Origin of the sequence: Paraburkholderia sp. BR10936, from assembly GCF_040965735.1 — a bacterium.
Taxonomy (GTDB): Bacteria; Pseudomonadota; Gammaproteobacteria; order Burkholderiales; family Burkholderiaceae; genus Paraburkholderia; species Paraburkholderia nodosa_A.
The window spans coordinates 1-49120 of sequence record NZ_JBFRCM010000033.1 but is presented as its reverse complement, the minus strand read 5'-3'; the positions used below and the strand labels follow the sequence as shown (position 1 = coordinate 49120).

Here is a 49120-nt window from a genome sequence, read left to right as displayed (position 1 = left end):
AAAGCGGCGCGCGCAACGAGACGAGCTTCGCATGGGCCGCCGACGACGCCGACGCCGACGCCGCAGACGCAGTCGCAGTCGCCGCTGCCTTCGCGGCCGCCTCGGTGGCATGCGTATGACGCCTGGCATCCAGCCTCGCATGCATATCGATGCGACGCTGGCTGTCGAGCGCAACGACCTGCGCCGGCATCTGGCGCGCCGCGACCAGCACGCGATAGCCTGCCCCGGCGGCCGCGATTGCGCAAAACACCAACAGCACACGCATGGGCAGAGCGGGTTTCATGGCTGGGCGCTCCGGTAAATCAGTTCGAAGCGCACCCGCGCATCGAGAATATTGCCGTCCACCGCGGGACGTTCGACATGGATTTCCCGCAGCGCTGCATTCGGCACGTTGTTGAGCACCAACGCGAGAAAATGCCGGATTGCGCTGTACTGATCCTTGACGGGCAGCATCACCTGATAGCGTGTGAAGCGCGCGCCCGCACCCGTGCTCACCTGATACTCGGCAGACCCGAGTGTCAGTTTGCTGCCGCGCGCCTGTTCGAAGATGGACGCGATATCATCCGCACTCTGCGAAAAGCGCGGAAACAGTTCGGGCAACGCCTCGAGCGCGACCGCATCGACCTGCGCATCGTGCTTGCCGATTGCATGACGCGTCTGGGCCGCCTCGACGACATGGGCCGGGGCCTGCATCTCATTCGTATCGGCTTCCACGCTGGCAATCTCGGCGCACATGAGTACCGCCGCGCCAATCATCAGGACGCCGATCAATCCAGGCAGGCCGAACAGACGCCGCAGCTCGAATCGCAGTGTCAGTAGCCGGTCGCGCAACGGAGCCGCATTCATGACTTCCTCCAGACGGCGGTGATCTGGAAACGAACCGGCTTGCCCGGCACGTTGTTCTCCACCAGATGGTCGTTGAGTACCGCTTCGCGCAGCAACACGCTCGTCTGCAGATACTTCAGATACGCAATCATCGCATCGACATTCTTCGCTTCGGCGGTGATACGAATCTGGCTCTGCGCCGGGTTCTGGTCGATGCCGATCAGCGCGACGTCATGATCCGGATAATCTTCCACGATCGAAAAGAGGTCCTGCCACGGTACGGTCAGTTCTCGCAGTATCGACAGGCTCTGCTTTTCCGCGAGCCTCGCAGCCAGCGTAGGCGGCGGCTTCACCGCGTGCCTTTGCGCGAACGTTCGATGGCGCACGGCGTCGAGCTGCGCCTGCACGCGATCGCTCTCGGCATAGGCACGCCAAAGCCGCGCGCCGCATCCGAGCAGCAGCAGAACGGCGACACATAGCAGGATCAGGCCGCTCGTCCCGGTGCGCGCACGCCGTCTGCCGAAGTCGATATCGAGGACCTGGATCATTGCGCATACTCCATGAGCCGGCGCGCGGGCGAGTTGTCCGTCGCCGGCTGTGCCGGCCGAACCGCGGCCGCAAAACGCGCTTCGAACGGCGCCGGGTCGGTGTCGTTGCCGAACAGATAGATCGTGCAGTCCTCTCGCTTGAGGCCCGCTCGCGTCGCCGAGCGTTCGAACAGTTGCTCGGCCAGTTCGGCAAGTCGTGACGCATTGTCCGCATCGCCGGGAAACAGGCGCTGCGCATCGTAGGCGGCCCAGCCGCGCCGCTCGATCATCACGGCCTGCATCAGTTCGTCTGCAACGAACATCAGCAGTGCGTCGCCGCCCGCTGCAACGTCGATGCAATTGAGCATTTCAGGCAGGCACAGTTTCAGGCGCGCAATTCGCAGATGTCCGGACGCGCCGACCTCATGAATGCCGTCATGAAGCGCGCGCGACATGGCGCTCGCAAACAGCGCACGTCCGCCCTGCTGCACGCAGAAGCGCACCAGCAGCGTGGCGCCGTCGACCCCATAGGTGTCGGTGAAATGGGCCAGCGCGACCTCTTCGAGCTCGCGCGCCCGCAGCGTGCGAAAGTCGCCGCGCAATATCGCGTGGATGCCCCAGAAGTCGTCCAGCACCACGTGTGCATTGCGCGCCGGTGCCTTCGTTGCGCGAGGCGCCTGACCATCCGCATCGGCGGCATCCGCGCCGGGCGTGGCGGCGAGCGCAGCGCGCAGCGCGTCGAGCAAACCCGCCTCTGTGCCGTACTGGTCATCGGGAATCGTGAAGCTGGCCGGTTCCGCAGGCGGCAGGTGCTTGCGCGGCCGCAGAAGTCCGGGCGCGCGTACCCCGACGACGATCTCGCGTGTGCCGACTCCGATCGCAACCGGACTATTCGACCATCGTGACACGATTGATCTCCTCGAGAGTCGTTTCGCCGCGCTTCACCAGATCGATCGCGGCGACGCGCAGTGTCTGCATGCCGTAGCGCATCGCCGCAGCCTTGATTTGACCGAGCGGTGCCCGCTCCGACAGCAGTTGCCGCAACTCGTCGTTCATGCGCAGTGCCTCGGCGATCGCACGCCGTCCCCGATAGCCGCTGCCTCGGCATGTGCCACAGCCGGCGCCGCGGCGAAAGAGGTAGCTGCCCGCAGCGTCCGGGTCGATGCCCGAGCGGATGAGCGTTTCAGTGTCCACCCTGTCTTCGGTCACGCAGTCCGGGCAGCATTGCCGCAACAGGCGCTGCGCCACCACGCCATTGAGCGCGGAGACGAAGCTGTAGGGATCGACCTCCATGTTGGTGAAACGGCCGATCACGTCGAACACGTTGTTCGCGTGGACGGTCGTGAATACCTGGTGCCCGGTCAGTGCCGCCTGCACGGCGATCTGCGCTGTTTCCGGATCGCGGATTTCCCCGACCATGATCTTGTCCGGGTCATGGCGAAGAATCGAGCGCAGCCCGCGGGCGAACGTGAGCCCTTTCGCCTCGTTGACCGGAATTTGCAGGATTTCGCCCAGCTGGTATTCGACCGGATCCTCGATCGTCACGATCTTCTCGAGGCCGTTGTTGATTTCCGTGAGGATCGCGTAGAGCGTCGTCGTCTTGCCGCTGCCGGTCGGACCCGTGACGAGCAGCATGCCGTACGGCATCGACGCGAGCTTGCGCATGAAGCGCGTATCGGCCTCCTGAAAACCGAGTGCCTCGAGCGTCAGACCGCCCGCCGATTGCGAAAGCTGATAGCGGTCGAGAATCCGCAGCACCGCATCCTCGCCGAACTGATTCGGCATGATCGAGACGCGGAAGTCGATTTCACGCCCCGCGTACTGCGCCTTGAAACGGCCGTCCTGCGGCACACGGCGCTCGGCGATATCGAGCTCGGAGATCACCTTCACGCGCGAGAGCACCTGGTCCGCGACGTCGCGTCCCTCGGCACGGCCGACCACGGCGAGCACGCCATCCACGCGGCACTTGATCATCAGCCCATTGGCGCGGCATTCGAGGTGAATGTCGCTCGCCATCATCTTGAGCGCGTCGTAGATCGTCGAGTTGAGCAGCCTGACCACAGGACTGTCGTCGCTGCTGATGCCCTGCAGCGTCAACGCCAGTGAGGCCGGATCGACCGTCTTCTGGATCGGATCGTCGAACGCGAGAGAATCCATCGCGCGCACGTCCTTTTCGCGCACGGTCAGATACGCATTGATGTCTCCCGCGCTCGCGAGCGCCCAGCTATACGGGACGCCCGGCTGCGAGCGCATCCGATGCTCGACCCAGCCGCGCGTGCGCGCATCGAGCGGATCGGCAATCGCGAACAGCAGCCCGTGAGTGGTGTCGCGATCGCGGAAGCACACGCAGAGGCGAGTCGTCGCTTCGACGAACGAAATCACTTCGAAATCCGGCTCGAGCTGATTCAGCTCACGCATGCCGATCGACTTCATGCGGAACAGCGCGGCCAGTTGCACGCGCAGTTCGTCCGCGCTGAGCGCGGTTTGCGCCATCAGCTCCTCGAGCGCGCGAATGCCGGAACCATGCCGCTCGCCGAGCGCTCTCAGTGCGCCGCGCAGATCGGCGCGCGCTTCGGCTTGTGGGCCATCCGGCTGGGCGATGACGGTATCCACGTGCTTCCCCAATTCGGTTTACTGAATGCTCGACGCAATTTCGAAGATCGGCATGTACATCAGCACCACGATCCCGCCTATCACCACGCCGATGAAGATCATCATCGCGGGCTCGATCAAGCGCGAAATCAGATCGATCGTGCGCGATACCTGCGCCTCCTGGAACGCCGCGATGCGGTCGAGCACGGGCCCGAGACCGCCGGTCTTCTCGGCGACCGTCAACAGGCGGTACGCGATCGCGTTGGCGAGCCCCGCCTCCTGAAACGCATCCGAAACTTTCGCGCCGTTGCGCACCTGGTGCAGCGCGCCCGCGAGCGCCGTCTGGTCCGCTCGTCCAACCAGGCCCTGTGCGAGGTCGAAGGCCTTCACGGCGGGAATGCCGCCATCCACGAGCATGGCCGTCGTGCGATAGAACTGCGACTGACGAAACACGCGAAAGTGTTGCCCGATACCGGGCAGCGCCAGCATGCGATCGGCGATCCAGTTGCGCACGAACGGGCGGCGCAAGGCGAAGCCGGTCGCCACGGCCAGCACCGCGACGCTCACGGACAGCCCGGACCCGTGCGCGTGCACCAACCCGCCCCAGGCCATCAGCATGCGCGACAGCAGCGGCAGCTCGCGCCCGCTGTGTTCGAGCAGGCTCGCGAAGCGCGGCACCACGAAACCGAGCAGGAAGAGGACGACCGCCGCGCCGACGAACAGCAGGACCGTCGGATAGATCGCCGCGGACACCACACGTGCACGCAACTCGTGGAGCGTCGCGCTGTTGCGCGAGTAACGCGTAAGGCTGTCGGCAAGGCCGCCGGTCTGCTCGCTCGCCTTCACGCACGCAACCAGAACCAGCGGGAAGATATGGCTTGCGTGCTCGAGCGCCGCGGACAGCGAGTGCCCCTCTTCGAGCTGACGCAAGAGGTCGCGATACACTTGCGCCGACGTCTCGCGGCGCTCGTTGCCGCCGAGCGTGCGCAACGCGTCGACGACGCCCACGCCCGCATCGAGCAGCGCGGCTAGCTCGCGCGCAAAGAGTTCGACGTTGAACCGGCCTCCGGGAAGCCCCAGCCGGTTCGCACGTTGCCGCCGGCCGCCCTCGGCGCGCACCGAGACGACGCGCAGACCGCGGGAACGCGCGAGTGCCGTGGCTGCCGCGGGCGTTTCGCTGTCGATGCGAAGCGTCTGGACCGAGCCATTCGTATCGAAGACACGCAGCACGTACTTCACGTCGACTCTCCTTGCAGACAACCCACCGGCGGCGCGACGACCGCGCCGCGCGCCCCTACCACGACGAGATCGTGACGTTCTCGCCCGTGCCGTCACCGCGTCCGTTCTTGCCGAGCGAAAACAGGTCGTAGTCGCCATGGTCGCCAGGCGAACGATACTGATACGGGCGATCCCACGGATCCACGGGCACCGCCTTCTGCAGATACGGCCCGCTCCAGCGCGTGGCATTCTGCGGCTTCTCCACGAGCGCCTCCAGGCCTTCTTCGGTCGTCGGATAAGCGCCGACGTCGAGCCGGTATTGATCCAGCGCCTGGCCGAGCGACACGATCTGCGCACGTGCGATCTTGACGTTCGACTTGCCGACCTGTTCGAAATATCGGGGCGCAACGAGACCGGCGAGCAAGCCGATGATGACCATCACGACGAGCAGTTCGAGCAGCGTGAAGCCGCGGCGCGCATACGTGCGCGCCGGTGCCGCACGACCGGCGCAACGCCGCGGCGCCTCTGACTCGGGCATCGGCACACCGTGTTGGATAGAGGTCGATTCGCTGTGCACGGCTCCCCCCCTGTATCGACTCACCGCTTCAGCGCCGCTGAAGCCGTTCAATGCATTCTTGTTCAGGTCGATACGGGCAAGTAGTAGGGAGTGCCGTCCAAAGACATGGGTAAAGACCCTCCAGTTGCACGATCGCGTCTGGAGGGATTTCACACATGCTCGTCGTCGGGCAACGACAGCACGCCCATGTCGATCGCAATGCGCACGAGACCGTTCAGGTTCCGGATGCCGAGCTTGCGCATCAGGTTCGCGCGATGCTTTTCGATGGTCTTGGGGCTGAGGCTCAGGCACTCGCCCACCTGGCGGTTGGTGTGCCCTTCTACCACGAGCCGCAGCACCGTGCGTTCGCGGCCCGTCAACGCGTTCCAGAGCTGCGCCTTGTGGGCGAAGTCCTCCTGCGATCCGTGCGCCCCTCCGCTGATCCGGTTGGCGCCGGCCACACGCTTGCCCTGCAACACGAAGCGCATTTCCCGCACCAGTTGATCGAACGACGCGTCCTTGACCACGTAGCCGTCGGCGCCCGCGGCGAACGCCTCGCGCACGTGGTCTTCGCTCCAGTGAACGGTGAGGACGATGATCCGGACGCGCGGGAACTCGCGCTTGATCGCGGTGATCGCATCGAAGCCACTGCCGCCGGGCATCGTCAGATCCATCAGGACCAGATCGGGCAGCGTCTCTCTCGCGAGGCGATGGGCTTCGAGCCCGCCGCTCGCCTCGCCGACGATGCAATAGTCGTCCAGTTCGGAAACCATGCGGCAAAGTCCGCTGCGCAATAAATGCTGGTCCTCGGCAATCAGCACACGATGTCTTTTTTCCAATTTCGTCGCTCCTTGCGGGACACTGCAGGCCTAGTTGGAAGCGACGACATCGTGATAGGCGGCGAGCAGTTCAGAAGGCGTGGCAAAGCCGTCGATGCGCAGCCAGGGCTTGCCCGGCGCGGCGCGCAGGAAGGCAACCGGCGTGTGATTCATCTTGTCGCCCCGATAGACGTTGAACGCGCGCTGCGCCGCAATGCTCGCCTCGACCGTGCCGGTATAGTGCTGCCACTCGGGGCCGGCTTCGAACCTGGCCGCATAGGCCTTCAGGCGTGCGGGCGTGTCCTCTTCCGGGTCGATCGAGATCGAGACGATATGGACCTTGTCGCGATCGTCGCCCAGATCGTTCTGAAATTGCTCGAGCGTCTGGCTGGTCATCGGGCAGATCGTCGTGCAGGTGGTATAGATGAACGTGACGATCACCGGACGGCCGTCGTTCAACTCGTCGACGAGCGAAACGGTCTTGCCGTCGTCGCGCACGAGGTCCACCGAAGGCAGCGTGTATTGCCCGGTCGTGCGCGTCGTCATACCCGCCATCATGTGATGGTGCATGTGAGGATCGGCGGCGGCGTCATCGGCCGGTGCGCTCCATGCCGCGGTTGCCGCGAGTGCCATGCCAGCCAGCACCCCAAGCCTTAATTTTGCAGTCCTGTTCATACCGGTCTCCAGAAATGAGGAGAAAGGTCGCTTCTCGCGATGCGCAGGTCGCGGCGCTTTCACTCCCTTGCGAGCCCAGTGTCATGAATTTGCCAACGAGCGTCATGGGTGGAGGGACCCCAAACGACGGTAGGGTATGCCCGCTTGATGGAAAACCCGCACCGTGCAATGGGGGGGGCCCCATACTACGAGCCCGCACATTACCCGTTGCGGCCCGCACCGATCACGGCCTAAAATCCCGATATTCTTACGATCTGCTTATATCGACGCATCGGGGGGAGCTCCAATGGATGCGATTCAGCCTGGAGGACCGCAGGTAAGATTGCTCGATCTGATCGAAGCAATGCGCAAGCTTCGTCGTGCAGCCTGCGCCAGTCAGCCCGAAGCCGGCGTCGTGACCGATGCGCGCGGCGCAGCGCTTGCGATTCTCACGCCCGCTGGAATCTTCGTGTCGGCTAACCGCAGCGCGGCCGCACTGCTCGGCTATTCGAGCGCCGAACTCGTCGGCAAGCGTCTCGTCGACCTTGCGCCCGACGATGCTCATGCGGCGTTGACAGACGACTTGTCCGCCAGCGCGGCTCGCGAGTTTCATTCGTTCAAGGCCCTGCTCACTGGCCGAACCGGTCACCCAACGCGGCTTGCACTGCATCAGCAATGGGTGCCCGCGAAGACGATGAATTCGGGCGTCTTGCTGACGCTTTTCGAAGAACCGCTGATCATCGAGCCCGGGTCTGCCGACTCGGAGTTGCTCGACGCAAGCGAGCGGTTGTGCCAGACGTATCTGATGATAGGTCAGCAGAAAGAACGCCAGCGGCTCGCTTCGGAGTTGCACGACGGCCTCGGCCAGGCGCTCACCCTCGTCAAGCTGATGACAGAGGACGCGCTGATGCGCATACGCCGCGGTCAGGTCGACGATGCGGTGCAGCTACTGGATTCGACCGTATTCAGGATCCGCGAAACGATTGGCGACGTGCGGCAGATATGCGGTGAACTAAGGCCGCTCATGCTCGACAAACTGGGGCTGCCCGCGGCATTGGGTTCGCTGTGCCGGCGCATCGAACGCGGCACGGGGGCGATGTCGGTCGTGTTCGACTGCGATGTCGCGGATAAGGACGTGCCCGAGCATCTGAAAGCCGACATGTTCAGGGTGGCTCAGGAGGCGCTGAATAACGCCGTCAAGCATGCCGCGGCGACCGAAATCTCGCTCAGCCTGCGCAGCGATGCGGCCCGCCTGATGTTGACGATTCGGGACAACGGCATTGGCTACGAGAACCATCCATTCGCCACGGACGAAGCGTATACAACAGGGTTGGGACTCATCGGCATGCAGCACCGTGTAGAGATGCACGGCGGCGCGTTTTCGATCGAGTCGTCCGCCGCAACCGGGACCCTCGTCTGCGCGACCTGGACGCGCTAGCGCCGCCCTCGCCGCATTCAGGTTCCCGTCTCGCCCAGCCTGCATTCGGGCTCTTCGCCGCCTGGCCCCGGGCCCGGCGCCGGATCGGCGCGTTCCGGCAAATGCTCGTCGTCCACATCCGGCTCAGCGCATTTGGCGGCGAGCGACGTCAGCAAACCCATGCTCATCGCAACGAGAACCAGTTCGGTCAGGTTGGCGATATGGAGCTTGTGCATCATGCTCGCGCGATACTTCTCGATGGTCTTGGGACTCAGGTTCAGATATTGTCCCACCTGACGGTTGGTGCGTCCTTCCGCGATCAGCTTCAGCACGCTGCGCTCGCGCGCCGTCAGCACATCCCACGCATGCTTCGGTGCGGGCGCTTCGCGGCCGCTGACGAACGAGTCGACCATAAACCCGTAGACGTCCGCACTCAGATGCTTCTTGCCCTGCATGACAGAGCGCATCGCGACCAGCAGTTCCTCGAACGAGACGTCCTTCAGCACGTAACCGTCGACGCCGGCACGCAACGCTTCCCGCACGTACTCCTCGTTTTGATGCACCGTGAGCGCGATGATCCGGATGCCCGGCGATCGCCGTTTGATTGTCGCGCTGGCGTCGATGCCGTTCATCCCCCGCATCGACAGATCCATCAGGATCAGTTGGGGGGCGAGTGTCATCGCCTGCTGGCAGGCCTCTTTGCCGTCACGCGCTTCGCCGACGACGTCGTAGTCGGCTTGCGCACACAGCATCGAACGTAGACCATTTCGCAGCAGATCGTGATCCTCTGCGATTACAACGCGACATTTCATGTTCACGTCTTGTCTCCCGGTACCCGTGCCCTCGGCCGTCTTCACCGCATTAACGCTTCGACGAAAATCTTCCCTTCCACACAGCTTTCACTCTTTACATTCGAATTCCTAACTGTTAGCTTTGTGTTATTTTCGGGTTACTGTGTGTGTACCTGCCCTTCGCAAGGTTCACGCCACTTCGCGCAGAGCAAGCAACGGCGCGCATCTCCACTTGTTGGGACATTCCGGCCGCGCGTCGAGTGCCGAAAAATGTTTCATTTTCGAATCCTTTTTAAATCCCCAGAAGATTAGCTGCCGCAATGGATGGCAGGAAGCCGGTTCATTTTTATCATTGCGTGAAAATTGATCGATGATATTTGCATCCGGCGAGAAGAATCAAGGCGCCAGGCATGACTGCGGAGCGGCTGCCGTTGATTACCGTCCATTACCATTTATTTCGAATGTTAAGTTTCTGCAATGCGCTTTTTGAGCGCGCTTTCGCGTCACAAAGTGTAGGGAGGTGCCCCATTGCCGAGCCGTTTTTTCTTCCACCACAATTCAGGTGCAGGAGAAAACAACGATGCATTGCCACCCGTCATCCAGCTTCGGAAACGCGATCATTGCCGCATTCGCGATGCTCGGTGCGGTGTTGCCGGGACCGGCGTGCGCACAAATTTTCGGCACCGTCGACAGCAACGGCGCCATCGTTCTGACGAACGTGCGCGGCAAGCCGGGATTGAAGGTGATCGTTGTGGGCGAACCGCCAGGCGAACCCGGCGCCAGGCGCCGGTCGCGCAAGTCATCGGGCGGCGCCGACTCCCCCCTGTACGCGGACGTGATCGACGAAGCGAGCCGCTCCTTTCGCGTTCAACCCGAACTGCTTCGCGCGGTGATCGACATCGAGTCGGGATACAACCCGAAGGCGGTTTCGGACAAAGGCGCGCTGGGACTGATGCAGTTGATGCCCGATACCGCTGCGCGATTCTCGCACGGCGACATGTTCAATCCACGAGACAACGTGCTGGCCGGCGCCCGCTACCTTCGCTTTCTTCTCGACCTGTTCAAGGACGATGTGGAACTCGCGCTGGCCGCCTACAACGCCGGTGAAAACGCGGTGATTCGCGCCGGCTATCGCGTGCCGTCGCTGCCGGAAACGCGTCTGTACGTTCCGCGCGTGCTGGCGCGCTACAAGCAGCTCCTCGCGTCCAGTTGAGCCTGATTGCACGCCCCGGAGCATAGCGAACCGGCCGACTGGGGACCAGTTCAGCCGGCCGGACGCCCTCTGCGACGTAGAACGCGAACACTTGCAGCGGTGCTGCGTCCTACGCTCTCCCTCCGTTGTCTACCGCGTGCGGGCACACGTCACCGAAACAAGGCAATGGTCTTGTCCGAGCCCTCGCCGTGCGCCTGTACATGGTGAAGCTCGATCATGTCCTCGATCTCCTCCACGCGCTCCTTCGGGACGTCGATCATCATCAAAAGCTCGCCGCGGAGGATCGCTTCTTCGAAGCGCTTCAAGCGCGTATTGCGCACCTCGACGCCGACCACGGCCGCTACCCCGGCGCCGAATCCTGCGCCCGAAAGTGCGAGGATCACCACTGTGCCGCCGGCAATCCGTACGTCTTCGGGCGGGCACACAAGCGCAATCAGCGCCACCAGCAGCCCGATCGCACAGCCCACTGCCGCGCCTCGAGCCAGCGAAGCAAGCAGATCGCTGCGTTGCGCGAGCGATGCCTGCGGCAAGCCGTCGAGCGACACATTCTCGTTGGCGATGACATGGATATGCCGCCACTCGACCCGGTGCAAAAGCAGTTCGCCGGCGACCGCGCGCGCGCGCTGTGCGGTAGGCAGCAAAAGATAGACGCGTCGCATTTGAGCTTCCCGCTTTCCGTCGAAAGTGTGCAGATGCACGACACGCCCCGCAAAGCGCCATCGATCTCACGGCACGATCCAGTCCCCATCGGCGACGAGCTTGATGTGGTCCGGCCCGGCAAAGCGAACGATATAGCCGCCCTTGGACGCGAATGTCTGCCCCGGCGCCAGCGTCAGGCGCGGATAGTAGCCCGTCAGGATGCGGCGTTCGAGCATGTCCTGAACCCGCTCCACCAGATAGTCCCTCACGAACGCATCGACCATATGGCTCAGGGTCTCGGCGAGCAGACCGCAGGCAAGGTAGGTGTCCGCCTGCACCTGGGGAGCCACCATCGGTATCTGTCTGATCGAGAACCAGCCGAACGCGTAGTCGACGCGCACGCGCCGCCCTTCCGGCAAATCGAACGGGTACGCAAGACGCGTGACGCCGCGCCAACTCGTCGGCAAGGGGATACTATCCAGCCCACCCATGAGGCCCGACATGAACACCGTATGCGTCGCTGGAGGGATCCGCGCGAGCGCCGCAATATCGGGCGGACGCAGCCACAACACAAGCACATCCGAGCGCGGTATGCCGTGCAGCGCACCTGCAATGCCCTCGCCCGGGGCGAGTGCGTGATTCGATACCGCAATGCCGTGAGCCGCCAGCGCTGTGGCGAGCGACTGCGCTCCGCGTTCGCCGTTGTCGCCGGTACGATAGACCTGCCAGACGTGTGTCGGCGCCTTCGCCTCTTTCGTGCCCTGCGCCTGCGGCGCGTCGGTTTCATCGACGATGCGCGCCGCAATCAGCTCCGACTCGAGCAGCACGCCCTTCGAGAAGTACACGGAATAGAAGTCGCGATCGTTTTCGATCGGCACCTCGACGTTGGGAAAGAGACACGGCACGGCCTCCTGCTCGCAGAAGTCGTGAATCGGCGCCCAGTTTTTGCCGCCGAGACCCGACAACACCGCGAACACCGGCTGCCGGGCCAGAAACTGCGTGAGTTGCCCGCGCCAGGTGTCCGGCGGACCTTTTAGCTCCCACACGTGCAGTTCCCAGCGGCGATTGACCATGAACATCATCTTGCGCGACGAACGCAACGGCGGCACCGCACCGAGAGGGAAGACGTTCTTGTCGGCGAAGTAATGCGTGAGCACATCGAGCATGCCCGCGCGTTTCACCGGGTCGGCATCGGGGGTGATGATGGTCGCGAAGTGCAGCACGGTATCGGTGACACCCGTCGGCCTGCGCCGATCGAGCTGCTTCAGATAGCCGATCAGCGCCTGCATATCGGCGTCGTTCAGCGCGTACTGCGGCATCAGGCTGCTGAGCGGCTTGCCTTCGGAGTCGATGCCTTCGCGAATCGCGCGGGCGACCGTCGCCTCGGTGTACGGTTCACGTTCGGCGCGCATCCCGGGAACGTACGGCAAGTCGCGATCCTCCGGAGTTTGCGTGCGCGGCTCGACGAGGTAGCGCCAGCTGATTGGCGGAATGCTGCTGTTGCCCTCCCGCGAGCCGAGGCCACTGCGTCGATGACAGTTCACACAGGCCGCGGCTGCGCCTTGCAGGTGCACGCCCCCGTCGTGCATCGCTTCGAGCGCTTCGCCCGAACCCAGTACGCCCTGCTGATAGAGCGCCTGCCCGGCGCTCGCCGTCGCGACCGGTGGGGCGGCAGGCGCGCAACGCGCCTCGTGCACAGGCACGATCAGCGCGGCGACCAACGCGCATGGAGCCAACCATCGCGTCGCCCGCGACGGTGCCCGTGTGCGGCCTCTCGGCCCGCTTGCCGTGCGCTTCATGATCAGGGCGACGGATGTCCCGCGCCGGGCAGCGCCGGCGAGGCATCGACGTCGATCGAAACCGATTTGCGGTGCATCTGCGGCGGTGCGGGTCTCGTGAAGATGCCATCGTCCAGCGCCGGATTGAGCGACACCTTGTCGATCGTGAGCTTGTCCTTTTTGTCGGACGCCGGTGCCCCACTCTCGATCTCGAGCGGTATCTGCAGCCCCTCGACGCTCCTGAAGTCGCTGTAGTTCACGTCCACGACGACCGTCTGCCCACGCGGCGTGCGCACCTGGCGGTCGACCTGCACGTCGAGAAACGTTTGAGCGTCGATCCACACATGGCGGATCACACCGGAAGGCAGCTTTGCGGCAAGGCGATACGCATCGCGCCCGCCCACCTGATCCTTGCCCTCGAGCGTAACGGTGACGCCCTTCGCTTCATGGTCGATCAGGAGCCCGTCGATCACCTGCTCGTCGCGCGCGGACGTCGCCTCGTCCATCGAGTACGGCCGCGGCGTCGCGCTGCCCATGCCGTTCGGACCCAGTTTCCAGCCTTGTCTACCGTCGAATACGCGCACGGACTTCTGGTTGTACACAGTGACCTCGAAGCGTGTCTTGTTCGGGCGTTTCATTGCAAGGACAAACGGCAGGTCCGGCGCGGGCGCATTGGCGCTATCCACGTGGCCGGACCAGATCATGGTCTGGACTTTGCGCCATGCGTCGAGGCCGCCTCTCGCGTCGACGTTCTTCTGGACGATCTCATCGGCACTCAGATCGTGCGCGGGGATCTGCTCTCCCGCGAACACGACCACGGCGACACTGCCGGCGAGCACCCATACTGCGACTGGTTTCATGGCCGTCAACCTCATGGGGGCACCCAGCGGCTAATGGCTTGCGCTCTGGCGCGGGCCCGGGTGCGCCCCTGCATTTGCGCCTGGGTTCGCACTCGCCGCCGGACGCGGGCTCGGCGCCGGGTTCGCGCTGACGACCGGTGCGGGGTGCGTGACTTTCGCCACCGTGACCTGCGGCTTGGCAAACGCGGTGTCGTCCACCTGCGGGTTCAGCGCAACCTTATCGATGATCAGCTTGTGCGTGCCTCTTGCGCCGACGACAACCGTTTCGAGCGTATGCGGCATGACGAGGCCGCCCTCCTTGCGATAGTCGCGATAGAAGATCGCAACGTTGTGCATCTTGCCGTCGAGCTTGCGCGCATCGCCGTCGACCTTCAGTTCGAGAAAGCTGGCCGCATCGATCCATACGCGGCGCGACGTGCCGTCTTTCATCGTCAACTTGAGCACATACGCGCGGTGGCCCTCGACCATTTCCATGCCGAGCACGTCGATGCGCGTGCCTTTCGCCGCATAGTCCATGAGCGGCCCATCCAGTTCGGCCCATGACGCGGCCGCCTTGGCCTCCGCGGGCGTGTAGGGCTCCACTTCATTGCGGCCGAGGAACGGCCTGACCTTCCACCCTTGCGCGCCGTCGTAGACCTGGAATGCCGTCTGGTCGTTGAAGCGGACCTCGATACGGCTCTTGCGCGGGCGCTTGAGCGTCATCGTGAAAGGAAGTTTGGTGTTCTTCGTGCCGCCCGCCTCGAGCTGCCCCGACATCGTCATCGTGTTGACCGCGTGCCACGCCTGCAGGCCGCCGCGCGCGGCGACGTTGCGCTCGACGATCTGCGCGGCACTCATGTGCGCCGCGCCCGCAGTCTGGGCGCTCGCCGCAGAAGACCCCGCGAGCGCGAGGGGAGCACTTGCCGCGAGCGTCACCACCGACGCGGTCCGGATCGCCAGCGAAAGAAAGCGGTTCATGAGTCATCTCCTCTTCGTCTGCGCGTGAAAGGCGCTTGTGCATTCATTCGACTATCAGCCCGTCGATGTGGAACGACCCCACGAATACGTCGACGCGCTCCCCGGCCTTGATCAGACCGCCCTTGTTCGAGAACACCATCCAGTACTCCTGACCGGTTTCCAGCGGACCGCTCTGGCGCAGCGCCCCGACCTTGTCCATCACCGGGATTTCGAGCAATGCATGGCTCGTGCGTCCGAACATCACGGCTGTCGCGGTCTTTTCGCCGAGCGGCCGCGCGGCCACCGGGTCCGTCACACGATAGCTGAAGCGGATCAGGTTGCCCGACGCCGTGCGGCGCACGCTCAGGTGGTCGATGCCCTGCATCAGTTCGTAATAGCCCCGCGCGCGCTGCGGCAGGCTCGCCGGCGAGTACGGCGACTGCTTCGCCGCCGCGCTCGCACCGGCCTCGCCGACCGCCGGCTGAAGCGAGGCGGCGACGAGACAGATGCTGCCGGCCAGCAGCACGACCCGCGGCGTCCGGCGCAGACGCTGGCTCATGGCAACGCTCCCAGTGTCTTCAGACCCGCCGGCGTCGTGACTGCGGGCGGCGTGCCTACCGGCAGCGCAGGCTGGCCCTGATTGCCCTGTGCGCCTCCGATGCCGGGCAGCCCTCCGCTGTTCGCGGCGTTTGGCAGGATCCCCTGCAACAATCCGAGCAGCGTCACCGGATCGTTGACGCCAAGCGCGAGCGGATACGGCTGCGAGGCGAACACGCCGGGCCTCACGAACTCGACTGCGCCGATGTCGTAGCCACCCAGCTGCGGCCGCGGCGTGCCGAAGATGTCACGATTCGGCGCACCCGCTGCCGTGGCATGGTTGACCGCCGGCGAGGTCCCGGGGATCGTGTAGTTGCCAAGCAGCGTGTTGCGTTGCGCGCCCGTGCGCGCCTCGTTGAACAGCGACAGCGGACCGTACGACATGTTGATCCAGTTGTTGCCCTCGTCCGGCGTCGCCGAAGGCAGCAGGCTGAACAACGGATTCGGCAGCACCGTGTCCGCAATGCCCGGGGGCACCGTGATGCCGATGCCACCCGCCTCCGGCGGCACGCGCGCACCATTGCAGTACTGATGCACGACGTCCGGATTCGATCCGCTGTTGTTTGCGTTCGGATAGTCGCCGGCGTCGGTCAGGATCGAGTACTGCGGGTTCATCGTCAGACCGGACCCATGGTTGGCGGCGCCGGTGTCGCCGAACGCGCCGATGTCCCAGTAGACCGCCTTCGGATCGCAGTAGCCCGTGGCGTGCCCGGCCTGATTCAGCGACGGATTGAGCGTGACCACGTTCTGCAGCCCCGCAATGCCCGGATCCAGTCCTCCCACCGTGATGTAGAACGTGCGGTTCTGCCAGAACAGGTCGTTCGTGAGCACCGGGTTCGAGAACGTCGTGCAGTCCGGGTGGCCCGCCGGGCACTTCACGTTCGGCCTCGTGAATGCCGCCACCAGGTTCTGCGTGTGGCGCGCGGTCTCGAGGCCGGCCGGCTCGTACTGCGACGTCGTGGTCGGCTGGCACGTCGTTTCCGAACCCGAGGTCGTGCAGTTCGGCGGCCCGACGTTGGCTTGTGACGCAGCGGACGTGTTGAACAGCACGCCGGCCGTCGCCGTCGAGTCGTTGGAGACGACCGTGTTGTTGATGAAGCTCACCGCCACGGCATCCTGCAGCGATACGCCGCCGCCCGCCCAGCCCGCCACGTTGTTCGCGATGATGTTGTTCGTCACCTTCACGCGATACCACCTGGAGCTGTCGTTCGGACTGCGTTGCACGTCGGTGCCGTTGACGTTCTGCAGCCGCAGGCCGCCGCCCTTGCCGCTTTCCGCCGTGTTGCCGACGATCAGGTTGCCGTCGATCGTGATGTCCGGGCCCGCGCCGTCCGAGAGCTGCGGCGCGCAGTCGACGTCGGTGGCCGCGTTCTCGCAGAAGGTGCCGTCGGGCGGCACACCCTGAACGATCAGCCCGCCGCCGTACGTCGGCAGCGTCGGGTTGTTGCTCTGATTGAACAGGATCCAGTTGTGCGACAGGTCGCCGTTGTAGCTGAAGCCGAAGTGCGCGACGCCGCCGCCGTCACCGCTGCTGATGTTGCCGCATACCCAGTTGTAGTTGAACTTGTAGTAGTCGGCGCCCGAACAGAACGTCACTCCTCCTGCCGAAGACGGTGTGGTCGAGTTGATTTCGTCGCCGTACGAAGCGTTCGACGTGACCTGGTTGTTGTGCACGTTCACGTGGACGTTGTACTGGAACGGCAACTGGGTCACGTTATTCGCCGCGATGTTGCCGTCGGGCACCTCGACCTGGCCGACGATGATGCCGCCCGTGAGCGTTCCCGCGTTGGAGAAGACGCGGTTGTTCGATACCTCCGTGTAGTGGTTCCAGCCATGCAGGTAGATACCGCCGCCGCCTTGCGAGCTGTTCGTGAACGACATGCCGTCGATGCGCGACGGGTTGCACAGGAAGTTGCTCTGATAGGTATTGCAGTCCGCGGCGCTGTTGGTGAGCGGCGTGCAGATGCCGTTCGCGACGCAGTTCTGGTCCTGGGTCAGCACCCCGCCGACCAGCACGTCCTTCACGCCCTTGCCGAGCACGGTAATGGCCGCGCCTTCGTACGCGCCCATCAGCGTCGGCTCGATCAGCGTCTCCGCGAGGTTGCCGTTGAGGTTGAAATCCCAGCCGGAAGTCGGCTCGAACGGAATCCCGTCGATCTTGCGCTGCATCGAGGCGAGGCAACTGTACGCGCCGGTCGGATCGTACGGATTGCTCGCGGAGATCAGGCCGCCGTTCAGCGCATCGCCGAACAGGCACCCTATCTGCCTGCGCCACGGGTCGAGCTTGCCCGACGGATGCGGATTGGCGTCGACCGTCACGGACGTCGCCCCCACGCCTTGCAGCCGCACCGGCTTCCACATGAGCAGCATCTCCTTGTAAGTCCCGGGACCGACGACGATCATGTCGCCGGCGGCGGCATGGTCGATTGCGGTCTGGATTGCATTGCCCGCCGTGTTCTCGCCCCCCACGTAGGTGGGCGCCTTGCCGCCGATCGTCACGGTGACCGCATCGATCGAGCGCTTGCCGCTCGCTGCGGTGACGACGAGCTGGCCGCACTGGGTCGGCGTCGTCACACCGCGCTGCTGCATCGTGCAGGCCGCATCGGGACCGAGCAGAGGCGGCACGACCACGGTGATCTTCGCGTCGCTCCACGACGTCACCGGCGCCGGGATGCCCGCGATCGTCACGACGCCCCGTTGCTGGCCGAAACCGTAGTTGCGCGTGATGAACTTCTGGTTGAACGGCGCGGCAGTGGCAGCTGGACCTGTGTACGCATGGTTCGGCACCTGCTGCCTGCCGACCGACGTGATCGTCAGTGTCTTCAAGGGTCCACTGACCCACGGGCCCGCGCCGCCGTTGCTGCCCGCGGACGTATTGCCGGCAATCGCGTCGCCCGTCACGGAGGCAATGCCCGGCGTGCCGTCCGGATAGGCGCAGTCCACCTGGTTATACCCGTCCGCGAAGGCCTGGACGGGCACCACCGGCGTATCCATGTACTGGGTCTGTCCGGGCATGAACGGAATCTCGTAGCAGAACTGGCTATATGCCGGGTTATAGAGCGGGTCCTTGATGGTCTGGCCGGAATGCGCCGGGTCGGGCTTGTACGGATCGTTCATGCAGGCGACCATCATCGTCGGCGCGTAGCCCGTCGGGTTCGGCGGGTTGACTTGCCAGGTCGAGTAGGTCAGCCCGTTGAAGATGCCCCACTGGTCGGAATAGGTGCGCGAGATTTCGTTGCCCGCGAAGTCCTTGAACGACACCGGCACGTTTGGCACTGCGAACTTCTCGCCGAACTGCGGCGAATACGGATCGAACTCCGACGAGAAATCGTCCAGCATGAAGCCGGTGTAGTGTGCGGCGACGTGCGTCGAGCTGAAGATCCAGAACTTCGCCAGCACCGCGCTTTGGTCGGTGAGCTCCACCTCCTTGCGGTCGCACAGATTCCGCGAAGCCCCCGCGAACGGCGAGACTTCCTGCGAACCCGGGAACAGACTGATGTAGTCCGGCACGATCCGCAGTTCGCCGACACACGGCCAGAAGCGTTCGACGGAGCCGGTGTCGCCTTCGGCATGCGGGGTGGAGCCGAGATTCGAGGTCGGATTCTGCGGGTTGTTCCGGTTGTAAGTGGAGTTCATCGCCGCCTGGTCGGGCAGGATGAAGATGTCGCCGATGCCGCCGAACTGCTGCGTAACCGGTGCGATGTAGTTGTCGCCGATCAGGATGTTCTTGTCCTCCTCCTTCACCAGTTCGTAGCCCGGCGGCACGATGATCTCGACCACATACTTGCCGGGCGGCAGCATCTGCGTGCCGTCCTTCGTGGGATTGGCGCTGCAGATCGTGCAGTTGGTGCCGGTGGGCAGGCCGCTATGCGGATCGCGGCCCGTCACGCTCGGGAACTGGTACATGCCGTCGAACGGCGCCGGCTGCACCTGGTTGAACACGTGCATGCCGTCATAGCACTTGAACTGCGAGTTGTTCGGCAGCGCACGCTGCTGCGGGTCGAGCCAGTTCGGCGTGTTCCGCAGCGTGTAGAAGTACGGATCGCTGGTGCTCTGGCCCGGACAGTTCATGTTCGGCACGCCGTCCGAACGGAACCCCTGGGCCCAGTCGTCCCAACTCGCGGTCTTCGTCGTATCGACGAGCTTCAGGCTCGTGGAGCCGTCCGCCGCAACGCCTTCCTGATACAGGTTCACCGTGACGTTCGGCACGTTGGGCGTCCACTTCGTGTGAATCAGCAACGTGGGATCGTCGAACGGGCGCGTGGAGGCATAGACGACTTCGCCGTGGATGCCGCCGTTCTCATTCGCCGCGTAGGGCGTCTTGCCGAACTCGACGAACGAGCTCTGGCCCGAGAAGCCCTGCCAGCCCATCGTGGTCACCCACGGCGGATCGACCCGGCCGGTCGAGGGATTCGAGCCCGAGCGGTCGTTGCAGTCCGCGTCGTTGCAGTACACCGCGCCCGGCACCCGAAGGTTCGTGGGCAGATGGACCGATTCCAGCGTGTTCGCGAAGTTCGCGGCAATGGTCGACTTGCCGCCGCCCGGCGTGCCGTCCGGCGGACCGCCCGCGTCATAGACGACGTGCACGCCGCTCTGCTTGAAGCGCGTCAGGTCGGTATCGACGACGTACCAGTTGAACAACGGGAACTCTTCGTTGAACGACGCATAGCCGCTCCCGTCCGTGACGTTGAAATCCGAATAGCTGCCGTCGCGGAAGCGAATGTTGGTCGACAATAGCGCGAGACCTGGCTTGCTCGGGTCCCCCACGCCGTTGCCGTTCGTGTCGAGGAAGGTCCGCGTATAGAGATTCGTTTGCCATTGAAGCACCGCGATATCTCCCGCGTCCGTCACCGTACCGCCGCCGAGCGTCACGGCCGATGCGAGCCCGTCGACGATCTGGTCGTTCCACTGGTCGAACACCGTGATTCGGGTTATGCCGGCAGGCAGGCCCGTGAAGCTGAACGTGCCGTCCGCGTTGCACTTGGTGAACGCGTAGTCTTCACCGTCCGGATCGCCCACGCTCACGTAGCATTGCGTGAAGCTCAACGGCTTGCGCGACTGGCTGCCATAGAGGTGCTCGTCGGGCGGACGGCTGTAGTGCAGGTTCGTCACCCGGCCCTTGAGCCCGTTGTTGCAGCTCGAGGTGGCGCACAGCAAAGGCAGCCGCGCGTTGATGATCTTCGGATTCGCAAAGCCGATCGACACGTGGAAGCCCGCCGGACCGAATTCCTGGAAGTACGCCGGGCCGCCGATCTTGATGAACGAGTCGTGGGCCTTCTCGCCGTCCAGCGTGTTCGTCTGCAGCCATTCCTCGCCTCGCGCGATGCGGTCAGCAGCGGGCGTCGCGATGATGCCGTACCGGCCCGGCATCAGGTTCGCGATGATGGCCTGACCAACGAGCGGCGACAGCGTCTTGCCATCCGACTCGTATTTCGGGCAGGTCGGGATCATGCCGACGAGGCCATCGGTCGATGTCGAAATCGGGCACGCGTTGAGCCCGCTGACCGGATCGATCGTGCCTTGCAGCGAGTTGGACAGCGGCATGTTGAACATGTCGTAGGTCATCTGGCCGGTCGGCTGGCCGCTGCCGCCCGCGTCGTCCCACAGCTTGATCTCAAAGCCGCCGAGGCCCGGTTCGCGCGCCGAGCCGAAGGTGTCGGTGCCGCCGCTCACGTCCACTTCGCCGTTCAGCGGTGCGTCGTCCTCGAACACGAACACGGAAACCTTCGCAGTCGGGAATGGCGATTCCTCCAGCAACACATTGACCGAAGTCTGCCCGGCCGCGATCGGCGCGCCGCCCATGCCGTTGCCGCATTTGCCCGTGCCCGGCGCGAAGTTCGCGACGCCCGGACAGTCTTTGGAAATGTCGAACTGCCGCTGCGCGCCCGAGGGGTTGGTCGGGTCGACCGGCTGCGGAACGCCGCCGCCGTTCGTGAACGAGTTGTACGCGTTGCCCGGCAGGATCGAAATGTAATAGCGCTTCTTCGGATCGAGCACCACCTGCGACGGATCCACCGGCACCTGCTGCGCCGCCGTGGTCCGGCACACGCCGTTGCCGACGTCGCACACCGCCGGCAGGTGGGTCTGGCTGACCGGGTCGTAGACCGTCTGCCCCGCTTCGCACGCGGCGACGCCGACACAGCCTGCCGCCACCACCGGCATGTAACTCGTATGGAAGTTTGCACCGAGACTCGGCACAGGCAGCGGCGGACACGTCGCCGGACGCGTGGGCGAATTCACCTGGCACGCCGGATCGATCTGGAACGTGCGGTCTTCCTCGATGATCCAGCGGTAGTCGCTGATCTTCACCGGCGTCTTGCCCGGCTGCGTGCTGGGCGCATCGAGTACGTTGACGACGAGTCCGCTGCCGCCCTTGAACGTCACCGTCACGCTCGCCGTGTTGCTCGCCGTATTTTGCGCATTCACCGCCTTGTACTGGAACGTCACGCTCGCGGACGCCGCGCTGCCCATTGGCGCCGTTGCCGGGCTCGCCGTAAAGGAGCCGTCCGGATTCAGCGTGACAGAGCCGCCCGAAGGGGTGCCGACCAGCGTCGCGGTGAGCTGCAGGCCATTCGGATCGCTGGCGTACGTGAGCACACCGGGCTCGGAGATCTGCAGCCGCGAGGCGACGTTGCTCGTATATGCGGCATTACCGGCCGTGGGCGGTCCGGACTGACACCCGTTGCCCGTCGTGCACGCAGTGAGCGTCACCGTCGCCGCCGCGTTCGGGTTGCCGTTCGCCTGGTACACGAAGCTGTCGGCCGTCGTGCCTTGACTCGGCGTGTAGACGAACGTGCCGTCCGGGTTCAGCGTGAGCGAGCCGCCAGTCGGTGGCGTCTTCACTTGCACGCCGTAGACGTTGGCGTCCTTCGCCGCCACGCCTCTAGCCGGGTCGGACACGGTCAGCGTCTTGCCGGGTACGAAGAAGTACGTGGAACCGGTGACCGAAGCGTTCGCCACGGCGGCCGCGGACGCCGCGGTGGAGTTGTTCACGCTGATGTAACCCTGCATGCCGCCGTCACGCGCGTTGTTCGTCGACAGGCTCAGTTCGCGATCGAACACCGGCAGCGCGGAAGCGGCTGCGGCCGGCATGTTGACCAGCGCGTCATAGGTCTTGCCGGCCGCCATGAACACTTCCGACTGGATCCGCGGATTGCCGGGCAGCACGTTGCCGTCCTCGGCGATCAACGCGAAGCCGGAGACCGGGGTCGTGCCGGTTTGCGCGCCGACCACGGCCGGCACGTGCATGCGCAGACCCGCGTTGACGAAGCGAAGCATCACCGGCCCGGTGGTCGCTGCGCTCGTCGCGGCGAACGTCGAAGCGCCCGGATTGGTGCGGTCGAACGAGACGCCGTTGATCAGGTAGTAGCGCGGATCGTAGTTCACCGTGGGCGGATAGCAGGTGCCGAACGAGGTCGACTTCGAATCGCCGCAGCCGCCCGGCTGCCCGGACCAGGACAGGGTTTCGCTGAAGCCCGGGGTCGCGACCGCGGAGGCGACCGCGGTGTTCTGCACCGGATCGATTTCGCTCAGCACGAGCGGCACGTCGGTGTCGTAGCTGATGCCCGGATACGCCTGTGCAGGCGTCGTGCCGTTGGCCGCCGTTCTCACCACCAGCACGCCATAGAGCCCCATCGGCCCCTGGATCGATGGGTGCGTGCCCGACTCGATCAGATAGGTGCCGGGGTTCAGGTTGCTCCACGTGAGTGCAGTGGTGCTGCCGTGCGCGACTTCGGTCGCGAACGACTGCACGCGGGCCGCTTGCGTCGGCGGCGTGAACGTCGCCCCGCCGGGCGCGGCGGCGGCGGTCGGCCACGTGGTCGCGGTCTGGGTGGGGTGCGTCGGGCTCGGCATGCTCGTCGCCGTCGTGCCCAGACCGCCGCCCAGTTGCCCGACGATCACGAGCGAGGTCGGCACGGAGCCGGGCAGGCTGTTGTTGAGATTGATCGTGAGCGGCCCAGGCGGCACCGTGATGACGACGGGCGACCAGTTCGCCCCTGCCCCGGGGTTCGCCGCCGTACACGTGGCAGGCGCAGCGGCCGCCGTGCAGCTGTAACCCCACATCGGCACGGCCTGCCCGTCGGGCATCACGGCCGTAGTGGCCTTCGCAGTGAGATTGACGGATGCCTGGGCGAATGCCATCCCGCTCGCGCCCAGCAAAACGGAAGCGGCAATCGACGCCTTAAGCATACCTAACAGATTTGCCTTGAGTGTGGTGGATCTCATCGCCGTTCTCCCCGCCTCTAGTTCGATTCGTCGATCAGGAATGCTTGCGGATCAACGAGCATCATCATCATCATTCCGCCAGGGAAGATGTTGTTCGTGGTGATCTCACGTTCATTGTGCGAGTGCCACATGAATGCAAAGCCGGCTTCCGTTTGCGGTGGATTCACCGACGTGCCGCTTGGCGGCGTCGTGCCCGTGGGCGAGGTCGCGCGCATGGTCGCATCGGGGCCGAGATAGGGGCTGCCGCCGTACCAGAAGCCGTTGGTCAGCACGTGCGAGTCGGGCAGCGTCACCGGGCCGCCGCTTCCCACCTTGCCGAACGGATGGGTTTCGAGCGCCTTGTTGTGGTCCGCACACCACTCGTAATAGTTCGGTGCCGTCGGATCCTGCGTGTAGTAGCCGTTTGCATCCGGGATACAGACGCTGCCGTCGCCGGGATAGTGCCCATAGACGTCCCAGTTCAGCCCCTTGCCCGTCCAGTAGAAGATCCCGTCCATCGCAAGGCCCGGTGTCGTCGTGGTCGTGAACAGCAGTGGGCCGGCGACCTTGGTCGCGTCGGACCTGGCGAGCAGCATGTTGCCGTCGCGCGCGAGCACGCGCACGTGATTGCCGTGCTCATGGAACGGATGCTGCCAGCGCCCCGTGCCGATGATCCGCAGCAGCACCATTTCGCCGGGGTGCATGTGCGGGTTGCCGTTGTATGGCTGATTCGGATATTGCGCCGCGTAGTTCGGGTCCATGTCGTCGGGCATCGAGCGTCCGTTGACCATGAAGTACGCAGGATGATACGGCTCCGTCTCGACCGTCATGCAGCCGGTCGGACTCGTGCAAGCGTTGCTGGCCTGTTGCTCCGCCTGTGCATGAATGCGCGGATCCATTTCGGAAAACTGAAACAGATACTCGCGGTCGTAGCACGCTGCGCTGTGGTTGTAGGCCGCCGCGGCATTGCGGAAGTCGGGCTGGCCGTCCAGCAGCTTGCGCGTCCCCTGGATCGGGTTGCAGCCGGTCGGCACGGCGAGCGTACCGGGCGACGACGTCGGCAACACGATGACCGCGCCATACATGCCCATTTCGATCTGCAGATCGCCCTGCGTGCCGCTGTAGTACGCGTGCGTGCCCGGCGTAGCGGCGATGAAGCTGTAGGTGACCGTGACGGTGTGGGACGCCTCGCGCGTGAGCAGGCCCTGCACGCCCGTCGGCGTGCCGGAGCAGAGCCTCGTCGTCGGGTCGATCGTCCCCATGCATACGTCAAACCCGGGAAAGAGAATCGACGTGTTGCCCGCCGCCGCCGGCAGATTGTTGGTGAGCGTCACCGTGACGATGTCGCCCTGGTTGACGATCAGCGTCGGACCAGGAATCTGCATGGTCGGGCAATTCGCACCGGCAATGTTGGGCGGCGAAAATCCGGCCGGCGCCGTATTGCAGCCGTAGCCCCATGAATAGACGCTATTGCCGTCCGGCTGGGTGATGCGGCTCGCCTCGGCGCGCAGGTCGAAATGCGTGCCCGTGATGCCAGGCGCGGCCGCATGCACCTGCATGCACAAGAGCGCCGCGAGCGCCGCCACGCCGAACCGTGCAAGCCGTCCGAGGCGCGCGAGGGTCGTGATCGCTATGCGGTAAGTGATGTGTCCCACGGCTCTTCTCCTAAGTGCAGGACTTCCTGGCCGGGTCCATGGCAGGGCAGCCATGAACCGTCTTTATCGCGTGCATGATGCGTCTCATAGCGTGCAGACCTTCGTCTTCGGATCCACCGACCTGCAGATGTGCACCTCGGTCATCAGTCCTCCGAAGTTTTCCTGGTCGTTCGCCAGATGGTCCAGATTCGGCGTGTACAGGTAGAAGACCTGCCCTGACTGATACTTCGTCGTGTCGGTGGCGTCGAGGATCAGGTCGAGCGACTCCCCGCCGCCGAGCGTGATCGAGTTCGTGTAGTAGGTCATGTCGTTGCCGGCCATGTCGCGCAGCAGCCGCGCATTGAGCGCGACCACGTGCATCGGAATGCCGAGCGAGGCGAGCGTCTGATATTCCGTGACGTCGAGGTCCGAGATGCGCAGCAGCACCTTGCCGCCGACGGGGATATTGATCAGCGACGGCAGCGGTTGCGAGAAGCGCGGCACGCCGTCCGACGCGGGCGTCGAAAGCGCATTCGGATTGACGGTGTCCGGATAGCTGCGGCCATTCAGCATGAAGAACTTGTCTTTCATGTCGGTGAAGGGCTCCGGATTGAACGTCATGCCGACGAAGTGGAAGTTCGGATCGAAGCCATGGATCTGCACCGGATACTCGACGTCATAGGCGGTCGAGCCATCGCCGTCGTTGTATGCGTAGAGCGTGGGCGTCCCGCTCAAATTGTTCACGTGCAGCACGCCGTTCTGTGGCGGCAGCGGCGTCGTGCAGAGAATGTCGGTGCCGCACCGTGTGCGCAGATCCTGCTGCTGCAACACCAGCGACTGATACAGCGACTTGCCGGCGGGCACGCGGTTCTGACGCGGACGCACGAAGATCTGGCCGACCATGCCCATCTGCAGGTGCTCCGGGGGCGTGATGTGGCAGTGCCAGAAGTAGGTGCCCGCATCCGGCGCGAGGTAGTAGTACGTGAAGCTCGCGCCGATGTTGATCGCGACCGAGGCGTCCGGCACGCCGTCGTAGAACGAGGAGGCATTCGGATAGCCGTGAAAGTGCACCGTGTGCTTCTCGAACAGGTCGGGGCGCATGATCATGCCGACGTTCGTGAGCGTGAGGAAGAACTCGTCATCCTCGTCGATCGCCATCATCGGCGCGGGCTCGTTGCCGTTCATCACGCCGATGTCCATGATCGGCCGCGGGTCGACATGGCCCGTGAGCTGGCCAGGCGGCGTCGATTCCGGATCGGGCGTGAGACCGACCGCGCCGTTGTAGGTCGGATCCGTTCTCGGATCGCCGACGGTGTTGAACACCGAGGCGAACTGCGTGCCGGGCAATCCGGCCTTGATGTCGGCAAGACCGGACAACGGCCCGAACGCGAACAGATAGGTCTGCACGCCGTTGGCCATCGTCGCATAGCCGTCGCCACCCGAGATCTGCTGGCACTTGATGGCGCCGTTGACGACACCGGTCGATGCCGAGGTCTGGCCCGTGAAGGACGGTCCCGTGTACGGCGGTTCGCCGGCGCCCGCGGGCAGCGCCGACGGATGAGACGGCGTGGTCGGCGGGCATTGAACCATGAACGATTGGGAAAATGAGGGGATCGCAAACATCATGCATAGCAGGGCTGCCACGCTATTGCGACACATGCGGATGCTGAACATATGACCTCCGTCCTTGGGGTCAAGCAGCGCGTCAGGCGCTGAACGTCACGCTCGACTGCAGTTGCGGGCTGATGCATTCGTCACACTGACCCGTATGTGGATTCTGGATATCGGCAGCGGAGCCTGCGATGGGTTACCTCCCTACACTTGCAGTAGGGCAAACCCATCGCGTTGCGCGGCCGTGGTCCTGACGGGCGATGGAGTGTGTCCTGGCCAACACAAGCGGCGCCTCATGCCTCGATTCCGGTCTGCAAGGGGAACGCTCGTGTACCGTCATGGCTTTCATTTTCATTTCGAATCGACGTGATTCTTCGAATCAATCTGAGGATTGAAATGTCGTTCTTATGTGCCCTGTGGCATATAGCGGCGAACTTTCCGATGGGTACAATCCCCCCTATTCACATCACGCGCAAACCGGAATACCGCGGACGATTCTCGATCACGCGGTCAGACGGACGGCACTCACCTCCCGGTCTCATGCCGGCGAGGGACCTGGCGGCGTGGGGGGGAACATGGATTTTCTGGAAAAGAGAGCGGCGGTGAATCTCGTTGAACGCAACGATCACGCTCTTGAACTCGTCGAGCTGGCAAGCGCGAAGCGGACGTACTACCCCACCACGTCGATGTGGTTGAAGCTGGAACAGCTTCAGGTGGCGCAGCAACTCGTCGAGCCGCTGGATCAGGACCGGCAGCCGGTTCTGTCCACGTCGCTCCACGGCGCGGCGCATCTCGACGGCCAGGAGCTTGCGATCATTGGCTTTCCGCAGCTGGCGACGCGCGTGCTTCAGGTAAGCTTCGAAGCCCGCGACGTCAGCACGGCCGACCGGCTTGGCCTGCGCGCACTGGAAGACGAACTGGGCAACTCGATGTCCGATGTGGCGCTCGGCACCGCCCGGCTGGGCTTCAATGCCGCCGATGACGAGACCGGAGAGCCCGATCGGTGGTGGCTCGCGTGCCACATTCCCCCTGCCTGCCTGCAGGTGCTGGCGAAGGCGATCTCGGACGGCCAGCTTGGCGCGGTAGAGCTGGGTCTGGCCATGCGGCACCTCTATACGTCCGAAGATCCCGCGGCCGAGCCGTCACGCCAGCCCCGGCTCTTTCTGCGGCCCGATGAAGGGGACGACACGGTCGAATGGCCGAACATAGCGACTGGCTATGTCACCCATCTGCGCATCGACTTTGCGACGGCTTCATTGCGTGGCTCGGCGGCGAGCAGCGACCCGGCGGGGGCGGCGAAGGTCGTCGCGGAAGCCGTGAGCTCGCTGGGACCGACGCTCCTCAACCTCAGACTGACGGTAAGGTGGATCGGCATCCTCATTGCCGTGCTGCTCTTCCTTGAAGTTCTCGAGCGGCTGCAGATCTGAACCTGGCATCTGCCTCGCGATCGCATAAGCAAGCAAAGCCAGACGCATTTCGGGCGCAACGGCGCGGCTATAACGCGCCGCCCCGCCCCAGCCTTTCCCCGCGGGAAAGCACGCTTCACCCTTCCTCAATTTTCGCGCTCGCGAAAATCTCCCACACTTGCCATCACGCCTTCTCCGTACCGTTCGTACGGATTTGCGCCCCGACCGCGGCTCGTGACGCGGCATCGAAAATACCGGAGACAGCATGAACAGCCATCCCCTCGACCTGGGCGGCAGCGCGCCGGGCGAAGCGCCACACCGCCCGCTCGCCGCGGAAGCCCCATTGCCAGGCCACCAGGGCGTCACGCTCAGCAGCTTCATGGACGACATGCCCGTGGGCGCGCTGCACCGCTTCGTGGTGTGGGTGATCGGCATTGGCCTCTTCTTCGACATGTACGAGATCTTCCTCGTCAGTTCGATCGGCGCCGCGCTGCAGAACGAATACGGACTCGATGCGCACAGCCTCGCGTTCAAGCTCTTGCTGGCCTCGGCCTTCGTCGGCATGTTCTTCGGCTCGCTCTTCCTCGGCAGTCTCGCCGACCGCATCGGCCGCCGGCGCGCCTTCCTGTTCACGCTCGTGTGGTACAGCGCGTTCTCGCTGCTCGCAGCGTTCTCCGTGGACGCCACCATGCTCGTGGTCTGCCGCTTTCTGACCGGCGTGGGCGTCGGCGCGATCTATCCCGTGGCCGATAGCTTCCTTTCGGAGATCCTGCCGAAGGAGAAACGCGGCCGGATGGCCGCGTGGGCCTATACCACCTCGTACGTCGCGGTGCCGCTGGTCGGTTTCCTCGCGGTTTGGCTCAATCCGATCCATCCTGCCGGCATTGCGGGATGGCGCATCATCCTCGCCATCGGCAGCCTTGGCGCCCTGTTCGTGCTGGCCGTGCAGCATCGCCTGCCGGAAAGCCCACGCTGGCTGCTGGCGCAAGGCCGCGCCGACGAGGCCTATGCGATGCTGGGCCGCTTCGCGCAAAGCGCCGGCGCGCCGATGCCGAAGCGCTTTGCCGAGCCGAAAACGCGCCAGCATCCGCTGAGCCTCGCCGAACGCATTGCCCTGCTGCGGCGCGCGCCCTATGACAAGCGCTATGTCATGCTCGTCGTGTTTCACCTGTTCCAGGCCTTCGGCTACTACGGCTTCGGTACGCTTGCAGGCGTCGTCGTGAAGAGCCGCGGCATCGACGTGACGGGCAGCACGCTGTTCGTGGCCCTCTCGTTCCTCGGCTACCCGATCGGCTCGCTGCTCTCCGTGCCGCTGCTCAACTGGATCGAGCGCCGCACGCTCGTGATCGCCTCGCTGATCTCCATCGGTATTTTTGGCCTTGGTTTCGCGTACTCGGGGCAGGCCGCGCTGATCGTTTGCTTCGGCGTACTGACGACATGCGCATCGAATGTGTTCAGCAACGCTTACCACGTGTACCAGGCCGAGATTTTCCCCGCCAGCGTGCGCTCGACAGCGATCGGCAGCACCTATTCGCTCTCGCGCATCATGAGCAGCGCCCTGCCCTTCATCCTGTTGCCGGTGCTCACGCAGCACGGCCCGATTGCGATGTTCGGGGTGATCTCCGCCGCGCTCGCCATCGTTGCCGTGACCTTGCGTGCGTTCGGGCCCCTCACCACGCGGCGCAGCCAGGATGAGATCAATCCCGTCTGAGCGTCCGATACCTCAAGCGTCCCAGCGTCATCGGGGCGGCTGCCGCGTCTTGCGGGGCCGCCCCGCTTTTCATTGCTCTGCGCGCGCCGACATGTAGTCGAACAGGCTCACGATGTCCGAGCTTGGCGCGCTATCCGCCTTCATGCCGATCCAGAGCGTGCGCGTCGCCCACGTGTCCGCCAGCTTCACCTTGACGACGCCGGCTTTGCCGCGCTCGTCGCTCACCGCGTCGCGCGGCAGCACGCCGATGCCCAGTCCTGCTTCGATCATGCGAAACACGCCGTCGAAGTTCGAGGCCTGGATGCGCAGCTTCAGCGATCGCTCGACGGCGAATGCCGCGTCCGTCATGCGCGCGAGCAGCGAGCTGCCATCGCTCAGGCCCACGTAGTCTTCGTCGAGCGTATCGGCGAAGCGAATCACCTCGAGTTGCGCAAAGTGATGACTGCGCGGCACGAGCAACACGAGTTCGTCGCGGCGATAGAGGCGCCGCTCGATGCCGGGTGCGGGCACGTTGTCGGCGAACACGCCGAGGTCGGCCTTGCCTGCGTCGAGCGCTTCGACGATTTCGTGGCTCAGCCGCTCTTCGAGACTGACCTTGATGCCTGGATGCTCATTCAGGAAGCAGGCGAGATCGACGGGCAGAAACTGCACGATCGCCGACGTATTCGCCCACATGCGCACGTGCCCGCGCACGCCGGCGGCGTAATCGCTCATTTCGGTGGCCATGCGATTGACCTGATCGACCACGCGCGTGGCGTGCTCCAGCAGCGCATGCCCCGCGGGCGTCAGATCCACGCCGCGCGCGCGACGGATGAACAAGGCGCAGTCGGTCACGCTTTCGAGTTCGGCAATGCGCTTGCTGACGGCCGAAAGCGTGAGCTGCCCGTGCTCGGCGGCCTTGGTGAGGCTGCCATGTTCCGCGACGAGCAGAAAGACCCGCAGCGACTGCAGATCGAAGTGAAGTGGATTGACCATGATGAATGGGGCAAAGCCGGCGCGAGAGACGATTGTCCTGCATCGCGGGCTCGGGAGGAAGTGCAGATGTGGGAATGGAGAGGTGGACGTGCTGCGATGCACGTCCGCGTGCCGGCCATGCGGGCCGGCGTGCTCGCCGCCCAACCGGCGCCCCCCGGCTCGACGGCAAAAACTGGCGAGAGGGATCAACCGGCCTGGATCGGCTCGGAAATTTCGATGAGGTTCAGATCGGGGTCACGCACATAAACGGAGCGAATCTTCTGCGTCGCACCCGTGCGCTCGACCGGACCTTCGACGATCGGCCAGTTCTTCCCGGCGAGATGCGCGATCACCACATCGAGCGGCACCGCAGCGATGAAGCACAGATCGAGCGCGCCCGGCACCGGCACATGCGCCTTGGGCTCGAACTCCGCGCCACGCACATGCAGATTGATCTTCTGGTTGCCGAAGCGAAACGCGAGCCGCCCCGCACCGAAGGTCTCCAGTTGCATCTGCAACACTTCCGTATAGAAGTGCTTCGTGGCCTCAGGGTCCACGCAGGTCAGCACCAGATGGTCGAGGTGGTCGATCAACGCCATGCTTCGCTCCTTGTCATGAGTACGCGCGTTGTGGGGGCATGCCTTGCGCCTGCTCAGGCACCGGATGCAGGTCGAGGCGGCGGCCGGCCTTCAGAATCTGGCTGGGCACGTCATGACCGATCAGGCCGGGCAACAGCGCGGCGGCGTCGAGCACGGCGGCGAGATCGACGCCGGTGTCGTAGCCGTCGAGTTCGAGCATGTGCACGAGTTCTTCGGTGCACACATTGCCGCTCGCACCCGGCGCGTACGGACAGCCGCCAAGACCGCCAAGCGAAGCGTCGAAGCGCACGATGCCCGCATCGAGCGCCGCAAGCGTGTTGGCGAGCGCCATGCCGCGCGTGTTGTGGAAGTGCAGCGTCAGTTCGAGTGTGCCGAACGCCTGCGCAGCGCTTTCGCACAACGTCCGTATCTGCGCGGGATGCGCCATGCCGGTGGTATCGCAAAGCGTCACGCCCTGCACGCCCAGTTCGGCAAAACGCTGCATCCAGCCGAGCACGTCCTGCACGGGCACGTCGCCTTCCATCGGGCAGCCCATTGCTGTGGAGAGCGAAACATTGATCGCGACGCCTGTGCCGCGCACGGCGTCGATCACGTCGCGCAACTGCGCGAACGACTGCTCGCGCGTCATGCGCAGGTTGGTGCGATTGTGAGTCTCGCTCACCGACATCACGAGATTCACTTCATTGACGTTGCACGACAGCGCGCGCTCCGCGCCGCGCACGTTCGGCACGAGCACCGTATAGACGACGCCCGGCACGCGCTCGATGCCGTGCATCACCGCCTCGGCGTCGCGCAGTGCGGGAATCGCCTTGGGCGACGTGAACGAGGTCACTTCGATCTTCGCGTAGCCGCAGGCGCTCAGGCGGTCGATCAGCGCGATCTTGTCGTCAGTGTCGATGAAGGCGGCTTCGTTCTGGAAACCGTCGCGCGTCGCGACTTCGTTCAGATACAGCACCTTGCCCTTGAAGTTGTCCTTATTTCCGGTCGTCATCTTGCCGCTCTCCGTTCAGATTACACCGCGCGCGCGCCATGTTTCGCGCGTAGCGGCGTCTACGCCTATCGATTCCAGCACCGTTTCGGTATGCTCGCCGAGCATCGGCGCGCTACGCTCGATCGTGCCGGGTGTGCCGCACAGTTTGGGCACCACGCCCGGCACTTGCACCGCCGTGCCGTCGGGCAAGGTATCGTCCACGATCATCTCGCGGGCGTGGTAATGCGGATCGGCCGCGATGTCTGCGATGTCGTAGATGCGGCCCGCTGGAATACGCGCCTCGTTGAGCGCCGCGAGCACCTGGTCGAGCGTGCGCCGCGCGGTCCATTCGCCGATGGCGGCGTCGATGCGCTCGACCTGCGCGACGCGTCCGTCGTTCTGCGCGAGCGCCGGATCGTTGCCCAGGTCCGGGCGGCCGATGAGTTCCATCAGGCGGCGATAGATGCTGTCGCCATTACCTGCGATCAGCGCGTACTTGCCGTCGCTGCAGCGGTAGGCGTTGCTCGGCGCGATGCCGGGCAGGCTGCTGCCTGCCGGCTGGCGCACGGCGCCGAACACCGAATACTCGGGCAGCAGGCTTTCCATCATGTTGAAGACCGACTCGTAGAGCGCGACGTCGACGACCTGGCCCCGTCCGCCCTGCTGCTCGCGATGCCGCAGCGCCAGCAGGACGCCGATGACGCCATGCAGCGCAGAGAGCGAATCGCCGATCGAGATGCCGACGCGCACCGGTGTGCGCTCAGGCTCGCCGCTCAGGTGACGCAGGCCGCCCATCGCTTCGGCGACCACGCCGAAACCGGGCCGGTCGCGATACGGGCCGGTCTGCCCGTAGCCCGACACGCGCAGCATGATGAGGCCGGGATTGATCGCGCTGAGTTCGTCCCAGCCGAGGCCCCAGCCTTCGAGCGTGCCGGGGCGGAAGTTTTCGATCAGGACGTCGGTTTCCGCTACGAGACGGCGAATCACGTCCTGCCCTTCGGGCGTGCGCAGATCGAGCGTGATGGATTCCTTGTTGCGCGACTGGGCGGCCCACCAGACCGACGTGCCGTCGTGCAGCAGGCGCCACTTGCGCAACGGATCGCCCACGCCGGGCGGCTCCACCTTGATGACGCTCGCGCCGAACTCGGCGAGCATGCGGCCAGCAAACGGACCCGCGATGAGCTGTCCGAGCTCCAGAACGCGGATGCCTTCGAGTGGTCGTGGCATGGCTGTGTCTCCTGTCGACCAGAGTTGGGGCAAAGCTGTCGATCAGAGTTAGCGCTTTAGCTGTCGATCAGAGTTAGCGCTTTAACGCTTACTCTGATCCCATGCAAAGCTCCTTACTCTGATCCCATGCAAAGCTCCTGACTCTGGTCCCATGAAAGGGGTTATTTCGGACTGTCTGCGACTGACTATGGGAGACATGATGAACCGGCCCGCACCCTTTGATAATCGATGCTTGCTCAATCTGGCTTGAGCAAATGGAAAGGCAGCGAAGGCCTGTGGCGCGGCGTCGCTGCGCATTTCCTCACCGGAAACCCAGTTGGCGGATCGAGCAAGCCAGCCGCGCACCCGGTGCGCGACAATCGCGGACTGCCCCCTCTTTCGCTCAGGCCAGACATCATGCACGTCGTTTTTCTCGATCGCGCGACGCTCGCGCCCCAGACGCGGCTGCGTCCGCTGCCGTTCGACCACACCCTGGAAACCTTCGAGCGCACCGCGCCCGAAGAGGTCGTCGCCCGCATTCGCCACGCCGATATCGTCATCACGAACAAGGCGCGCATCAGCGCCGAAGCGCTGGCTGGCGCGACCCGCCTGCGCATGGTCGCCGTCGCCGCCACGGGCACGGACAACGTCGATCTGGCCGCCTGCGCGACGCGCGGCATCGTCGTGAGCAACGTGCGCGACTACGCCGGCAACAGCGTGCCGGAACATACGTTCGCATTGATATTTGCGCTGCGCCGCAGCCTGGCCGCGTATCGCGACGCCGTGCGCGCAGGGCGCTGGCTCGAATCGGGACAGTTCTGCTTCTTTGATCATCCAATCCGCAATCTCGCGGGTTCGACGCTCGGCGTGATCGGGGACGGCGCACTGGGACAGGCCGTCGCGCAAATGGGACGCGCGCTCGGCCTGCGCGTGCTGTTCGCCGCGCGCAAGACGCGCAACGACGCGCAAGCGGGCTACGTGCCGCTCGAAGCGCTGCTAGAAGAAAGCGACATCATTACGCTGCATTGTCCGCTCACCGTGGAAACGCGGGATCTGATCGACGCCACGGCATTCGCGCGCATGAAGCGGCGGCCCTTGCTGATCAATACGGCGCGTGGGGGACTCGTGAACGAAGCGGCGTTGGTGGACGCCCTGCAAAGCGCAGCGATTTCAGGCGCGGGATTCGATGTCGTGACGCAGGAACCGTTGCCTGCCGATCACCCGTTTCAGGCCATCGTCTCGCATCCGGCGTTCATCCTCACACCCCACGTTGCGTGGGCGAGCGATGAAGCCATGCAGGCGCTTGCGGATCAACTCGTGGAAAACATCGCGGCGTTTTGCGAAGGCACGCCGCGCAATCGGGTCAGTGCGCGTTGAGCGCGAGGCGCGGCAACCGCAGCGGGGTTGCCTGCGCCTGAAACATCAGGCCATTTCCGGCTGCCTGGCGTGCCACCATTCGTCGACGGCCTGCTTCGCCGTTTGCTCGACCACGCTCAGCGCCATCAGCACATCGATCTTCAGCTTGGGAATGGCAAGCTCCACGGAAGGCAGCTTCGCCGTTTCCACCTGTGCGTCGACACCTTCCATAACCGCGCGGCACAGCCATTGCGTGTCCGTCGCGTCTGCTTTCGCATCGACAGTGACTCGAAAGCCACGATATTCGACTGCCATATACTCTCCCGAAACCTGACAAAACGTAATGCTCGCCCCGCCGGACGGCGGTGAGGGGGCGACTATATCACCACTTTCGTGACGCTTCAGCGAGGCCCACACGAAGTCGCGAAGAAGTCGTGCAAAAACACCGCGCCCGCATTCACGCCCTGTTTAAGGAGCGATTCTGCGGGCGCAAGAACAATCGGGTCAGTTCGGACTTCCGAATTTCAGCTCGCGAGCGTGGTGCGCATCGAAGCCTTCCGCATCGTCCGCCAGCCGACGATCGCGAGCGAAACGCCCGAGATCACGGCGGCAAGCGAGACGTAATACGCGGGAGCGAGCGTATCGCCCGTCACGTGAATCAGCACTTCGGCAATCGTCGGCGCGAAGCCGCCGAAGAGCGTCACGCCAAGGCTATACGCGATGGAAAGCCCCGCAGAGCGCACGCGCACGGGAAAGATCTCCGACATCAGCGCTGGCATCGGGCCCGAATAGGCGGCCTTGAAGATGCCCGCCGCGCCCTGGAGCACGAGCAGCCAGCCGAGCGTGGGGTGTCGCTGCAGCAGCGCGAACATGGGATACGTGAGCGCCGCGAGCAGGATCGACGTGGTCAGCATGATGCGGATGCGGCCGATGCGGTCCGAGAGCGCGCCCATCACCGGCGAAAGCGCGAACTGCAGGCCGCCGTTGAGCACGACCACGCCGAACGAGGTTGCCGCCGCCATGTGGAGCTGCTTCACCGCGTACATCGGCATGTAGAGCTGGAGGATGTACACGCCGACGGTGGACTGCGCAACGATACCCACCGCGAGCACCAGGTTCACCCACTGGCGCCCGAGCCCCGGCTCACTCGTTGCGCGCGCATCCTGTTCGCTGTGCGCTTGCTGGTTCGCGACGAATTCGGGCGTCTCGTCCAGATGCGAGCGAATGTACCAGCCCACGGGCCCGAGCACGAGCCCGAAGAAGAACGGCACGCGCCAGCCCCACGCCTGCAACTGCTCGGGCGGCAGCCACCATGCGAGCACGCCGCCGAACGACGCTGCGAGAATCGCGGCCGCGCCCTGGCTCGCGAACTGCCAGCTCGCGTAGTAGCCGCGCTTCGAGGGGCCGTGTTCGACCATGAACGCCGTCGCGCTGCCGAATTCACCGCCTACGGCAAAGCCCTGCACGAGGCGCGCGAGCAGGATCAGGAGCGGCGCGGCGATGCCGATCGACGCATACGGCGGCATGACGGCCATGGCGAGCGTGCCCGCCATCATGAGCGCAATGGCGAGCGTGAGCGCTGCCTTGCGTCCCTTACGGTCGCCGTAGACGCCCAGCACGATCGCGCCGAGCGGCCGCATGAGGAAAGAGATTCCGAAGGTGCCGACCGCCAGCAGCGTGGACAGCCATTCGTCGTGCACGGGAAAGAACTGCTTCGCGATGATCGGCGCGAAGTAGCCGTACACGAGAAAGTCGAACCACTCCAGCGCATTGCCGATCGACGAGGAGAACACGATGCGGCGCACCATGCCGCGGTTGAGCGGCGCACCCGTTACCGATGAACCGGTCTCCATGTCAGTCTCCTCCGTTTTTATTTGGTCTACTCATTGATCGTCGTGAACCGCGAGCGAGGTATTCCCGTTCGCATCAAATACTGCTTGCCGGTTTGCCGCCTAGAAACCCGCTGCGAGCCCGTCGCGGCGCGTGTCGCTCGCGGCCACATAGCCGCGCTCGGGATCGTTGCGATCGAGCTTCCAGATGAACTGGCCCGAGCCGAAGTCCATGTACGGATCGTCGATGCCCTTGATCTCGTGGCCGAGCCCTTGCAGCGCGCGCGCCGTCTGCGGGTTGAAGGTCGATTCGATGTCGAGCGTGAAGTCGCGGTTGACCTTCCAGCGCGGCGCATCGCACGCGGCCTGCGGCTGCTGGCCGTAGTCGAGCATGCGCACGACCGACTGCAAATGCCCTTGCGGCTGCATGTCGCCGCCCATTACGCCGAAGCTCATCACCGCTTCCTGGCGGCCGTCCACCTGCTGCGTGAGGAACGCCGGAATGATGGTGTGAAACGGGCGCTTGCCGCCTGCCACGACGTTGGGCGATGCCGGGTCCATCGAAAAGCCGCAGCCGCGGTTCTGCAGCGCGATGCCCGTGCCCGGCACGACCACGCCCGAACCGAAGCCCATGTAGTTCGACTGGATGAAGCTGACCATCATGCCGCGCTCGTCCACGGCGGACAGATAGATCGTGCCGCCCGAACGCGGCATGCCGAAATCGAAGTGCGTGGCGCGCTTCGGGTCGATCAGCTTCGCGCGCGCTTTCAGATAGGCGTCGTCGAGCATCTGCTCGGGCGTGACTTCCATCGAACGCGGATCGGCAACGTAGCGATAGACGTCGGCGAACGCGAGCTTCATGGCCTCGATCTGCAGATGCTGCGATTCGAGGCTGTCGAGCGCGAGCGAGCCCATGTCGAACTGCTCGAGAATGCCGAGCGCGATCAGCGCGGCGATGCCCTGTCCGTTCGGCGGAATCTCGTGGACCGTGTAGCCGCGATAGTTCTTGCCGATCGGCTCGACCCATTCCGGGCGATAGTTGCGCAGGTCGTCCAGCGTGAGCGCCGCGCCGCCTTCGCGCGCAAACGCGGCGATGCGCTCGGCGAGCTCGCCCTCGTAGTAGTCGCGCGGACCGCGTTCCGCAAGACGCCGCAGCGTGGCGGCGTGGCCGGGGAAGCACACGCGCTCGCTCACTTCGGGCGCGCGGCCGCGCGGCATGAACGTTTCGGCAAAGCCCGGCTGATTGTGCAGCTCGGGAATCGCCGCCTGCCACTTGCGCGTGACGATAGTCGCTACCGCATGGCCGCGCTCCGCGATCTCGATGGCCGGTTCCATCAGGTCCGCGAATGGCAGCTTGCCGAACTTCGCATGCAGCGCTTCCCAGCCCGCGATCACGCCAGGCACGGTCACCGTGTCCCAGCCGCGTTTGGGCTGCTTCGCGAGACCGTTTTCCTCGCCGTATTTGCGGCGGAAATAGTCGACGCTCCACGCCGCCGGCGCGTTGCCCGACGCGTTCAGGCCGTGCAGCTTCGCGCCATCCCACACGAGCGCAAAGCAATCGCTGCCCAGGCCGTTCGATACCGGCTCGACCACCGTGATGGCGGCCGCGGCGGCGATGGCGGCGTCGACGGCATTTCCGCCTTTCCAGAGCATGCGCAGCCCGGCCTGCGCGGCAAGCGGATGCGATGTCGAAACGATATTGCGGGCGAACACCGGCAGGCGCGGCGTCGGATAGGGGTTTTGCCAGTTGAAGCGCGTCATGGAAGTCCGGATTCCGGTAATGAACGAAAGCAGCGGCACGCGCACGGCCGCACTCAATTGCGGCGCGCACGGCTCACGCCGATCTGTCGATTATCTTGAAGGATCAAGCGAAAAAATATTAATATTTTATTGTCGACACTTAAGTTTTATTTACATGCTAACCCTACGCATGCTCCGCACCTTGCAGGCCGTCGCACGCAGCGGGTCGTTCGCCACGGCGGCGGAAAAATCGGCGCTCACCCAGGCGGCCGTGAGCCTGCAAATGCGCGGGCTCGAAGAGGCGCTCGGCCGGCAGATCTTCGACCGCCGTGCGCGCCAGGTCGCGCTCACGCGCGAAGGCCGCGAGATCTGCGCGAAGGTCGATCACATTCTCGCGCTGATCGACGAGTTGCCCGCCAGCGCGGGCGACACGATGCGCGGCTCGATCATCATCGGCGCGGTGGTGTCGGTGATCGGCGCGCTTTCGCTGGCCGTCGCGCATCTGAAAACGGGCCACCCGGAACTCGAAGTGCGCCTCACCTCGGCGCGCTCGAACGAACTGGCGCGCATGGTGGAAGACGGCGACGTGGACCTCGCCGTCGTGGTTGGCAGTGCAGATGGTTCGCTTCACGAGTCGCTCGCCTGGACGCCGCTCTACGAAGAGCCCCTCATGCTCGTGACGAGCTGCGCGACGCCCGGCGACGATGCGCGACGCATCCTGCGCGAGCGCAGCTTTCTGCGCTTCGACCGGCGCGTGCCGACGGGCGTCGTGATCGACCGCGCCCTGCGCGAGCTAGGCATCGAACCGCTCGAATACCTGGAGCTGAACTCGATCGAAACGATTGTCTCGCTGGTGCGCAACGACGTGGGCGTGAGTGTGTTACCCGTCCTGCAAGGCGGCAAATGGCAGAGCGATCCGAATCTGCGACTCGTGCCGCTGCCTGGGCGGCCACTCATCCGCACGGTGGGGATGATTCACCGGAAAGCACACAAGCAGACGTTGCTCACACAAACGATTGCAGACATGCTGCGTCGGTGACAGAACGCGCAACTGCGACCATCTGTCATGCGAATTCCTCAATGGCCTATGAATAGGCGCATCGCGGCCGCACGGCCATGTCGCTAGAGCCTCTCTCGGGTTGACCTGCCTCAACTGGAAAGTAAAATGAAAGCTCAGAAGACAAGAGCGGACGAGGCCACCCGCCTCTGATCGCTCGACAGGCCCCGCTCTCGGCTTTACCCGAGCACGAGAATTAATTAGCAACCCAAACTTATTTTCCGGAGAGAAACTCATGAAAATCAGAACTCGCACCGTTGCCGTCGTCGCCATCGTGGCCAGCGCCCTGTTTGCGGGCCAGGTGTTTGCACAGACCCCCGCACCGGCAAGCCAGGAAGGCCAGCCCGCCACCACGGTGACGCATAACGACCCGATCGTTCAGAAGCGCATGGAAGTTCGCGAGGCCAACCGGCAACAGCGCGCCCGCACGGCGGAAGCGCGCCAGACCTTCAAGCAGGAAGCACGTGACGCCCGGGCCGAGCGCAACCAGTCGGCGCAAGACTCCCGCGCCCGCGCGCAAGCGGCGCTCGACGCGCACTAAGCTCGCAACACCCACGCGTTCGCTCCTTGGCTGTACGCCCGTCGTGGTGCCCGCCACGCCAATCGCGTAAGCTAACGTCGTTGCACGCTCACTCGCGAAGCCCCGCGCTTCGCGCCTAGAAGCGGGATCGACACGGAAAAGCGGACGCTCCATGCAAAGATCGCTCATCGCGCTGGCTGCAAACGGGTTGCGAAAACTGCGCGCCATGGCGTTGCCGCTGTGCGCAATCGCGCTCGCCACAGGTCTTGCCGCGTGTCAGCAGTTACCTCCTATCGGCGAGCGCACGCAAACGACGGCGCTCACGTCAGCCGAAGCGCGATCGACTCAACTTGGCAAAGCCGTAGCGGCCGAACTCGCCACCCATCCCGACTCCACCGGCATCGACCCGCTCGCGAACCCGCTCGACGCGTTCGCCTCGCGCGTGGCGCTCGTGCGCAACGCCCAGCGTACGCTGGACGTCCAGTACTACATCTGGCGCAACGATCTCACGGGTACGCTGCTGCTCGAAGAACTGCGCGAAGCCGCCGACCGCGGCGTGCGCGTGCGCCTGCTGCTCGACGACAACGGCATTCCGTCCTCCCTCGACCCCACGCTCGCGGCGCTCAATGGGCATCCCAACATCGAGGTTCGGCTGTTCAACCCGTTCGTCACCCGCAAGCCCAAAGCCATCGGCTTTATCACCGACTTCTCGCGGCTGAACCGGCGCATGCACAACAAGTCGCTCACGGCTGACGGCGTGGCGACCATCCTTGGCGGCCGCAATATCGGCGACGAATATTTTGGCGCGACCGACGGCGTCGTATTCGCCGACCTCGACGTGCTCGCCATCGGCCCCGCCGCCACCGATGTCGCGAACGACTTCGACCGCTACTGGGCCAGCGCTTCGTCATTCCCCGCGTCCCAAATCCTGCCCTACGTGGCGCCCGATGCACTCGCTACACTCGATCGCGAAGCGCTTGCCGCGCGCACCGATCCGGCCGCGGCGGAATACATCGAATCATTGCGCAAGACCACCGACGTGCGCCGTCTGCTGGACGGCACGCTGCCGCTCGAATGGGCGAAGACGCAGCTGGTCAGCGACGATCCGGCCAAAGCGCTGGGCACGGCGCCCAAGGAGACGCTCATCCTCAGCCAGCTCCACGAGATCGTCGGCGATCCGCACCGCGAACTCGATCTGGTTTCGCCGTACTTCGTGCCGGGCGAGGTGGGCACGCAATACTTCACCCAGCTCGCCGCCCAGGGCGTGACCGTGCGAGTACTGACGAACTCGCTCGAAGCCACCGATGTGTCCGCCGTCCATTCCGGCTACGCGCGGCGCCGCGTGGCGCTGCTCAAAGGCGGCGTGGAGCTGTTCGAACTGCGGCGCGCGGCGGGCACGAGCAAGGGTTCAGACAAAGCCGCGGGCAAAGGCGCAGGCAGTGGCCCGTTCGGCAGCACGGGCTCGAGCCTGCACGCCAAGACCTTCGCCGTGGATGCAGAGCGCGTCTTCGTCGGCTCGGTGAATTTCGACCCGCGCTCAGCCAACCTCAACACCGAACTCGGGCTCGTGATCGACAGCCCCGTGCTCGCCACCCAGATCGAAAAAGCGTTCTGGACGCGCGTGCCGCAGCTCGCGTATCAGGCGCACCTCGACGAGAACGGCAAGCTCTACTGGACGCGCCTTTCCGATGACACGGTCATCCGCTACGACACCGAGCCGAACACCACATGGAACCAGCGCCTGAGCGTCTGGTTCTTCTCCACCCTGCCTATCGAGTGGCTTTTGTAAGCCACGCATCGACAGGGTAATCCCCAATTTCTCCTAAGTTGTCTATACAACATCATGCGGACATTCCCATCGTCCGCGGCTCGCGGACGCCCTGCACTCACCCCAATGTTCGGAGCCGTCCGTGGCCATGCCTGAATCCGTCGCCAACCTCGAAACCGATGGCCGCAAGATCCTGGAAACGCGCTCGATCGACTACATCCCCGATTCTGAGCGCCACGGCAGCCTGTTCAGCCAGTTCACGCTCTGGCTTTCCGCGAACCTGCAGGTCACCGCGATCATTACCGGCGCGCTCGCCGTCGTACTTGGCGGGGACGTCTTCTGGTCGCTCATCGCGCTATTGGCTGGCCAACTCATAGGCGGCACGGTCATGGCGCTGCACGGCGCGCAAGGCCCGCAGCTCGGCCTGCCGCAGATGATCTCCAGCCGCGTGCAGTTCGGCGTCTACGGCGCGGCCATTCCAATCGTGCTCGTCTGCATCATGTACGTCGGCTTTTCCGCGAGCGGCACGGTGCTTGCCGGCCAGGCCACGGCGCAACTACTCGACGTTTCCGATACCGCGGGCATCTGCCTCTTCGCGGCACTCATCGTCGTGCTGACGCTGCTCGGCTATCGCTCGATTCACTTCGTCGGCCGCATTGCCAGCGTGATCGGCGTGCTCGCGTTCGTGTTCATGTTCGCGCAGCTCTTTGCGCACCACGATATCGGCGCGCTGTTGGCCAATCGCCATTTTTCGATCGCGAGCTTCCTGCTTTCCATGTCGCTTTCGGCTTCGTGGCAGATCGCATTCGGCCCCTACGTTGCCGACTATTCGCGCTACTTGCCGCGCTCGACTTCGCCCGTGCGCACGTTCCTCGCCGTCGGGCTCGGCTCGGTGGTCGGCGCGCAGGCAGCGATGGTGTTCGGCGTGTTTGCTGCCGCGCTCGCGGGCCACGCGTTCGCGCACCATGAGGTGGCGTATATCGTGAGCCTCGGCGCGAGCGGCGCGGTCGCCGCGATGCTCTACTTCAGCATTGCGTTCGGCAAGCTCACCGTCACCACGCTCAACGCCTACGGCAGCTTCATGTCGATGGCGACGATCGTGAGCGCGTTTCGCGCGAAGCGCGCGATTTCCACGCGCCACCGCTTCCTCTACATCATCGGCATGGTGGGCATCTCGACGCTCGTCGCGCTTGCGGGGCGCCACTCGTTCCTCAAGGAATTCACGGCGTTCATCCTGTTTCTGCTGGCGTTCTTCACACCGTGGAGCGCGATCAACCTGGTGGACTTCTACTGCTTCACGCGCTCGCGCTACGACGTGCCGGCGCTCTCGAATCCCGATGGCCGCTACGGCCGCTGGAACGCCAAGGCCATTGGCATCTACGTGCTCGGCGTGCTGGTGCAAATGCCGTTCATCTCGACGAGCTTCTATACGGGCCCCTTCGTCGACGCACTCGGCGGCACGGACATCTCGTGGATTCTCGGCCTGATCGTGCCGGGCGTGCTCTACTACGCCGCCATGCGCCTCACGCCGCCGGTCATTCCGGAACGCCTGATCCTGCCGGTCGAGCAGGATTGACCCGTGCGGCGCAGCGCGCCGCTTCGCTGATCCACATAGTTCCCATTCGCGCGGGCCTCACCACCCGCGCGTTCGTTTCATTCCTCCGAAAAATAGTTGTACTGATAATGAAAAAGCACCCCGCTACAGCTGTTCGCCCTTCCGCTCGCGCCACGAGAAACTCACTTTGCGCCACCGCACTCGGCCTCTTCGCGCACAACGCGCTTGCCCAGGACGGCGTGACGCTCTATGGGCTCATCGACGAATTCGCCCAATACGTCAACACCGGCAATGGCTACACGGCCGCGCTCGGTTCGAGCGGTCAATGGGGCAGCCGCTTCGGCCTCAAAGGCAAGGAAGACCTGGGCGGCGGGCAGACGCTGTCGTTCGCCCTCGAAAACGGCTTCAACCCCACGGACGGCACGCTGGCCACCAAGGGCTCGCTGTTCGATCGCCAGGCATGGGTCGGCCTCTCGGGCGGCTGGGGCCAGTTGCGCGTGGGCCGGCAAAATTCGCCGCTCTTCAACGATCAAGGCGGCCAGGACGCTTTTGGCGGCGTGACACAGGCTTCGGCCATGGACAACCTCACGGTGTTCACGTTCCGCACGAGCAACACCGTCTCCTATGTCACGCCGGAGTTCGCGGGCCTTCAGGCCGGCATCTACGTGGGCTTCGGCGACGCAGGCGGCCTGCGCTCCGCAGGCTCGAGTCAACAGTTCGACGTGACCTATGCGCACGGCCCATTCGCCACGTTCGTGGCGGGACAGTGGCTCAAAAACAGCGAGGGTAGCGCAACAGACCGCACGATCATGGCGGGCGCCTCGTACGCGATCGGGCGCGTCACGATCTTCGGCGGCTATTCGGACATGAAATGGCCCGACCTGGCGCTGAACGCCTATACCGTGGGCCTTTCCGCGAAGTATCAGTTCAACGTGAACAATGCCGTGTCGCTCGGCTACGCCACCCTGCACGATCGGACGTCGCAAGGGGACAATGCCGATCAGATCGGTTTGATGTACGAATACGACCTGTCGAAAACCACGAACTTCTACGGCGCACTTTCGTTCTTGCGCAACCGTAACCAGGCAAGTTACACGCTCGCCGGCGCGGCGAATCCGGGCCTGCCGCTCGCCTACCCCGGCGCGGACGCGCGCGGCGTGCAGATCGGCATCGTTCACCGCTTCTAAACGCAACAACGGCTCTCGATCGTCGATCGAGAGCCGTTGTGCCCACGCCCAGCCTGGACGGCCGTCGGGAATGCTCAGGCCGCAGCGGCGTTCATCGCCTCGATTTCCGCAAGCGCGCCGCCCACCATTTCGCGCAGCACCGGCTGGACTTTCCCAGCGAGAGCGGGAACGTAGTCGAACGGCGCCGTTTCGTTCATGTAAACCGACTGGCACATCTCCAGCTGGATCGCATGCACGCCGTCCTGCGGCGCGCCGAAATGGCGCGTGATGTAGCCGCCCTTGAAACGTCCGTTCGCGATCCACGAATAGCCGCTTGCCGCCGCCGCGCGTTCCGCGCGCGCCTGCACCGCCGGGTTCACCGTGCGGCCGTCCTGGGTGCCGATGTTCAGGTCGGGCAGCTTGTCGTCGAACAGACGCGGCAGAACGCTCGCGATCGAATGCGCTTCCCACAGCAGCACATTCGCATGCGCCGCGCGCAGGCGCTCGAGTTCGGCGGCGAGCGTGTCGTGATACGGCTGCCAGAATGTCTTCACGCGGCGCTGGCGTTCAGGCGCGTCGGGCACGCAGCCGTCGCGGTAGACCGGCTCGCCGCGAAACGTTTCGGTCGGACACAGCGACGTGGTGGTCTGGCCGGGATAGAGGCTCTCGTCGTTCGGCGGGCGGTTCAGGTCGATCACATAGCGCGAAACGCGCGCGCCGAGCACGGTCGCGCCCAGCTCCTTCGCAAACGCGTAAAGGCGATCGAGATGCCAGTCCGTATCGGCGACGGTTAGCGCCACGTCCGTGTACTCGCCGTGCATCGCGGCCGGAATGTGCGTGCCCAGGTGCGGGATCGAAATGATGAGCGGCGCGGTGCCGCGTTCCAGCGAAAAGATATCGGTCATCGAAAGTTGCCTCGTGAATTGGCGCCTGCGTTCAATCATCAGCCAGCAGTCTGGCGAGCGCCGCGCGGTAGTCGGCGTAAAGGCGGGCTTCGTCGCGATGGCGGCGCGCTTCCACGACCTTGACGCCACCGGTATAGACGTCGAGCACGGGCGTTTCGCCATGTTCGCAAAAGACGACCGACGAGAGCCACGTGAGCGGCTTTTGCTCGGCGAGGTTCGGATGTTGAGCGTCGAGCACGATCCAGTCGGCGCGCGCGCCTTCCTTCAATGCGCCAACCTTGCGCCCCGTAGCACTGGCGCCTCCGGCGAGCGCTGCGTCGAACAGGCGGTCCGCAACCTGTGCCTGATGCGTCGAGGCCAACACGTTGCGCTCGCGCCGCGCGAGCCGCTGACCGTATTCGAGCAAGCGAAGCTCCGCGCGCCAGTCCACGCCGATGTGACTGTCCGAGCCCACGCCGAACGCGCCGGCCGCATCGAGATACTCGCGCGTGGGGAAAATGCCGTCGCCAAGATTCGCCTCGGTCGTGAGGCACAGACCCGCAATCGCACCGCTCTGCGCAAGCGCGGCGGTCTCCCTCGCATCGATATGCGTGGCATGGACGAGGCACCAGCGCGAGTTAACGTTGAAGCGGTCGAGCAACCATTGCACCGGCCGCGCGCCTTCGATCGCCATGCATGCCTCGACTTCGGCCGTTTGTTCGGCGATGTGAATATGCACCGGTGCACCGGGAAGCGCTCGATCCAGGCCTTCCAGCAGCGCGCGCAAGGAGTCGTGCGAGACGGCGCGCAGCGAATGGGGCGCGACGCCGTAGCGCAACGCGCCGTGCTCGGGCTGCCACGCACGCAGCGCTTCGACGATGCCGAGCAACTGTTCCGGCGTGTTGATGAAGCGCCGCTGATCGTCGCGCGGCGCTTGCGCGCCGAAGCCGCTGTATTGATAGAGCACGGGCAGCATCGTCATGCCGATGCCGGTCACGTTCGCTGCGTCCACCACGCGTTGCGCCAGTTCGGCGGGGCTCGCATACCGCTGGCCATCCTTGCCGTGATGCACGTAGTGGAATTCGCAAACAGAGGTGTAGCCCGCCTTCAACATCTCGACATACAGCCAGCGCGCAATCGCCCCGAGATCGTCGGGTGTGATGCGCGCCGCGAAGCGGTACATGAGGTCGCGCCAGCTCCAGAAGCTGTCGGTGGGGTTCGCGCGATATTCGGTGAGGCCCGCCATGGCGCGCTGAAACGCATGCGAATGAAGGTTAGGCATGCCAGGCGTGATCGGGCCCGACGCACGCGCGACGCCTTCAGGCGCTTGCGCCAGATCGGGCGTCACGTTGCGCAGCGTTCCCGCGGCGTCCCATTCGAGCAGCACGTTGCGGCGCCAGCCGTCAGTCAAGTAAGCGTACTCGGCGAAGAGCGCGCGCGAAGTCGGATTCGTTTCGATGGTGTGATTCATGCTGAAAATTGCGCTCAAACGCGACGCTCAAATGCGCGACGCTCAAAGACGGTCTCGCCGCCGCGCACCACGCGCGCGCAGAGCGGACGGCCAATCCAGTAAGCCAGCTCCGCGAGTGACTGCACCGACCAAACGGCAAAGTCTGCGGGACGGCCAGCCGTGAGCGTGCCATGACGCTCTGCGTCGCCGAAAGCCTGCGCGGCATGCCGCGTCACGCCCTGCAACACCTCGGGCACGGTCATGCGAAACAGCGTGGTCGCCATGTTCATCATGAGCAGCAGCGAAGTGGCGGGCGACGTGCCCGGATTGCTGTCGGTCGAAATGGCGATCGGCACCTCGTAGCGCCGCAGCAAGTCGAGCGGCGGCAACTGCGTTTCGCGGATGAAGTAGTACGCGCCCGGCAGCAGCACCGCCACCGTGCCCGCCTGCTTCATGGCGGCGACGCCCGCTTCGTCGAGAAACTCGAGATGGTCGGCGGACAACGCGTCGTAACGCGCCGCGAGCGCTGCGCCGCCGCTATTGGAAAGCTGCTCGGCGTGCATCTTGACCGCGAGCTTGCGCCGCGCGGCCGCCTCGAACACGCGCTCGCTCTGCGCGAGCGAAAAGCCGATTCGTTCGCAGAACACATCGACAGCGTCCACGAGCCCCTCGTCGGCCAGCGCAGGAAGCATACGTTCGCACACTTCGTCGATATAGTCGTCGGCGCGGCCGGCGAACTCGGGCGGCAACGCATGTGCGCCGAGAAACGTCGTCCGCACCGTGACCGGATAACGCTCGCCAAGCTGACGCGCGACGCGCAGCATCTTGCGCTCGCTCGCCAGATCGAGGCCATAGCCCGATTTGATCTCGACTGCCGTTACGCCTTCGGCGAGCAACGCTTCGAGACGCGTTGCCGACTGCGCGAACAGCGCGGCTTCGTCGGCCGCGCGCGTGGCGCGCACCGTCGAGACGATGCCGCCGCCCTGCCGCGCGATTTCTTCGTAGCTCATGCCCGCAAGGCGGTGCGCGAATTCATCGGCGCGCTGTCCGCCATAGACGAGGTGTGTGTGGCAATCCACGAGGCCTGGCGTGACCCAGGCGCCGCCCAGGTCTTCGCACGGCCAATCGGTGAATGGCGCGGGCAATTCGGCAGCGGCGCCGAGCCACGCGATCTTGCCGTCTTCCACAGCAATCGCCGCGTTCTCGACGACGTGGCCCGGATCGCCATGCGGGCACAGGTTGAGGTTTTGCCAGAGTGTGCGTTTCATCAGGTATGCACAGCATCGCGCGATGCCGTTTCCGTAGTGTCTTGCGGCGGCTCTTGCAGCACATCTAGCGCAACGGCGAGCAAGGCGCCCGCGCCGCGCGTGTCGATGTTCAAGGAGCGTTGCGCATCGAGCGTATCGATGCGCAGCGTGTCACCCGCTTCGAGGCGCACGTGACGTTCGTTATCCACGCGCACATCCTGCCCGCCTTGCGCGCAGTAGAGCAATACCGTTTGCGCATGCATGCTGCGCCGCTCGTTTGCGCGCCACACTTCGAGCGTGCCGCGCGCCGCATCGCGGCGCACCATCAGGTTGAAGTCGCGCGTGGCGCCGTTCACGAGGCGCGCGTCGATCGCGGCTTCTCCCGCGAAATGCGCGACGTCGAGGGGCTGCGTGAGCACATGCGTGCGCCCCGCTTCGTCGAGCAGCATGCCCGCGCCGTCGAGCAGCACCAGCGTCCGATCGACGCCCTCGAAGCGCGAGAACGGCCCCGCCTGCGCGACATCGGCCACGCTCACGCGCCACGCGAACGCGTCCAGTGACGCGTCGGCACGCGATGCCACGTGCGCCACCGCGATTTCGCGCGTGACGCCGCCGCCGTTCTTCCACGGCGACGCCACGAGCGCCGCGCCACGCAGCAGCGTGAGCCTGGCAGCCTGCACCGCGCCCCCTATCGCTTTCGCGCCGCTCATCGGCCGAGCATCGGCAGCTTGAGGCCTGCCTCGCGCGCGGTCTGCTGCGCGAGTTCGTAGCCGGCATCCGCGTGGCGCATCACGCCCGTGGCCGGATCGTTGAGCAGCACGCGGCCCAGAC

The 49120-nt window shown here is 64.7% G+C and carries 39 protein-coding genes and 1 pseudogene; 10 read left to right on the top strand and 30 right to left on the bottom strand.

Annotation, left to right across the window (positions count from 1 at the left end; translation table 11 throughout):
- The 9 genes and pseudogenes from AB4Y36_RS38010 to AB4Y36_RS37970 all read right to left on the bottom strand — a co-directional run.
- Positions 1-283, bottom strand: a pseudogene (locus tag AB4Y36_RS38010) (hypothetical protein); the annotation flags it as partial.
- A complete protein-coding gene (locus AB4Y36_RS38005) occupies positions 280-846 on the bottom strand; it encodes a hypothetical protein (RefSeq protein WP_368685659.1) in 567 nt (188 codons plus the stop codon). The pseudogene AB4Y36_RS38010 and the gene AB4Y36_RS38005, both read right to left, overlap by 4 nt.
- Positions 843-1373, bottom strand: a complete 531-nt coding sequence (locus tag AB4Y36_RS38000) for a hypothetical protein (protein ID WP_069267143.1) — start codon at positions 1371-1373, stop codon at positions 843-845. Before AB4Y36_RS38000 ends, AB4Y36_RS38005 begins: the two co-directional genes overlap by 4 nt.
- Positions 1370-2260: a hypothetical protein gene (locus AB4Y36_RS37995; RefSeq protein WP_368685658.1), complete on the bottom strand. Its 891-nt coding sequence runs from the start codon at positions 2258-2260 to the stop codon at positions 1370-1372. Before AB4Y36_RS37995 ends, AB4Y36_RS38000 begins: the two co-directional genes overlap by 4 nt.
- Positions 2241-3845 (bottom strand): GspE/PulE family protein, encoded by a 1605-nt coding sequence (locus AB4Y36_RS37990; RefSeq protein ID WP_368603696.1) that lies wholly within the window; start codon positions 3843-3845, stop codon positions 2241-2243. The genes AB4Y36_RS37995 and AB4Y36_RS37990 overlap by 20 nt, the downstream gene beginning before the upstream one ends.
- 138 nt (positions 3846-3983) lie before the next feature.
- Positions 3984-5183: a type II secretion system F family protein gene (locus tag AB4Y36_RS37985; protein ID WP_069267146.1), complete on the bottom strand. Its 1200-nt coding sequence runs from the start codon at positions 5181-5183 to the stop codon at positions 3984-3986.
- A 55-nt stretch (positions 5184-5238) separates the two neighbouring features.
- Positions 5239-5700 (bottom strand): type II secretion system major pseudopilin GspG, encoded by a 462-nt coding sequence (gene gspG, locus AB4Y36_RS37980; protein WP_368685657.1) that lies wholly within the window; start codon positions 5698-5700, stop codon positions 5239-5241.
- 188 nt (positions 5701-5888) lie between these two features.
- A complete protein-coding gene (locus AB4Y36_RS37975) occupies positions 5889-6557 on the bottom strand; it encodes a response regulator (RefSeq protein ID WP_368685656.1) in 669 nt (222 codons plus the stop codon).
- Positions 6558-6587: 30 nt separating this feature from the next.
- Positions 6588-7169 (bottom strand): SCO family protein, encoded by a 582-nt coding sequence (locus tag AB4Y36_RS37970; protein WP_368685660.1) that lies wholly within the window; start codon positions 7167-7169, stop codon positions 6588-6590.
- Between the two features lie 328 nt (positions 7170-7497).
- Between AB4Y36_RS37970 and AB4Y36_RS37965 the strand changes: the two genes are divergently transcribed.
- The gene (locus AB4Y36_RS37965; protein WP_368685655.1) at positions 7498-8628 is read left to right on the top strand and encodes an ATP-binding protein; all 1131 of its coding nucleotides are present in this window, start codon (positions 7498-7500) and stop codon (positions 8626-8628) included.
- A 17-nt stretch (positions 8629-8645) separates the two neighbouring features.
- On the opposite strand, the gene AB4Y36_RS37960 is transcribed toward AB4Y36_RS37965, so the two are convergent.
- Entirely contained in the window at positions 8646-9425 is a 780-nt protein-coding gene (locus tag AB4Y36_RS37960; protein WP_083245472.1) for a response regulator transcription factor, read from the bottom strand.
- A 553-nt stretch (positions 9426-9978) separates the two neighbouring features.
- Between AB4Y36_RS37960 and AB4Y36_RS37955 the strand changes: the two genes are divergently transcribed.
- The gene (locus AB4Y36_RS37955) at positions 9979-10611 is read left to right on the top strand and encodes a lytic transglycosylase domain-containing protein (protein WP_368685654.1); all 633 of its coding nucleotides are present in this window, start codon (positions 9979-9981) and stop codon (positions 10609-10611) included.
- 149 nt (positions 10612-10760) lie between these two features.
- Here AB4Y36_RS37955 and AB4Y36_RS37950 read toward each other — a convergent pair whose 3' ends face one another.
- From AB4Y36_RS37950 to AB4Y36_RS37915, 8 genes are all read right to left on the bottom strand, one after another.
- Positions 10761-11270: a DUF1269 domain-containing protein gene (locus AB4Y36_RS37950; RefSeq protein WP_368685653.1), complete on the bottom strand. Its 510-nt coding sequence runs from the start codon at positions 11268-11270 to the stop codon at positions 10761-10763.
- Between the two features lie 66 nt (positions 11271-11336).
- Entirely contained in the window at positions 11337-13049 is a 1713-nt protein-coding gene (locus AB4Y36_RS37945; RefSeq protein ID WP_368685652.1) for a c-type cytochrome, read from the bottom strand.
- Positions 13050-13051: 2 nt separating this feature from the next.
- The gene (locus AB4Y36_RS37940; protein WP_368685651.1) at positions 13052-13888 is read right to left on the bottom strand and encodes a hypothetical protein; all 837 of its coding nucleotides are present in this window, start codon (positions 13886-13888) and stop codon (positions 13052-13054) included.
- 30 nt (positions 13889-13918) lie between these two features.
- The gene (locus AB4Y36_RS37935; protein ID WP_368619026.1) at positions 13919-14845 is read right to left on the bottom strand and encodes an outer membrane lipoprotein-sorting protein; all 927 of its coding nucleotides are present in this window, start codon (positions 14843-14845) and stop codon (positions 13919-13921) included.
- A 43-nt stretch (positions 14846-14888) separates the two neighbouring features.
- On the bottom strand, positions 14889-15383 hold the full coding sequence (locus AB4Y36_RS37930) for a hypothetical protein (RefSeq protein WP_069267155.1): 495 nt from the start codon (positions 15381-15383) through the stop codon (positions 14889-14891).
- On the bottom strand, positions 15380-23647 hold the full coding sequence (locus AB4Y36_RS37925; protein WP_368685650.1) for an Ig-like domain-containing protein: 8268 nt from the start codon (positions 23645-23647) through the stop codon (positions 15380-15382). Before AB4Y36_RS37925 ends, AB4Y36_RS37930 begins: the two co-directional genes overlap by 4 nt.
- Before the next feature lie 17 nt (positions 23648-23664).
- Complete coding sequence (locus tag AB4Y36_RS37920; RefSeq protein WP_256094931.1) at positions 23665-25185, bottom strand: multicopper oxidase domain-containing protein; 1521 nt, start codon at positions 25183-25185, stop codon at positions 23665-23667.
- Between the two features lie 180 nt (positions 25186-25365).
- The gene (locus tag AB4Y36_RS37915) at positions 25366-26934 is read right to left on the bottom strand and encodes a multicopper oxidase domain-containing protein (protein WP_069267156.1); all 1569 of its coding nucleotides are present in this window, start codon (positions 26932-26934) and stop codon (positions 25366-25368) included.
- A 512-nt stretch (positions 26935-27446) separates the two neighbouring features.
- On the opposite strand from AB4Y36_RS37915, the gene AB4Y36_RS37910 reads away from it, so the two are divergent.
- Positions 27447-28298: a hypothetical protein gene (locus tag AB4Y36_RS37910; RefSeq protein ID WP_069267157.1), complete on the top strand. Its 852-nt coding sequence runs from the start codon at positions 27447-27449 to the stop codon at positions 28296-28298.
- A gap of 244 nt (positions 28299-28542) precedes the next feature.
- Positions 28543-29988, top strand: coding sequence for an MFS transporter (locus AB4Y36_RS37905; RefSeq protein ID WP_069267158.1), 1446 nt, complete (start codon positions 28543-28545; stop codon positions 29986-29988).
- Positions 29989-30057: 69 nt separating this feature from the next.
- Here AB4Y36_RS37905 and AB4Y36_RS37900 read toward each other — a convergent pair whose 3' ends face one another.
- The 4 genes from AB4Y36_RS37900 to AB4Y36_RS37885 form a co-directional block, all read right to left on the bottom strand.
- On the bottom strand, positions 30058-30963 hold the full coding sequence (locus tag AB4Y36_RS37900; protein WP_368685649.1) for a LysR family transcriptional regulator: 906 nt from the start codon (positions 30961-30963) through the stop codon (positions 30058-30060).
- Positions 30964-31148: 185 nt separating this feature from the next.
- Positions 31149-31541, bottom strand: coding sequence for a VOC family protein (locus AB4Y36_RS37895; RefSeq protein ID WP_069267160.1), 393 nt, complete (start codon positions 31539-31541; stop codon positions 31149-31151).
- A 13-nt stretch (positions 31542-31554) separates the two neighbouring features.
- Positions 31555-32532, bottom strand: a complete 978-nt coding sequence (locus AB4Y36_RS37890) for a hydroxymethylglutaryl-CoA lyase (protein ID WP_368619022.1) — start codon at positions 32530-32532, stop codon at positions 31555-31557.
- Positions 32533-32547: 15 nt separating this feature from the next.
- Positions 32548-33738 carry a CaiB/BaiF CoA transferase family protein gene (locus AB4Y36_RS37885; RefSeq protein WP_368685648.1) on the bottom strand — a complete coding sequence of 397 codons (1191 nt, stop codon included), beginning with the start codon at positions 33736-33738 and terminating at the stop codon, positions 32548-32550.
- A gap of 396 nt (positions 33739-34134) precedes the next feature.
- Here AB4Y36_RS37885 and AB4Y36_RS37880 point away from each other — a divergent pair, with 396 nt between their 5' ends.
- Positions 34135-35094 carry a D-2-hydroxyacid dehydrogenase gene (locus tag AB4Y36_RS37880; RefSeq protein ID WP_368685647.1) on the top strand — a complete coding sequence of 320 codons (960 nt, stop codon included), beginning with the start codon at positions 34135-34137 and terminating at the stop codon, positions 35092-35094.
- 45 nt (positions 35095-35139) lie between these two features.
- On the opposite strand, the gene AB4Y36_RS37875 is transcribed toward AB4Y36_RS37880, so the two are convergent.
- From AB4Y36_RS37875 to AB4Y36_RS37865, 3 genes are all read right to left on the bottom strand, one after another.
- A complete protein-coding gene (locus AB4Y36_RS37875) occupies positions 35140-35388 on the bottom strand; it encodes a hypothetical protein (protein WP_069267164.1) in 249 nt (82 codons plus the stop codon).
- A gap of 209 nt (positions 35389-35597) precedes the next feature.
- Positions 35598-36926: an MFS transporter gene (locus AB4Y36_RS37870; RefSeq protein ID WP_368685646.1), complete on the bottom strand. Its 1329-nt coding sequence runs from the start codon at positions 36924-36926 to the stop codon at positions 35598-35600.
- A 99-nt stretch (positions 36927-37025) separates the two neighbouring features.
- On the bottom strand, positions 37026-38663 hold the full coding sequence (locus AB4Y36_RS37865; protein ID WP_368685645.1) for a gamma-glutamyltransferase family protein: 1638 nt from the start codon (positions 38661-38663) through the stop codon (positions 37026-37028).
- Positions 38664-38817: 154 nt separating this feature from the next.
- Here AB4Y36_RS37865 and AB4Y36_RS37860 point away from each other — a divergent pair, with 154 nt between their 5' ends.
- From AB4Y36_RS37860 to AB4Y36_RS37840, 5 genes are all read left to right on the top strand, one after another.
- Positions 38818-39681 carry a LysR family transcriptional regulator gene (locus AB4Y36_RS37860; protein WP_069267166.1) on the top strand — a complete coding sequence of 288 codons (864 nt, stop codon included), beginning with the start codon at positions 38818-38820 and terminating at the stop codon, positions 39679-39681.
- A 253-nt stretch (positions 39682-39934) separates the two neighbouring features.
- A complete protein-coding gene (locus tag AB4Y36_RS37855) occupies positions 39935-40240 on the top strand; it encodes a hypothetical protein (protein WP_069267167.1) in 306 nt (101 codons plus the stop codon).
- 205 nt (positions 40241-40445) lie between these two features.
- Positions 40446-42008, top strand: a complete 1563-nt coding sequence (locus AB4Y36_RS37850) for a phospholipase D family protein (protein WP_342946640.1) — start codon at positions 40446-40448, stop codon at positions 42006-42008.
- 127 nt (positions 42009-42135) lie between these two features.
- Complete coding sequence (locus tag AB4Y36_RS37845) at positions 42136-43563, top strand: cytosine permease (protein ID WP_342946299.1); 1428 nt, start codon at positions 42136-42138, stop codon at positions 43561-43563.
- Between the two features lie 107 nt (positions 43564-43670).
- Entirely contained in the window at positions 43671-44729 is a 1059-nt protein-coding gene (locus tag AB4Y36_RS37840; RefSeq protein ID WP_069267170.1) for a porin, read from the top strand.
- A gap of 74 nt (positions 44730-44803) precedes the next feature.
- On the opposite strand, the gene hutG is transcribed toward AB4Y36_RS37840, so the two are convergent.
- The 5 genes from hutG to AB4Y36_RS37815 all read right to left on the bottom strand — a co-directional run.
- Positions 44804-45613, bottom strand: a complete 810-nt coding sequence (gene hutG, locus AB4Y36_RS37835) for an N-formylglutamate deformylase (protein ID WP_368685644.1) — start codon at positions 45611-45613, stop codon at positions 44804-44806.
- A 31-nt stretch (positions 45614-45644) separates the two neighbouring features.
- Positions 45645-47063 (bottom strand): formimidoylglutamate deiminase, encoded by a 1419-nt coding sequence (locus AB4Y36_RS37830; RefSeq protein WP_368685643.1) that lies wholly within the window; start codon positions 47061-47063, stop codon positions 45645-45647.
- A gap of 14 nt (positions 47064-47077) precedes the next feature.
- Positions 47078-48310: an imidazolonepropionase gene (gene hutI, locus AB4Y36_RS37825; protein ID WP_368685642.1), complete on the bottom strand. Its 1233-nt coding sequence runs from the start codon at positions 48308-48310 to the stop codon at positions 47078-47080.
- Positions 48310-48999, bottom strand: coding sequence for a HutD family protein (locus tag AB4Y36_RS37820; protein WP_342946304.1), 690 nt, complete (start codon positions 48997-48999; stop codon positions 48310-48312). Before AB4Y36_RS37820 ends, hutI begins: the two co-directional genes overlap by 1 nt.
- Positions 48996-49120: hypothetical protein (locus tag AB4Y36_RS37815; RefSeq protein ID WP_343676248.1), on the bottom strand; the 125-nt coding region annotated here is incomplete at its 5' end. The genes AB4Y36_RS37815 and AB4Y36_RS37820, both read right to left, overlap by 4 nt.

What these genes read in the sequence shown, in the direction of transcription:
- AB4Y36_RS37830 (WP_368685643.1), bottom strand. Translation starts at nt 47,063, where the DNA reads ATGAATCACACCATCGAAACGAATCCGACTTCGCGCGCGCTCTTCGCC.
- AB4Y36_RS37890 (WP_368619022.1), bottom strand. Translation starts at nt 32,532, where the DNA reads ATGACGACCGGAAATAAGGACAACTTCAAGGGCAAGGTGCTGTATCTG.
- hutI (WP_368685642.1), bottom strand. Translation starts at nt 48,310, where the DNA reads ATGAAACGCACACTCTGGCAAAACCTCAACCTGTGCCCGCATGGCGAT.
- AB4Y36_RS37860 (WP_069267166.1), top strand. Translation starts at nt 38,818, where the DNA reads ATGCTAACCCTACGCATGCTCCGCACCTTGCAGGCCGTCGCACGCAGC.
- AB4Y36_RS37990 (WP_368603696.1), bottom strand. Translation starts at nt 3,845, where the DNA reads ATGGCGCAAACCGCGCTCAGCGCGGACGAACTGCGCGTGCAACTGGCC.
- AB4Y36_RS38005 (WP_368685659.1), bottom strand. Translation starts at nt 846, where the DNA reads ATGAATGCGGCTCCGTTGCGCGACCGGCTACTGACACTGCGATTCGAG.
- AB4Y36_RS37820 (WP_342946304.1), bottom strand. Translation starts at nt 48,999, where the DNA reads ATGAGCGGCGCGAAAGCGATAGGGGGCGCGGTGCAGGCTGCCAGGCTC.
- AB4Y36_RS37850 (WP_342946640.1), top strand. Translation starts at nt 40,446, where the DNA reads ATGGCGTTGCCGCTGTGCGCAATCGCGCTCGCCACAGGTCTTGCCGCG.
- AB4Y36_RS37905 (WP_069267158.1), top strand. Translation starts at nt 28,543, where the DNA reads ATGAACAGCCATCCCCTCGACCTGGGCGGCAGCGCGCCGGGCGAAGCG.
- AB4Y36_RS37880 (WP_368685647.1), top strand. Translation starts at nt 34,135, where the DNA reads ATGCACGTCGTTTTTCTCGATCGCGCGACGCTCGCGCCCCAGACGCGG.
- AB4Y36_RS37845 (WP_342946299.1), top strand. Translation starts at nt 42,136, where the DNA reads ATGCCTGAATCCGTCGCCAACCTCGAAACCGATGGCCGCAAGATCCTG.
- AB4Y36_RS37970 (WP_368685660.1), bottom strand. Translation starts at nt 7,169, where the DNA reads ATGGCACTCGCGGCAACCGCGGCATGGAGCGCACCGGCCGATGACGCC.
- AB4Y36_RS37865 (WP_368685645.1), bottom strand. Translation starts at nt 38,663, where the DNA reads ATGACGCGCTTCAACTGGCAAAACCCCTATCCGACGCCGCGCCTGCCG.
- AB4Y36_RS37910 (WP_069267157.1), top strand. Translation starts at nt 27,447, where the DNA reads ATGGATTTTCTGGAAAAGAGAGCGGCGGTGAATCTCGTTGAACGCAAC.
- AB4Y36_RS37870 (WP_368685646.1), bottom strand. Translation starts at nt 36,926, where the DNA reads ATGGAGACCGGTTCATCGGTAACGGGTGCGCCGCTCAACCGCGGCATG.
- AB4Y36_RS37895 (WP_069267160.1), bottom strand. Translation starts at nt 31,541, where the DNA reads ATGGCGTTGATCGACCACCTCGACCATCTGGTGCTGACCTGCGTGGAC.
- AB4Y36_RS37875 (WP_069267164.1), bottom strand. Translation starts at nt 35,388, where the DNA reads ATGGCAGTCGAATATCGTGGCTTTCGAGTCACTGTCGATGCGAAAGCA.
- AB4Y36_RS37920 (WP_256094931.1), bottom strand. Translation starts at nt 25,185, where the DNA reads ATGCAGGTGCATGCGGCCGCGCCTGGCATCACGGGCACGCATTTCGAC.
- AB4Y36_RS37840 (WP_069267170.1), top strand. Translation starts at nt 43,671, where the DNA reads ATGAAAAAGCACCCCGCTACAGCTGTTCGCCCTTCCGCTCGCGCCACG.
- AB4Y36_RS37925 (WP_368685650.1), bottom strand. Translation starts at nt 23,647, where the DNA reads ATGAGATCCACCACACTCAAGGCAAATCTGTTAGGTATGCTTAAGGCG.
- AB4Y36_RS37900 (WP_368685649.1), bottom strand. Translation starts at nt 30,963, where the DNA reads ATGGTCAATCCACTTCACTTCGATCTGCAGTCGCTGCGGGTCTTTCTG.
- AB4Y36_RS37935 (WP_368619026.1), bottom strand. Translation starts at nt 14,845, where the DNA reads ATGAACCGCTTTCTTTCGCTGGCGATCCGGACCGCGTCGGTGGTGACG.
- AB4Y36_RS37955 (WP_368685654.1), top strand. Translation starts at nt 9,979, where the DNA reads ATGCATTGCCACCCGTCATCCAGCTTCGGAAACGCGATCATTGCCGCA.
- AB4Y36_RS37930 (WP_069267155.1), bottom strand. Translation starts at nt 15,383, where the DNA reads ATGAGCCAGCGTCTGCGCCGGACGCCGCGGGTCGTGCTGCTGGCCGGC.
- AB4Y36_RS37915 (WP_069267156.1), bottom strand. Translation starts at nt 26,934, where the DNA reads ATGTTCAGCATCCGCATGTGTCGCAATAGCGTGGCAGCCCTGCTATGC.
- AB4Y36_RS37965 (WP_368685655.1), top strand. Translation starts at nt 7,498, where the DNA reads ATGGATGCGATTCAGCCTGGAGGACCGCAGGTAAGATTGCTCGATCTG.
- AB4Y36_RS37855 (WP_069267167.1), top strand. Translation starts at nt 39,935, where the DNA reads ATGAAAATCAGAACTCGCACCGTTGCCGTCGTCGCCATCGTGGCCAGC.
- hutG (WP_368685644.1), bottom strand. Translation starts at nt 45,613, where the DNA reads ATGACCGATATCTTTTCGCTGGAACGCGGCACCGCGCCGCTCATCATT.
- AB4Y36_RS37940 (WP_368685651.1), bottom strand. Translation starts at nt 13,888, where the DNA reads ATGAAACCAGTCGCAGTATGGGTGCTCGCCGGCAGTGTCGCCGTGGTC.
- AB4Y36_RS38000 (WP_069267143.1), bottom strand. Translation starts at nt 1,373, where the DNA reads ATGATCCAGGTCCTCGATATCGACTTCGGCAGACGGCGTGCGCGCACC.
- AB4Y36_RS37950 (WP_368685653.1), bottom strand. Translation starts at nt 11,270, where the DNA reads ATGCGACGCGTCTATCTTTTGCTGCCTACCGCACAGCGCGCGCGCGCG.
- AB4Y36_RS37885 (WP_368685648.1), bottom strand. Translation starts at nt 33,738, where the DNA reads ATGCCACGACCACTCGAAGGCATCCGCGTTCTGGAGCTCGGACAGCTC.
- AB4Y36_RS37945 (WP_368685652.1), bottom strand. Translation starts at nt 13,049, where the DNA reads ATGAAGCGCACGGCAAGCGGGCCGAGAGGCCGCACACGGGCACCGTCG.
- gspG (WP_368685657.1), bottom strand. Translation starts at nt 5,700, where the DNA reads ATGCCCGAGTCAGAGGCGCCGCGGCGTTGCGCCGGTCGTGCGGCACCG.